Origin of the sequence: Pseudoalteromonas sp. SWYJZ98 (assembly GCF_015864495.1) — a bacterium.
GTDB lineage: Bacteria > Pseudomonadota > Gammaproteobacteria > Enterobacterales > Alteromonadaceae > Pseudoalteromonas > Pseudoalteromonas distincta.
The window spans coordinates 1-57671 of the sequence record NZ_JADYXA010000007.1; the positions used below are offsets into that span (position 1 = coordinate 1).

The following is a 57671-nucleotide window of genomic DNA, read 5'->3' on the forward strand; positions in this document are numbered from 1 at the left end:
CGATTTAGCCCTTGCCATTCGCTAGTAGTTATCGTTTAATAACAGTGTGTTATTTAAACGGTGATCTTCCTACAGAGGACTTTCACCTCATAAGTCAATGCCCATGTCGGGCGTACACAAGGCGCTGTTGGCGGACTGATTTTCCGCTTCGCTCCAAACCAGCCGCAAAGCACGGCGATATATTTTCTCCGAGGTTTTATGAATAAAATTGAAGATTTGTACGGAAACGATCTTGAAACGAAGTATTTTTATATTTTCCCCGTGGAGAGACTTGATTTAAAAAATGAAGAGTCATTTGGGAACATAAGAATCTTTCCAAAAGGCTGTATCGATATTGATGATATGTATAGTAGTACAATTATCATGTCTCAAGAAGATAAAGACAAATTTGATTCAAACATTGAGAAGCTTAAATCAAACCCTTTAATAGTAATTAATGATCAAACTTATGCTGATTACCCTGGGAGCATATCAAGTGATTTGCAAATTATTACTACTGCAATATCTAAAGCCTCTATAATTATCGATTATATTAAATTTGAGTTTTGCTCCTTAGTGGCTCCGAAAACCATGCCAGCAAGGTTAGGGCAAGTTGCATCAGGTGAGACGTTGCTGTTAATGTACAGTGGAAAAGGGAGTCCTTTTACTCGTATCATAGATACTACGATCTACAGTAATACCTTAACGGCGGGTGTAGGTTTAGATATTAACTCCGAAATTTTCACTAATTTTAACTTATTAAATGCTGATATTGGAGAGGTTGGAAACATAGCGAAACAAGCATTGAGAATGTTTTTAAATGCATTGGAAGAAAATGATAATACAGGGAAATTCATCGAAATAATGAGATTGTTTGAATTTATCGCCGATCCAAATAGTTTTACTAAGTTCCAGAAGGTTAGAACAAAAATTGCGGCTCATATAGCCGAAAACAGCTCGGACATTCATAGATTGCAGGAAGAATTTAAATACTATTCTAGCGGTGATAATGAAGATGGATTGCGTACTGAAATAATTCACAATGGTAAGAGTATAGAAATATTGATACCAGAACTTAGTAAACAAACAGACCTTTTCAATAAATTACAGTTATACATAACCAAATGCATTAGAGATCTAATTTGCTTTTACAATAAAAGTTGGGATGAACTCGAAGCTATCAGAGATACAAAATTAGAGGAAGCAAAAAAAAACAAAGTAAAAAATAAAACCGTAAATTACTCCAATACAGCCGTTTTAATTGATGTTAACTTCCTTGCTGAATCAATTGAAAAATTTTCGCCAATGTATAAAAAGCTGCATCCAAAAAGTGATTTTAGTAATTTAAAATTAGAAGAATTAGTTTATCAAGCTTTACGCAACTGTAGAGTGTTAGAGGAAAAGAAAACTTATAAAGTATTTGCCTTTTCTAATTCAATTGATGATATTCCCTTAGTTAAAATACCTGTTTCATCATTAGATGGCGCAAAACTTAAAGGTAATAACTGCCTGTTTGAGCTTGTTGCATTTGCTTTCGAGGAAAAAGAGAAAAAAGTAGAGTCTGTTTTCGAGATTACTCACGATATTTTTCAAGACAAATCTTCTTTTGAATCTTCAGACCTTACTTTTCGAAATGTTGTGTTTATTGGAGATGATCCTGCATATATTGATCTTCTGACAAGCGTAAATGCGAAAGATAACCGAAATTTAACTATTGTAAAATGTTCACATTATTCTCAAATGGAGCATCGAATTCCATTTTTTGATATTGGGCATTTAGTAGGAATGTCATTTGGTCTGTCAGCTAGTCAGCTATGACTATAAGTTAAGAAGTTAAGGGGTCAAATCTTGACTTCATATATCAAAACATAAATCGGTCAAAAGCTTTTGATATAAGCTATTTTTACCCTCTAAAAGCGCAGCGCCTCATATCCTCATTGTGAATTAGTTTTATAAAATAAGATGGCTGTCACTTTAAACGTAAAACATCGGCGAATTTGCACTCTAATACACGCCGATGTCTATAACTTATCTAAGTAAGAACCATACTTTGTAAGGCATTAAGCCTTAGTCTGCTTTACGGTAAAGGCTTATTAAACAGATTGCTAAAAGTAACGTTGCAATCATGCCTGATGCACCAGCAACAGCTGATGGTAGAAATCCATCACGACCAAAGGTAATTAAAATACCATTGGCAAGCACTGCAACACCGCCTGCTAGGGCTGTAAGGCCGCCGATTGCTTTGCCACCTTTAGCTAAGTAAGACAGGCCAAAAACAAGTGCTGCTAATCCCAATAATACTTTAGCTGCATAGTAAATCATGAATGACAAAGAAACCACGCCACCAATTAAAGGTTGTGCGCCTTCTACTGTGCCTGCAACTTTTCCAAATGTAGAAAACAAAGTAAGTCCAATGCTTACCTGCACTATGTTAAGTACTGCACTAAACGCGATAGCCGACCAGCCTAGCTGAGCATTTTTTGCTTGCACCATAGCTGTGCCTGCAAAAGCAACAAGTAAAGTAAATACCAGTGCTTCTAGCCCCCAAGCAACCTGCCTTGAAAAACTAATTTCAGCACTGTAAAGCGCTGAATAAATACCCTGTGATATCGCCAATACCAACAATAACGATGCTGTAATTAGGGTGGTGCGTTTAAGTGTAAATTCCATTATGGACCTCTTTTGATTTTATATTTGACGCTTTTAACAGGTGTTGCGGGTTTGAATGTAGCAAACTGCTTAGTATTTGTATTAAATAGCGTTTATCGTTGTAGGTATAAGACAGGTAAAGCGAGTAAATTATTTCACTTAAACCTATAAAAGTATTAATTAATAACAAACAGGCTCAGGCTATTGCTTTTAATTAAACCTAACTTTGCAAAGCCGCTTTGGTTTAGCCATGCATGTATCTAAAAGCGCAGTGCCTCATGCCCTCTTAGTAAATCAACATTTGATTACCAAGAGGGCACACATTTTGAGTATGTGGTTAAACGGCTTATTACTTATGGCGTTAAGATAAAAACGTAAAATGAGACCAGTCACTTAACGCTGTAATAGTTTGTTCTGTGGGAGGGGCAACATAAATTAAACCTGCAATGGCAATAATTGAAGCTAGCGTAATTAGTTTATTATCGAAGTCAGCTATTTTTAAAGCGGTGCCAAAAGAGCGCTTAATTGTGACATTACTTAAATCCACACTGTAAATTTCATCCAGTAATAAATGAATTAGTCCGCCGAGTAAAATAAACCCACCCGTTAACCAGGCAAAAACGGCTGCTTGTGTGGTTGATTGGTCATTTAGTTTCCATGTTACTTGAGTCGTTAATAGCGCGCATAACAGTATAAATAGTAAAGAGTGGCAACTACCTCTGTGTACTGTGATCCATTCAAAAATAGGTCTAATAATATATTTCATAAATCCGTAAACCAATAACGGCACTACGATTAACTCGATAAAGCTAATTTCAATAATGAGCTCGGTGGTTATGTAATGCAGCACTAGTAATACAGCGCTGAGTGCAAATAAGTTAAAAATAGTGTCGAGTGATGTGGAGTTATCTGAGTCTATGTCGGGTAATAAACCGCCAATAGAGCCTAAAAACCATAACCAAAGTGCGCCGTTTAAATCGATATGGCTTGCAGATAGTAAGGTGGCTGAGGCTAAGCCTGTGATGATTACGGCAGTATTAAGATGAGTATTGAAGTTTGCCATTGTATCTCTTTATGGGAAAAAGTAGGGCATTCTATCAATTGAAAAGTTTATTGTTCAATATTCTTTTTAATTAGATTTTTTATTACTTTGATTAATTGCTAATAGTACGATTTTTATTCTGTATTGTGGTTAGTGGTGCAATCATGTTGTAATTTTTTTGATAAAAATCAATAATACGGACAGTTTTTATTGTCTATTGGCCTTTTGTGTTTTTAATAAAAGCCTTGCTATCAACTTATATAAAACGGCTTAACTGGAATTCACATGAACCAAAATAGATATAAAGCATCGTTTCCTGCGCCTGACATTGGTAGTAACTATTTTGTCTCATCAACTTGGAGCAGTTATGGTTTCTGGGCTCTATTAGCACTGACTCCGCTTGCTCATTACATGATGTACTATACCGAAGATGGTTTAGCGCATGGGGAAGATTTAAACACTTTAGTGTATGTAATACTTGGGGCTATTTCCTTGTTTGTTTTAAATATTGCAGCCCAATCTATATGTTGGTTAGGCAGGCTTTTGGCAGTGGTTTGCTTTAGCATTAGTCTGTTTTTTATATTATTGCTTATTTACCTCAGTGTATATTCACACTTTCCAATTGCTTATTTAGGTGCTATTTCTTATTTTGGGTTAGCTCGTATTTTTATAATGTAGATAGTAAAAAGATAGCACAATTTATTAAATTACCAACTTAAGCATTACAGTGGCTTATCAATTGAATACAAAAACATAACATCCCCTTAAATTTTGTACTTTGTTAAGCGAAGTACTGGGACATAAGAAAAGCAAGACGGAAAATTTGTGTTATCTATTGTTATAAGTGGCGACAATATAGATTATGAATAGGGCGGTTTTTTGATATTACTAAACTTAAAACGTGTTGGTTACTGGATGAGCTTTATTTTTATAAGGCTGCTTAAATTTGGCAGCCTTTTATATTTAAAACGTTAAAAGCGCTTACTTAAAATGGTGCGTAGCCATCATTTGGTTTGTTAGGGTTAGTCCAGCGCTGTTTAGCATCAACAGGAATGCGTGGTGCACCTTGTGCTGGTAATCGACCGCGCTCCCCATACAGCCACAATACAAAGTTAGTTCGCTCGCCACTGGTAATAGGCTTGGCTGCGTGTGCAATATTGCCTCGATGTAACATGGCAGTACCAGGCTTAAAGGTAAGTGATTTAATGTCACCTGTGTACGGGTGATAAAAGTCCACTTGTGACCCTGTAAACTCTTCGCCTGGTAAATTTAGGTTAATGTTAAGCGTTACAGCTGATGCGTCGGTATGTGGGCGAATTGATGAATCTGTATTTGGCTCATAATAAATTGAAAAGCCAAATGTTTGTGTATCAAACCCCATAACTTCCGGGAACAGCATACGTGAAATAGGGCGCATATAAGTGTTTAGTATTTCGTTATAAAATGCTTGAAAGCTTGGCGCGGCTAAATAACCTTCTGATCGGCTATCAAGCATGGCACCACGGCGATTTAACACTATGCCGTATGGCGGGCGCATAGGAATTTGCGAATTCCATACTTGTTCTAAATATCCGCGTAATACAGCTAGGCGCTCAGGATCAAAAAATTGAAATTGAAACACATCAGGCGCTACTTCGTGTAATAACGCTTTTACGGCTAGCTCTTTTGATGGATCTTCCCATGCTTGCTTTACTGCTTCGCGTAGGTTTTTATCAAGTAGTGTGTCGTCAAGTGTAAACGTTGAGCTATCTATTGATGTTGCTTCCCATTCGCTCCACGCGTTTGTAATTAGGTCAGTGTTGTTTATCCAAAAGTTTTGTACTGCTGGTTCACGGTAAAGCATGGCTTGTCGTGTTGGTAACTCTAGAGCACGCGCTAGTTGTAATTGGTTGGCAAACATTTTGTGTAACTCCAGCTGTTAAATTTTGTTTATATCAATCTAGGAGTGCAATTTATTGTATTTGATTTAGTAGATAAACAGCCTGCTTTAGGAAACAGAATATACTATTTATTGATAATGAAGGTTCGTATACTTTTTGAAGCAGAGAAAGCTAGCTTTGTAGATAAGCAAAAGGCTGCACAATACGCAGCCTTTTGTTGGTGTAATTTAGTTGCTTAATAAATACTAGTGAGTTTCTCTTTCGCCCCAAATTTCTTCTAGGCGGCTGTCGCGACCACAACGCCAACGATAGGTGTTGTATCGGATTGGATTGTTTTTGTAATAATCTTGATGAAAGCTTTCCCTCCCTTTTATAGGGTAAAAGGTGCTTGCGTTTAGTATAGGTGTAACCACAGTTTGATTAGGGAACTCGGCAACTACTGCTGCTTTTGTTTTTTCGGCTAATTTACGTTGTTCGTCGTTTTGTACAAATATAGCGCTTAAGTAACTAGGGCCTTTATCACAAAATTGGCCTTTGGCATCAAAGGGATCGATATTTACCCAGTAATGATCAAGTATGCCCTGATAGCTTACTATGGCCGGATCGTATGTGATTTCAACGGCCTCGTAATGGCCTTTATGATTACCATTGTATGTCGGGTTTATAAGTTTACCGCCAGTAAAGCCCGATATTACATCGGTTACGCCTTCTAGCTTTTCAAAGTCACTTTCCATACACCAAAAACAACCTCCAGCTAGAACGGCTTTTTCGGTTTTAGCTGCATGGGAGAATGTACTAAACAAAATAACGGCAGATGTTAATGCAAGCGTAAGTGATTTTTTCATAAAATTATCCATCTGTACTGTGAGTTTATAAATACTTATAAAGTTAGACCCGCTAAGTGCTAATACAATTTCATTGTAGAGTGCTGACTAATTTATCTATGGTGAAAAATATTGTGCTTTGACGAGTTTTATAGGGATAAGGCTAGTAACAAGATCACTATTTAAGTTAGTAGCATGGTTTAATTGGATTAGCCAAGTATGCGTTATTTAATGGGGTGTTGAATTATGCTTACGTGTTCATTAAAGTGACAACATTCGTGATATAAATTAGCAGGTGATAAATGAACCAGTTAACAGAAACATCAATAAGCTGCCCTTATTGTGGAGAAAGTATAGAAGTATTACTTGATGCAGCAGATATTGATGAGCAATACATAGAAGACTGCCAAGTGTGCTGTAAGCCTATCTCGTTTGTGGTATTTGAAAATGATGACGAGCTAAACGTTAATGTTTACAGCGAAGACGATGCATTTTAATTCGTTGATTAGATAGTAGGCTGCAAAATTGCAGCCTTTTTACTGTGTATGTGTTTGGTTAGCTATTTTGCTCACGCGCTAATTGGTTAGGAAGAAGTTCTTCTACTATTTCGCGTGCTGGAAGCGTATAGCGTGTGCCGTCAAACATTACTGAGGTAAACTCGTTAATATTAGTAATGCCTGTTAAGGTCCAGCCTTCGCCGCGCTTTGGGCAATATACTGTGGTAGTGGGTTGTATTACTTTAAAATCGTCACTCATTACGTTATCCACTCTTTTTGCTTTAAAGATAATGCTTGTTAATAGGGTATGGTAAGTTAATAATGCGTGCCCATAAAGAGCTAATTTAAATAACCACTTAAATAAAATGTTTAACACCACAAAGCTTGAGCGCGTTACGCTGCGTTTAGTTACCCACAAACACGCAGCGTGTTTATTTAATATTTTAAATCACCCGCACGTGTCAGAATTTAACGACTACGAAACACCACTTAGCAAAACGCAAATCAAACAATTAATACAAGATGATATTAGTGCTTACTACGAAGGCGAAGTAATTCGAGTTGCAATTGAACATAATATATCTGGAAAGTTAATGGGTACTTGTGGGCTTTATAATTTAACCCGGTGTAAAAGTAGTGCGTTTATAGGATTTGAGCTGCATCCTGACTTTTGGGATAAGGGCGTAATGTTTGAAGTGGTGACCGGTTTTATTGAAACTCTAGTTAAGCAAATTCCGCTTAAACATTTGTCGGCCGAGGTGAGTGCACATAATGCACGTTCCCATAATTTACTTATGAAACTGGGCTTTAGTTTAAGAGAAAATTCTATTTGGCATAAATCACTTTAACTCAAGACGGCAATTATAAGTGCTTACCTTGTTTCAATCCTCAATCCTTAAAGCTCAGTAAATAAAATACAAAAAATAGCGGCTTTCTATTATAGTTAAGCGTAAGCAAATGAATTTGTTACCCGTGTTTTATTAAACATTTACGCTTAACAAGGATTTTATATGCTAGAAAAACTCTCTCAAGATGCGCTTGTAATTTGGGCGACCATTGACCCAACAGGCACTATGGCGCTGTTTGCTGCGCTTACTTCTCATTTAACTGATCAACAACGCCGTAAAACTGCATTTAAAACGGTACTTTATGCCGGGGGCGTATTATTGGGTTCTATTTTAATAGGGCAACTAATACTTAATACGATGGGAATTAGGTTGGTGTCGTTTCAGTTAGGGGGCGGAATTATATTGTTTTTGTTTGGCCTGCAAATGATTTTTGGAAACGATTCTAATAAAGCCAAACAAGACCCCGATCACGATATAGCCGTGTTTCCGCTTGCTATACCTGCAACGGCGACTCCTGGCGCTATTTTGGCGGTAATACTACTTACCGATAACCACATACACCCAATTACTACTCAAATAGGCACAGCGCTTGTTACACTTGGTGTGTTGGGTATTACCTTAATACTGTTGCTGCTTTCGGGTAAAATTATTAAGCTAATTGGTACTGGCGGCGCGTCTATTTTAACGCGAGTGATGGGCATGATTTTAGCCGCGTTTTCGGTTGAGCTTATTATGACCGCGCTGGAAATAAAACAATGGGTTAAGCTCGATTAAATAACTCCTAAACATTGAAAGGAATGCCGTATGGCAATAAAAATAACAAAACACTATATTATTAATTTAAGTTTAGCCGTAGTCATTTTTGCTATTGGTATTTTAGCTATACGCTATTACAACCATTATGTATCGGCCTATACAGATGTAACAATTAACTCAAGCGTGCTTAATGAGTCGCGCAAAGTGTTTATAAGATTGCCCGCTAATTACAATCCTAAAAAAGCGTATCCGTTAATTATTAAAACAGATGGTAACTTTAATTTAGATACATGGGATAAAGCACTTACAAAACAAGCTAAGAGCGAAAAAGGGGATAAGGCTATATTGGTGTCTATTCCTAATTTGTTTTTTACAGATACACGTAATCGCGATTTAGTGCCTCCTTATGCTCGCCAAGATGTAAACACACAAGCGCGCACAGAAAATGAAACACTTATTGAACCAAATGGTGAAGCCGACAAGTTTTTAGCGTTTATTGAAACTGAGTTACTCCCTTATCTATCAGCAAAATATAAGCTTAGTAATAACCGTGTTTTAAGTGGTTTTTCGGCAGGTGGTAGCTTTGTACTTTATACGCTGCATACAAAGCCTGAATTGTTTAATGGCTATTTTGCTTTTAGCCCTGCGGCTTGGTATGACGATATGACCGTAGTTAATAATGTAGAAGCGTTTTTAAGTGCCCAAGATAACAAAGTGAAGTCGTCTACATATTTATATCTTTCGGTGGGCGGGGCAGAGCATCCGCTAATGTTAAAAGCGTTTAGTAATTTAGAGGCCGCTTTATCAACCAATCCTAACAATAACCTTGTGTGGCAAAGTGATATAAACAAAGGTGCTGAGCATTCAGATAATCCATCAATTAGTGTGGCTAAGGCATTAGCTGGTTATAGTACGTTTATTAAAAAGTAAGATAGATTGGTTTAAGTGATAACTGTATATACATACAGTTATCGTTGTTTTATCTATTTATGATAACGAATCAACTTTATAACACTTTACTTAGTTCAATATTATTAACGACTTACAAAGAAAGGTAGGTTTAAATTATTTTTTCATAGCAATCACATGTACTGTTTTCATATACAGTACATGACTATTGAATTAGAATACCGTGAGTACCCATGAGCATATACCACACCTATATGTGACTGCTTTTAAGCAGCCTTAGGTATTTGTGATCAGTAAAAAGCAGTGTCAGTACTTTGCAATTTCAATATAGTTTCAGCATCTTTTTATACTCTTAATGCAGTTAATATAAATTGGCTGGTGGCTTTACAGTAAAAGAACACATCATACTAAGTGTTGCTATAACGTTAAAATTAGCAATAAAGTCAAATTATAAAAAGTAATCAAAGAGGTAGTCAAAATAATAAAGCCTGCGATAACTACATCCACTAAAAATATAAATGCCGAGTGTGGACTATGACTGATTAATTAAAGTTTTCCTCGCTCATTGTAATGAGCAGCAAAATGGTAAACGTAAAAAATAGGGGCATCGTGAATGGTGCTATTACAAATTGAAAAAGCAGATACCACTGCGGCTGTTAATGCCTTTTTTGAAATAGCCTTAAATGCAAAATTGAGTATTGAAAAAAGTATGGAAAAATAAAAAAAGCCCAGTTAAAAAAGTTAAAAGGGCTAAAATGGTTGTGCTTAGGGAAGTTGTAGTCGTTTTATAAACTTATATTTAAAACTTATATCTAAAACCAAATGCTATACCGTCATCTTCCGACTGCTCCATTTGTGCTTGTTGCTCTTTGTTATCGCTTTCAAAGTCGCTAAAGTCTTTACGCGCTTCTACGTAGGCAATAGTGTCTTCGTCAATTAAGTAGTGAAGGCCAATAACAGCAAACTGACGTTTAAATACATCGTCTGGGTCGGCGTTAAAGTTTGGCTGAATTACGTAATCATCACCAGCATCAAACACGTTGTAGGCAATAAAAGGGCGAAAATCGTTATCAAAGCGGTAAGATGCAAATGTTTCTACACCGATTGCGTCTTTAATTAAGCGACCAATGTTATCTGTGTCGTGGTTTTTGTTTTTATTTACGTTGGCTGCAACGTATAGGCCGGGCTCATCAATGTTGCCCCACATAATACCTGCACCATAAATTAAATCTTCAACATTGCGAGTAGAACCATCGGCAAACGTTAAATCAAACTCACCACTGTTAACACCTGCTGTAAGTGTTAGCATGTCAGTTGGGGTATAAGTTACAGACGCACCAAATGTGTAATTAAATTCAACTTCTTGGGCTGCACTATCGCCAGAGTTCCAAAGTGCTTCACATTCTTCTTCTGAAATGTCGGTTACGTCACAGGTATAAAATTCGCTGTTTTTAAGCTGCGCTTGTACTGCAAAACTAAAATCGTTATAGCTATTGCGGTACTGCACTAATTTATCTCCACGACCAGTGCCATTAACAGCGCCATCGTCTTTGTTATAGGTGTAAACACCAGCCGCATTACCATCCCATACAAAGCTATTATTTGTGCCGTAAACTACGTCGTACCATGCACCCCATTGTTTACCAATGGTAAGTTGGCCGTACTTTTCGTGTGAAAGGCCTGCGTAACCTAAACGGTTATATAAAAACTCATCCTGGATAGACTCAAAACGATTGTTATAAATAATATGGCTGCTGCCAACAGGGTTTACACCCCATTCTACGAGTGCGAGTGCAGTCCAGTCTTTCTTAAGCTTTCGGGTAAATCCAAAGTTAATGCGCGAAGTACCGTTAACAACTTCGGTTTCATTTTGTGTATTAATTACACGCACATCAAGATATCCACCAACTTCAACAGTATTTTTGTCATCTTTGTATAATTCTACTGCCGAAACAGCGGGTGCGAATACAATACTTGCGCTAATAAGCGTCGCTAATTTTTTGCTCATCTTGTGTGTTGCCCTGTGTAAATTGGTCAATTTTTTACGTAGGTAAAAATTCAGATTCGAAGACTAACAAAGCAATAAACGGCTCAAAAGTGAAAAATACTCAATAAAATTAATCGTTAAACTTAACGGATATTCACTAAAGGTTAATTTTGTTTTTCAGGTGTTGCAAAAGTTTGTGTTTTTAATGATTTGATAGGTAAATAGGATGAGGAGTTAGCGATGTGTAAAAATTGTAATTTGAATTAATTTCATCTTGGTTAAAAAGTAGTAACTAGTGTAAAAGCTCTAAAAGTACTTTATTATCATTAATATAACTTTTTATTATTATAGGGTGAACAAAAATGAGTTAAGTAGACACACAAACACGTTAAAAGTTTTTTTACTCTAATTTGTATCGTAATTTCTAATCTCTTATGCCTGTTTGTAAAACATACTTTATGGATTTTAATTAGAATAAGTTGAATAAAAATTAACGAAACCATTAAATCTAATCCGTTATTTTTACTACTAACTACATAGCCATAATAAATGGCTAAAACGCAGTGGTTTGCTTTTAAACTTTCATAGAAAAACAGGCCATTTTGGTTTAAACTGCGCGCAATTTAAATACATCATTACTCCTTTGGAGGGTAGCGCTATTATTAGTACAGCTAATGTCACCATGCAATTTGGTGCTAAACCATTATTTGAAAATATCTCAGCAAAATTTGGCGATGGTAACCGTTACGGTTTAATCGGTGCAAATGGTTGTGGTAAATCAACATTTATGAAAATTTTAAGTGGTGAGCTTGAAGCGTCTTCAGGTAATGTAAGTACTGATCCTAACGAACGCGTTGCTAAACTTAATCAAGATCAGTTTGCCTACGAAGAATACTCAGTAATCGATACCGTAATTATGGGCCACAAAGAGTTGTGGGAAATCAAACAAGAACGTGACCGTATTTACTCTTTACCTGAAATGAGCGAAGAAGACGGTATGAAAGTAGCCGATCTTGAAACTGAATTTGCTGAAATGGATGGTTACTCTGCTGAATCTAAAGCAGGTGAGCTTTTATTAGGTGTAGGTATTGGCACTGACCAACACTTTGGCCCAATGTCAGAAATTGCACCGGGTTTTAAGCTGCGCGTGCTACTTGCACAGGTATTGTTTTCAGACCCAGACATTATGCTACTTGATGAGCCTACTAATAACTTGGATATTTACACCATCAAGTGGTTAGAAGACGTGTTAAATCAGCGCGACTGTACCATGATAATCATCTCGCATGACCGTCACTTTTTAAACTCTGTGTGTACACACATGGCCGACATTGACTACGGCGAGCTTCGTATTTACCCAGGTAATTATGACGAATACATGTTTGCAGCAACGCAAGCACGTGAGCAATTACTTAACGAAAACGCGAAAAAGAAAAACCAAATTGCTGAACTTCAACAGTTTGTATCTCGTTTCTCTGCTAACGCATCTAAAGCTAAGCAAGCAACATCGCGTGCTAAACGTATCGACAAAATCCAATTAGACGAAGTTAAAGCATCTTCACGCCAAACGCCGTTTATTCGTTTTGATCAAGAAAAGCAGTTATTCAGAAACGCACTTGAAATGACAAACCTAACACAAGGTTTTGACGACAATACGTTGTTTTCTGGACTTGAAGGTTTAGTAGAAGTTGGCGAACGTATTGCTATTATTGGTGAAAATGGTGTTGGTAAAACAACATTACTTAATACATTAGCAGGGCGTTTAGCCCCTAAAGCTGGTGAGTTTAAGTTCTCGGAAAATGCTAATATTGGTTACTACGCGCAAGATCACGCTGATGAGTTTGCAACCGACATGAACTTGTTTCAGTGGATGGAGCAATGGCAACAAGAAGGCGACGACGAGCAAGTGGTTCGTAGCTTCTTAGGCCGTATGTTATTCTCTCAAAACGATATTAAAAAATCAGTTAAAGTAATTTCAGGTGGTGAGCAAGGCCGCATGTTGTTTGGTAAAATTATGATGCATAAGCCAAACATATTGTTAATGGATGAGCCAACTAACCACATGGATATGGAATCAATTGAAGCGCTTAACTTAGCCCTTGAAGCTTACGAAGGTACATTGATGTTTGTTTCCCACGACCGTCAGTTTGTATCGTCGGTTGCGACCCGTATTTGGGAAATTAAAGACGGTAAAGTTATCGACTTTAGAGGCAACTACGCAGAATACCTAGCGAGTAAAGAAGCTTAATTAGCTATTTACCCGTTAACTCTAAAAAGCCATGTTTAAACATGGCTTTTTTTGTTTTTGTGAGTCGCAATTAAACTTGGTTTGGGTATAATACCCGCCTAAAACCGGACATAAGTCCGCTATTTTTAAAATACATTACTGAGGAGTATTTATGACTGTTGGCATTATTATGGGTTCTAAATCAGATTGGCCAACCATGGAACATGCAGCACTTATGCTAGAGCATTTTGGCATTAAGTACGAAACCAAAGTCGTGTCTGCACACCGCACTCCTCAATTACTTGCTGATTACGCAAGTTCAGCCGCAGAACGTGGTATTAAAGTTATTATTGCTGGTGCTGGCGGCGCAGCGCATTTACCTGGTATGGCAGCTGCTTTTACGTCGCTTCCTGTACTTGGCGTACCTGTAAAATCAAAAGCATTAAATGGTGTTGATTCACTTTTATCTATTTGCCAAATGCCTAAAGGCGTTGCGGTAGGTACGCTTGCCATTGGTGAGCCGGGCGCAGCAAACGCGGGTTTATTAGCTGCACAAATTTTAGGGTGTCAAAATCCAGAAATTTTTGCAAAAATTGAAGCTTTTCGTAAAGCTCAAACCGACACTATATTAGCTAATCCAAACCCTGCAGAGTAATAATGAATATTTTAATATTAGGTGCAGGGCAACTTGCACGTATGATGAGCCTTGCAGGCGCGCCGCTTAATTTAAACGTTGTTGCATACGATGTAGGCAGTAAACAAATTATGCACCCGCTAACTGGTGACATTTATAACACGTCGCTTGAGCAAGCAATATCAAACGCTGATGCCATTACTGCCGAGTTTGAACACATTCCTGATGACGTACTAACCCTTTGCTGTAACAGTAATAAGTTTTACCCAGGAAAAGCCGCTATTAAAACCGGTGGCGATCGCTCGCTTGAAAAGGCATTGCTTGATAAAACAAACGTAACTTGTGCGCCGTACCAATTAATTACTGAAAAAGCGCATTTAGAACTTGCCGTTAAAACTCTAGGTAAACCTCTTGTAATTAAAACATGCCAAGCGGGTTACGACGGAAAAGGCCAATGGCGTTTAAAATCGGATGATCAAATAGACGAAATTTGGTCACAAATGGCTGATTTTATTGCATCAGGCACCGAGCTTGCGCCACATACGATTATTGCTGAAAAAATGATCCCGTTTGATCGTGAAGTATCTATCATTGGTGCGCGCGACAAACACGGTAATGTTGCTATATATCCGCTAACAGAAAACGAGCACACTAATGGTGTGTTAACGCTTTCTATTGCTGGTAAAAATAATCAAAGTGTTGAAGCGCAAGCAAACGATGCATTTACAAAAATAGCAAATGAGCTTAACTACGTTGGCGTGTTAGCTATTGAGTTTTTTGATGTACATGGCACGTTACTCGTTAACGAAATTGCACCGCGCGTACATAACTCAGGCCATTGGACGCAACAAGGTTGCCATTGCTCGCAGTTTGAAAACCACATGCGCGCTGTTGCAGGCTTACCGCTTGGTAATACAGAGCTTAAACACATTACCGCGATGGTCAATGTGCTAGGCCAACCAAGTATTCCAAGCGAAGTATTAAAGTTCGCTGATGTAACTAGCCATTGGTATGGTAAAACCGCAAAACCAGGTCGTAAAATGGGCCATATTAATGTATCGGCTATTAATATGAGTGAGCTTGCAGATAAATTAGGTGAACTTACAGAGTATCTACCAGAGCAAGATTATCCCGGTATTTTAAAAGCAGCTGCCAATTTAGTGCTCAGTGAATAGTTATTATAACTTTATATAAATACCGGCTTAAGCCGGTATTTTTTTGTCATAAAAATGGGCTTTGAATATGTAATACTGTTAAAGTCTAATTTTTAATTTGTGAAGTAGAACAATGAAACTAAAAACAATATCAGGCGTGCTAGCCATTACAGCATTATTTAGCTTAAATGCATTTGCATCGGAATCTCTTCGTGTTGCAACTTTTAATGTAAGTATGGATGCAACTAATCACACGCCCAAAGGTGAGCAAGTTAAAAGTGATGCTTTAGTTAATGCACTTAAAGCTAACCACCAGCAAATTAAGAACATAGCGGAAATTATTCAGCGTGTTCGCCCTGATATTATTTTACTTAACGAATTTGATTACATCCCAAAAGAGCAGGGTATTGAATACTTTAATCAGCATTATTTAAACGTAAGTCAGCAAAAACAAGCCGCTATTAACTACCCTTACTCTTATATTGCACCAGTAAATACAGGCCTAGCTACCGAGTTTGATTTAGATAACGATGGCAAAAAAAATGGCGTGATGGGCGATGCACAAGGCTTTGGCTTTTTTGAAGGGCATTATGGTATGGCTATTTTGTCAAAATACCCAATTAATTTTGATAAAGTAAGAACCCTTCAAACCTTTAAATATAAAGACATGCCAAATGCACAAATGCCTGTGATGCCTAAAACAGGTGAAAACTGGTATAACGCACAAGAATGGCAAGCACTTAGACTCAGTTCTAAATCGTTTTGGGATTTACCTATTAGCGTAAATGATAAAACAATTCATGTTATTGCATCTCACCCAACACCGCCTGTATTCGACGGTGAAGAGGATAGAAACGGCAAGCGTAACCACGATGAAGTAAGGTTAATTGCCGATTACGTTTCAAATGCTAAGTATATTTACGACGATAAAGGCGAAAAGGGCGGTTTAAAAACTCACTCTCGTTTTGTTATTTTAGGCGATTTAAATGCAGCCCCTGAGGGGGACAAAGCCCGTACAAATACCACCGAGCAATTACTTAAAAACCCACTTATCAACGCAAGCTTTGTTCCAAAAAGCGAAGGTGCTAAAGAGCAGTATGATGTGCCTTATGCACAAAATTACAGTGCTAATTGGCAAGCCCGTGTTGATTACGTTTTACCGTCAAACTATGGTTTAAAAATTAAGGGTGGTGGTGTGTTTTGGCCTACTAAAGCGAGTAGTGAATATCGTTTAATTAAAGATAGAAACGCATCGAGCGATCACCGACTGGTTTGGCTTGATTTGGTAATTGAATAACGCCTATTAACAAGAGAAGCGCTAGTAAACTGAGCTTTACCCTGTTTAATGGCTATTTATCTTAAAAAATTGCAATAACTTAAGTGCTTCTGCTTAAATACGGCTTAATTATAATAACCGTATAGAAGCACTATGATTTTTAATTTTTCTTCATCTAAAACGTTAGTGGCCTTAGCTGTTGCCTCAAGTGTTATGCTTGCAGGTTGTAGCGCTACCGCTAACACCTCTTCAACACAGCAAAGTGCTTTACCAGCAAGTAAGGTTGCTGCGGTTGTGAACACGCCAGCAGATATCGGCTCACAAAAAATAACGCTAGAACAAGCAATGGCCGATCCTGATTGGATGGGCAATCAGCCAGAGAACGCTTATTGGGCTAGCGATTCGGCTACTATTATTTATGCTCAAAAAGAGAAAGGTAATACACTACGCAATTTATTTAGCCAATCTGTTACTAGCCAAACAGCAGAGCAAGTAGCTCTTAATAAACTTCATACTGTGGGTTCTAATAAAGCCGTTTATTCTAAAAATAAAACAATGGCGGCTTACACATTTAAAGGCAATGTGTTTGTTAAAAACCTAAAAACAGGTGAACTTAAGCAAATTACAGCTACATCAGCAAACGAGTCTAAACCACAATTTTTAAATAATGGCGATTTAGTTTACCGCCAAGGCAATGTGTTTTTTAAAGTTGATTTAAAAACAGGCTTAACGAGCGAGCTTGCTAACTTAAAACTTACTGATGAGCCAAAAGGGATTGAAGAGCCAAGCACGTATATTGCTAAAGAGCAGCATAAATTGATTAAGTTTGTGGCGCTTCAACAAAAAAATAAAAAAGACAACCAAGCACGTAATGAGCAAATTAATGAACAAAACGATTCAATTGCTAATACGGCTTACTACTTAGGTGACGGTAATAAAGTTGCAGAGGCTCAGCTTTCGCCAAATGGTGATGCGTTATTAGTCGTTGTACAAAAGCAAACAGATTGGCGCGGTGATGACGATATTATGCCAAATTACATCACTAATGATGCAACCATTGAGCCTAAAAAAGCACGCCGCCGTGTTGCAGATGCTAAAGAAGAAACCTCAAAGCTTGTCTACATCAATTTAACTAACAAAGAGCAAACATCACTTAGCTTTAATACTTTACCGGGCTTTGACGAAGATGTTTTAGCCGCAGTTAAAAAAGAAAATTATGCACGTGATGGTAAAGCATATAAGTCTAAAAAGGCGCCTCGTGGCATTAACCTTATTATGGACTGGGGTTTTGAGCAAAGCCCAATAGTATGGAACGATGACGGCTCGCAAGTGGCTATCATGCTCGAAGCATGGGACAACAAAGACCGCTGGCTTGCTACTGTTGATTTTGAAAACAACAAACTTGTGTCGCAACATCGCCTGCATGACGACGCATGGATTGCTTATGCGTTTAACGACTTTGGGTGGTTACATAACTCGAACACGCTTTATTACCTATCGGAAGAGTCGGGTTACAGTCAGCTTTATAAAAAACCAGTTAATGGTAGTGCAACCGCGCTAACACAAGGCCAATTTGAGGTTTCTAACTTAACGCTTACCAGTGACAACAGCGCAATTTATTATAAAGCGAATGTTGAACACCCAGGTCTGTACGAAATTTACCGTGTTAACCCGCAAACTGGTAAGAGTGAGCAAGTTACTGACTTAAACGGCATGACCGATTACACGTTAAGCCCAGATGAAACCAAGTTACTCCTTAAGCACTCTACAATTACGATGCCTAATGAGCTTTATGTAGCTGACGCACAAGCCAATGCAAAAGCAACGCGCTTAACTCATACAGTGTCGGATGAGTTTTTAGCTAAAAAGCTAACTGCACCTAAAATTGTTGCTGTGCCATCGAGCCATACCGAACAACCAATATACGCAAAAGTGTACTACCCAGCTGACTACGTAGAAGGTGAAGTAGGTAAAAATCGCAAAGCAGTTATTTTTAACCACGGCGCGGGTTACTTACAAAACTCACATATGGGATTTTCGGTTTATTTTCGTGAATTTATGTTTCATTCATTGCTCGCTGATGAAGGTTACATAGTAATGGATATGGATTACCGCGCATCTAAAGGTTACGGCCGTGATTGGCGCACCGCGATTTATCGTCAAATGGGCACACCTGAAACACAAGATTTAGCCGATGGCGTTAAATGGATGGCGCAAAATGCCAACGTTGATACCAAAGCAGTCGGCACTTATGGCGGCTCATACGGCGGCTTTATGACCTTTATGGCATTGTTTACCGCGCCTGAGTTGTTTCAATCGGGTGCGGCACTACGACCTGTTACCGACTGGGCACATTACAACACGGGGTACACTGCTAATATATTAAACCATCCTGATGTTGACCCGATTGCATATGAGCGCAGCTCGCCAATTTATTACGCTGAGGGTTTAAACAAACGTTTATTAATTAACGCACCCATGGTTGACGATAACGTGTTTTTTCAAGACTCAGTGCGTTTAGTGCAGCGCTTAATAGAGCTTGAAAAACAAAACTTTGAAACAGCTATATTCCCTGTTGAACCGCATGGCTTTGTACAGCCTTCAAGCTGGTTAGACGAATACCGCCGTATTTATAAGTTATTTAAAGAAACGCTTTAATCTTTAATTATAAAAACAAAAACGCCGCATTGGTTTAGTTAACTAATGCGGCGTTTTTATTGGGTTGAACAAAATCTAACTTTATTTTTTCTTTCTAAAGAGCTCTATAACCAATGGTATGGCAAGCAGAGTCCCGCCAATTACACCAATTAAATGTGCATCAATAGCCACAGTGGAGTTAATAAGCTTTCCTATATCAGCATTAGGGCCGCTAAATTGCTCAAACGCTATTTTAATCCATACGCCTATAAATAATAAATAACCTGATTTAAGCCCTACGGTTATATCTTTAACTGCGCCCCAAATAATTACACCATGCAGTAGAGCACTTAATCCGGTGTAAATATGTATGTTTGGGCAAAACCAATAAACACCGAGTCCACACCACAGTGCTAGCGCACTTGTATTAAAAGCGTAGCGAGTAGGGGATGTGTATTCGCCATGTAGTAACCATATTAGTAAAACACCACTGGCATTTAATCCCAAATGAGCCCAATTAGCATGAACAAATTGGCTAGAAAAAATTCGCCACAGTTCGCCATCATCAATTAGGCTTCGGTTAAATTCAAGTAAACTATTTAAATCAAATGCAGCAAAAATGGTACTAAAAAGCAGCAAAATAATAGGCGGTAATATATAACGAGGTTGAATAGGTAAATTAAGCATTTTATTATATTTTTTTAGTCAAAATTTTTGCATATTGTGCCCGTTTAACTTTAAGATGCCAAATACAACTACGTAATTAAGTGTTTTTAGTATTTTTATGCATTTTAAACTTAACTCATTATTTGCCATTGGACTGTGCGCAGTATCACTGCCTTCATTTGCACAGCAAACAACTCAAATTGAAACTCGCGAACCTGAAGCTGCTACAGGATTAATCCATAAAAAAGTAGTGCAAGGTGATAAATACATGGTAGCTGCGGCAAATCCATATGCCTCAAAAGCCGGTCAACAAATTTTAGCCCAAGGCGGCAGTGCCGTAGATGCTGCGATTGCTACTCAACTAGTGCTTACTTTAGTTGAGCCGCAATCCTCAGGTATTGGCGGTGGTACATTTATGATGTATTACAACAAGGCTAACAATAAATTAACTAGTTTTGATGGCCGCGAAACCGCACCTGCAAATGCAGACGAAACGCTGTTTTTAGATAAACACGGTAAAGCCGTTAAATGGATTGAAGCCGTAGTAGGTGGACGCTCTGTTGGTGTACCCGGTATTTTACATGCCTTTGCAAGTGCACATAAACAATACGGTACATTACCGTGGGAAGCGCTTTTTAAACCTGCTATTGAACTTGCAGAGCAAGGCTTTGTAGTTTCGCCGCGTTTACACGGCTTATTAGCCCGACAGTTAAACCCAGGCGTATTGAGTATGCCGATTATTAACGAATACTTTTACCCAAATGGTAAATTAATTGAAGTGGGTAGTGTTAAAAAGAATCAACCACTTGCTGATTTGTACAAAGACATTGCAAAGCAGGGCATTGATGCATTTTACAAAGGCGAAAATGCAAAACAAATGGTTAATGCTGTAAAGCACTCTAAAATTGCCCCTGGTAAATTAAGTGTGCAAGATTTAGCAGATTACAAAAGCAAAGAACGCGATGCGGTATGTATACAATACCGTGCCTATAACGTGTGTTCTATGGCACCACCAAGTAGTGGCGGCGTAGCAGTACTGCAAATGCTAGGCTTGCTTGAGCATAAAGATATGAGCGCACTTAAGCCAAACGGCGAAAAGGCAATTCATTACTTTAGCCAAGCTTCGCGTATTGCATTTGCCGATCGCGATATGTACATGGGCGATCCCGATTTTACTCAAGTACCTACAAAAGAGCTCCTAAACAAAGATTATATTGCCTCACGCGCTAAATTAATTACCGAAACAGACCAAAAAGCGGTAGCAGGTAATCCTGTAGGGTACTTAAGTTATGCAATGGATGATTCATACGAGTTACCTTCTACCTCACATGTATCTATTGTAGATAGTAAAGGTAATGCCGTTTCGATGACCAGTTCAATTGAAATGGCGTTTGGCTCTACGGTTATGGTTAATGGCTTTATTTTAAATAACCAACTAACTGACTTTTCGTTATCGCCACGTAAAAACGGCAAGCTTGTAGCAAACCGTGTAGAGGCCGGAAAACGCCCGCGTAGCTCTATGTCACCGGTAATGGTATTTAATAAAGATGGTAGCTTACGCTTAATTGTAGGCTCACCTGGTGGTAGCCGTATCATTGATTACGTTGCACAAGTTGTTGTGGGTGTTATTGACTGGAATTTATCAGCGCAAGACGCTATTAACTTACCACGTACAACAAATCGTAACGATTACACCAGCCTTGAAAAAGGCACAACCATAGAAGCCATTGCGCCTGCACTTACCAAACGCGGCCACAATGTACGTATTATTGATTTAAACTCAGGCTTACACGCAGTTGAAGTTAAAAATAATACCTTATATGGTGGCGCTGATCCGCGCCGTGAAGGTGTTGCGTTATCTGATTTAACTGATAATAACGCCACTATCAAATTTTAAATTATGTATAATATGCATGCGGGCAGTGAAGTCCGCATGTATTTTCTCTCAATGGTCTGACTAGCTTAATTGTCGTTGCAATTAAACCTCTAACACTGATAATGACAGATCATAACTTAAGACTCCGTTAAAGCCTGGAAATATGACAACTAATACTGATCCTAACTACTTATATATTCATCATTCTGGCCCTGGCCTAATTGAAACACCGCTATTAAATAAAGGCAGCGCCTTTAGTAAAAAAGAACGCGAAAATTTCAATCTTGCTGGTTTACTTCCTCCTCGCTTTGAAACAATAGAAGAGCAAGTTGAGCGTTGTTATCAGCAGTATTCTAGCTTTACCGACAACCTTAATAAGCATATTTACTTACGTGCGATTCAAGATAACAACGAAACACTTTACTACCGTTTAGTGCGTGACCACCTTGAAGAAATGATGCCAATCATTTACACACCGACAGTGGGCGATGCTTGTGAAAAATTCTCAGACATTTATCGCAGCGCACGTGGCTTATTTATTTCGTATGAAGATCGCTACCAAATTGACGACATTTTACGCAACGCTACCAAAGGTAAAGTAAAAGTTATTGTTGTAACCGATGGCGAGCGTATTTTAGGCCTAGGCGATCAGGGTATTGGTGGCATGGGTATTCCAATTGGTAAATTGTCACTTTACACAGCGTGTGGTGGTATAAGCCCAGCATACACATTGCCTGTAATGCTTGATGTGGGTACTAATAACGAAAAGCTTTTAAACGATCCTATGTACATGGGTGCACGCCATAAGCGTATTGCTCAAGACGAATACGATGAGTTTTTAGATTTATTCATTAAAGCGGTTAAACGTCGCTGGCCAAATGTATTACTTCAGTTTGAAGATTTTGCACAGCCAAATGCAATGCCATTACTTAAGCGCTACCGCAATGAAATTTGTAGCTTTAACGATGACATTCAAGGTACTGCGGCTGTAACGGTCGGTTCTTTACTTGCTGCGTGTCGTGTTAAAAATTCAACCCTAAGCCAGCAAAAAGTAGTTTTTGTGGGTGCAGGCTCTGCTGGTTGTGGTATTGCTGAGCAAATTATTAGCCAAATGGTTTTTGAAGGTATTTCAGAAGCTCAAGCGCGTAGCCAAGTATTTATGGTTGACCGTTTTGGTTTGCTTAGTGAGGGTATGGAAGGCTTACGCGATTTCCAACAAGCACTTGCACAACCTAAAGGCTCTTTAAGTGATTGGACTTACAGCGGCGAATACGCATCACTTCTTGATGTTATGCACTGTGCTGAACCTGATATTCTAATTGGTGTTTCTGGTCAACCTGGCTTATTTACAGAACAAGTAATACGCGCTATGCATGCCGGTTGTGAACAGCCAATTATTTTCCCATTAAGTAATCCATCTAAGCAAGTAGAAGCGCATCCTGCTGATGTGATTAAGTGGACTGACGGTAAAGCACTTGTTGCCACAGGTAGCCCATTTGATCCTGTTGAGTACAATGGCGAGACGTTCCCAATCCCACAATGTAACAACAGTTATATTTTCCCGGGTATTGGTTTAGGTGTTATTGCCGCTAAAGCGACACGCATTACTGATGCTATGTTAAGTGTGTCTAGCGAAATGCTTGCAGAGTCGTCGCCGCGTGCAAACACAGGTAAAGGTAGTTTATTACCAGCCTTGACTGAAATTGAAACGCTAAGTAAACGTATTGCATTTGCCATCGCTAAAAAAGCAATCGAAGAGGGCGTTGCTCTTGAGATTACTGATGATGCATTATGGGCAGCAATCGACAAAAATTACTGGTTACCAAAATACCGTAACTATAAACGCAGTAGTATTTAGTAACGTTTATACGTAATTTTAAGTAAATGGTGTAATAGCATTAGTTACAACGCTTAACAAAAAACAGGCAATTGCCTGTTTTTTTGTGCTTGTTCATATTTAATTAACCACGTACGGTGTTTACTTGCTTTTACATAATTAAAGGATCGACTTAATGAAAACACTGACTTTTGTTTTAGGTAGTGCACTGGCTTTAAACGTACTTAGCTTTGATGCACTTGCGGCAGCGACTCCCGATGCTCCTCATATTTATGTTAAGGGCGAAGCGACTCTTACTACAATGCCAGATTACGTACAGCTAAGTGTAGGTATTACCGAAGTTGATAAAGACTTAATTGCTGCTAAAAATAAAACCGACTTAACTATCGCCAAGGCAATTAAGCTCGTAAAAGAGATTGGTGTTAAAGAGGGAGATATAAACGCAGGGCAAATTTCAATAAACCGTGATAGCCAATACAACCGCACTACCGGTAATCAAGAATTTAAAGGCTTTAAGGTTTCTCGTACGTTAACAGTAAAACTCAGCGATATAAATAAATACCCAGAGTTACTACAAAGCTTAGTTAACAACGGTATTAACGAAATTAATCAAACTCAATTTTTAGCAAGCAACTATAACGAGCTGCATAAAAAAGCACAAAAGTTAGCAATTAAAGACGCACGTGACGCAGCAAAAGAGTTTAGTGAAGATTATGACGTTGATTTAAAAGGATTGTACAGCGCATCACTGAGTCCACTCAATGTGCAGTCGCAGCCTTATATGCGCGCAGAAAAAGTAATGATGGCTGATAGCGCACCAAGTAACTATGTACCTGATGCCTACCATGCTGGAGAGATTAAAGTAACAGCGTCAAGCTACGCTGTTTACTACATAGATTAAACTTTAATTTTGGTGGTGCTCAAAACGTGCCACCAACTTCTCACCTTGCTCTTGGCTGATACGCGCTATAGAGTTGAGCATATTAGTCACTTCGCGTCTGTCGTATTCATTAGTTACATGCTCGTTTATGTCATCAACAATTGCATTTAAATAATTAAATAAACTGTTTCGTGCATCGGTATCTTTATGGGCAACAAACAAAATATTTTTAAATGCCTCAAGCACGTTTGTCATTACGTATGCATCGCCTTTGGCGTAATTACGCAGCGGTGTAAAGTTGTCGTGTAATAACTCATCAAAGCTTGTTTCATGAAGGTATAACAATGGGGCATTATCACTGTGCTTAAACGAGTAGTTAATATCGTTAATTGAAAGTCGTTGAATAAGTAAAATACTCAGCATATCAATTGATTTAACCGCAGTACCGGGATCGTTTATGCCTGGACTCATTGCCTTAACCGCAATTTCTGATATTTGCGTTAATCCATAACGGTAATGATCGCTAATGTACTCTTCTATATAAAAAATAAAGCAGTCGAGAATTTTATTAATCAGCTCTTCATCGTTTGCTATATCTTTATTGCATTTTAAAAACGGGTAACCTTTAACTGTAAAATAGCCTTGGTTTACAGATATATACACCTTTATATCTTGCTCAGCCAAAATAGCACACAGCTTATCGGTATGTACGCCTTTATAATATCCTTCTGTTTTACTGCTAACCGAATGCCATTTGCTAAAGTCCGGAAAGTCTTCAACTGGGTTCTCTTGTTGTCTTTGTATTATTGTTTTAATTTCGTTTTTAGTTTGGCTAAACAAGCCATTTAACACGTTATCAACTTGAATAGCACGTGAAATTGAATGTATAAAAAATACAAACAAACCTAATGAAATCAATCCAAAAACAAGTGCAAACAACACACCTATTGAAGGAATTGCCGTACTGCCACCATCAAGCTTATTAATATTTATAAGCATAATAATAGAGTAAATTATGCTGCCTAAATAAAACCCCAAAACCATTTGGTGTGATTTGCGCGTAATAAGCCCTGGCACTACGCGGGGCGATAAACTCGCACTGGCCGAATTTAAAACCACCATTACCATCGAAAAACTGAACACGGTAAGCGAAATAATACTCCCCGCTAAAGTGCTTAAAATAGTCCGCGCGTTTTCGGCGCTATCTACAAGTACAACCGATATAAACGATTTTAGCTGCTCAACAGGGGCTAAATATTCAACCGACATTATAATAATGGCAAATACCAAAAAGCCCACTGAAAGCATCGAAGGGTAAAAGCCAATACTGTTAATCATTTCACGGTAACTGTCGGCTACTTTGCGAGGTACAAACATAAAATCCTTATGTATTTTCTACTAACTTAATACCTCTAGCTTAGCATAGGCAATTATTAAACTTCTGATAATGCTGCTCAAATTTATGTGTTATTATCACGCCCACAATAATAGAGCGCATATTTATGCGATAAAATAACAGGAAAACACCGTGATCATTTCAACTTATGCTGCATTACTCGCATTCTTTTACATTTATTTAAGCTTTAACGTAATAAAAGTGCGCCGTGCGGAGCAAATATCACTTGGTGATAACGGTAATGCAACGCTACAACGTGCTGTGCGTGCCCACGCAAATTTTATGGAATACGTGCCATTTGCTTTAATTTTGCTTTTTTTAGCAGAGTACCAAGGGCTTGCTAGCCATTACAGCCATATATTAGGTGGTGCGTTATTAGTAGGGCGTGTGTTTCAAAACTTAGGCATAGTAGAAAAAAGCCTTAAATATCGCCAAATTGGTACTATTACTACATTTTTAGTCATGATTATCAGCGCCTTTGTATTACTAGTAACACGTGGCTAATTAAAGAAAAGTTAATGAGCAAAATATTTATAATAGGTTTACCACGTACCGGCACAACCAGTGTGTGCCATGCATTTTTAGAGCTTGGCATTACAACAGCGCATACCGCGTATACTAATGCCTGTTTTGAAAATGCCAGCGCAATTGCCGACACTCCCATATTTAACGATTTTAAAGCGCTTGATATTCATTATCCACACTCTAAGTTTATTTATTTAGAGCGCGAACTTGGTGCATGGCTTGTATCAATAAAACAGCTTTTAACGCGTATGCACACTAATTTAACCCGTGCAGACGGGGGCTTTAATATTCATATAAAGCGCTGTTATTTAAATACGTTTAGTGAGCTTTCGCTTAATAATATTAGCGACGATAGTTACTTAGCTCACTGCTATAAAACACATTTTAACGATGCTCACACGTACTTTAAGAATCGTGACAACGATTTTTTATCCATTGATATAGCAAAGCCTGATAGCTACAAAAAACTATGCGATTTTTTAGCATTAAAAAGTGACAAAGCTGATTTTGAAAAAATGAATATGGGCGGTAAAGTCACCGCATGGAACGATATTAAACACCCGCTAAAAGTTGAATCCACCGCTAAAGGGCGCATAGATAAATTGCTGCCTTACAAGATTTTTTAAAACAAATACGTTAAAATCCCCGCATTATTATTTAAGTTGTACAGAACATGTTTGAATTAAAATACCACACTCCATTTGAATGGACCGAAGTTGTCCTTGCTGACTTTAATACTTTTTTACAAGATCATGCCGCTGCAGAAAAAAAAGCATCGGGTATGGCTATGTCTATGCTTTCGCATTACCCAGACAAACGTAAATTAGTAAAAGCCATGACCGACTTAGCATTAGAAGAATTAATACACTTTAAACAAGTGCTTAAGTTACTTTTAGAGCGCGATGTAAACTTAGGTGACGACAAAAAAGACCCGTACATAAAACAAATACGTGCACTGTTTAGACATGGTCGTGATGGTTTTTTAATGGACCGATTACTGGTTGGCGGTGTAATTGAGGCACGCGGTCACGAGCGTTTTTCTTTAGTTGCACAAGCACTTCCTGAGGGTAAAGAAAAAGACTTTTATGTTGCGATTGCCAAGTCAGAAGAAAAACATAAAAACCTTTTTGTAGAGCTTGCTTACGAATACTTTGATAAAGAAGAAGTTGATACTCGCCTAGAAGAGTTACTTACAGCAGAAGCTAAAATCTGTGAAAGCATCCCATTTACAGCTGCTTTGCATTAACTAAAATTAGCGCAGAGCCTATTTTATTCGCTTTGCGCCACCTACCTCTACTCTCATTTCTTGGTTAAACCCTTCATGAATTATTGATTTGCAATTTGCGAATCAAAATAATAAAACACACTTTCACACATCTTAATGCATTGATAATAAAGATAAAAGCGTTTGGTCTCATACTTGCTACCTATACATTAAGCAAATTGATGGAAAGGCTTATGTTAAAATTTACTTTTATACTATTACTAATATCTTTTAGCGCCGTAGGCAGTGAAAGTCATTTAGATTATATAGAAAAGGCAAATGGTGAGCGGGTACAAAAAGTATCACACTTAGTTAAATGGACACATACTCGCTTTGTGAATAGTTTTGAAAAATAATATTACATCAGAGTTAACGATAGCAAGCGATGAAAAGTTAATTTCTCAACTGGTTATTCAGTTAGTGACTGAGGTTTTGGATTCGTCAAACAATACTACGCTTTCAATTAACGCCGAGATTAAAAAAGAAAGTACTCGTAATTACCTACATCTCGATTTTTCATTAAGTAATTTGATTAATACGAGCCATTTTATAACTGAGCTTAAAAGCATTTCGGGTGATGATATAACACGCTTTATAGATGATAAAGATATGTCATTAGAGTTAAAATTTTTTATATCAATATTTAAAATGCTTGGTGGGAAAGCGTTAATTATTAGCAGTAGTGCAAATAAAACGACGATATCACTTTCTATATTGGTAAACCTGGGAAGCAGATGATGAAAAAGAAGTATTAAATAGTCGATTAACAACTACCGATTTAGTAAATACTAATCTATTAACTAATAAAGAACAAAACACGCTATTACTAGTTGATGACGATCCACTTGTTGAGATTGTTATTAGAGCAATGCTAAAAAATGAAAACATAAAAATAGATTACGCGTGCAGCGCAATTGAAGCAATGCTGATGGTATCTCAAAATAGTTACGACATTATTTTAATGGATATAGTAATGCCGCAATTTACAGGCACCGACGCAATGCTAAAAATAAGAAAGCATGCTGACGCATCAGCAACAAAAATTATCGCTCATACATTTAGTGAAAACGAAAATAGTGATAACAAGTATGTGAAGCTTGGGTTTAACGGCCTGTTATTGAAGCCAGTTAAGCAAAGTGTATTAATAGAAAATATTAGATATTTTTTGGAATGAAAATTTAAACAGTAGGGCGGTTAACTATTTTTTATTTATAGCTTACTAAAAAATTAAATTATAATTTTTGAAAGCACTAATGTTTATTAGTGCTTTTGTGTATATGAACCTTTAATTTATTTAAATTTGTAAAAGTCCTTTAATAAGAATAATTACTTCAAATTATTTCTTCAAAGTATTACAAACTACGCTTTTGTAATTGTTGCATGTATACGAGTCATCGTTTCACACTTCTTAAAGCGGTTTGATAATCACAATTATTAAACACTGCAATATTATAAAGTCAGTAAATTTATTTAGCCTAGAGCCCACGTATCACAGGGGTTTAACTTTTAAAACATTAAGATTTTTTAATAACTAATAAATACTCATCTTGGGATGGAATTTGCTTTATAAGGTTATATTCCAATTTTATAGTTCACGAAATATTATAATTTTTAAAGTTAACGAGGCACAAGCATGAGCAAAACACAGTACGTTACAGTAGAAGGTCATCAAATTGCTTATCAAGAAATGGGACAAGGAACACCTTTATTATTGATACACGGTATTCCGACTAATAAATTTTTATGGCGAAATGTGATGCCAAACTTGCATCAAAATATCGGGTAATAGCACCAGATTTACTTAACTTTGGTGAATCAGATATGCCAAGTAACACTGATGTATCTATAAATGCGCAATGTAGAATAATGTGTAAGTTTATAGAAGAGCTCGGTATTTCTAAAGTTAATATTGCTACACATGATATTGGTGGTGGTGTTGCTCAATTAATGGCTGTAAATCATCCGGATAAAGTAAACGGGTTGGTTTTACTTGATAGTGTATGTTTTGATTCTTGGCCAATACCAGAATTTGAACCTTTACTAGAACCAGGCGTAGAAGAAAAAACATCTGTAGATGAATTTGTTGATACATTAAGAGATTTCATTCCCAAAGGTGTTTACGACTCGAACGTAATGACTGAAGAGTTGATGAAAATATACTTAACACCATGGAGTAATGAAAAAGGAAAAGCCGCTTTATTTAGTAACATGCGCAGACTCAATAAAGAATATACCGAAGCTATTACAGGCGATCTTAAAAGCTTACCTCATGAAACACTCATAATATGGGGTAAAGAAGACAAATTTCAAAAGCCAAAGTATGCACCAATGTTAGAAGAAGCAATTCCAAATTCGTCATTGGTTTGGATAGATAAAGCCGCACATTGGGTTATTGATGAACATCCAGATAAAGTGTCTGAGCTTATTAATGAATTTATGAATGATAAAACATTCTAGTGAATTACTAGGCTTATTAAAAATCTATTTATTTCAATATGTTAAGTTTTATTGCATAAAGTAGCGAATAGGCAATCAGTGTAATACCGCTTGATTATATTAATAACCAAGCGGTATTTTTATATGTTTAAGTAACAAATAGCGTAATGAGACAAAACATTAATTTTTAAAAAAGTAGGTTAATGCCTATTAAATATTCAAAATATCGCGTTTATACGTTAATTAATGAAGGTGAGTAACTTAGTTATGTATTTATTTATTCTATTTAACATAATATAAATTATAGGTAGTTAATGTATATATAGAAAGAGCGCTTAAATGCGCCCTTGCTATGTCCAATACTAGACGGTATCGGACATTAAGTGTTTTTATTACAATAACTAGTATTACTAATACAGATACTTTATTTATCAATTTCTTTAATCAATACTAAGTAAACGCTCAGCTGTATATTCGTTAGTAATTAATCCACTGATCATGTTTGACCTTACTGCGCCCAAAATGGCTAACACTTTTTCTTCACCAGCAGCTATCGCATAAATCTGTTTGTTAGCATTTGTTTTTAATGGCGTACTTGCTACACGCTGATTAACTGTGCAATCTAAAAGCTTACCGTTTTTATCAAACACCCAACTAATCATTTCACCAACAGCACCAAGATCTTGTAGCTCTTTAAGTTCTTGCGCATCAATAAAACCATCTATATGTAATGGCGACTTTTCACCTAAGCTACCAATACCCACAAATGTTACATCGGCATCTTTAGCGAGTTTTAAATTGCCGGTAATATTTTGTTGTGCGTGTAACTGTTCTTTTTCTTCAATGCTTCTTGGTAAAACTGGCAATGGCATTGGATAATGTTTTGCATTAGTGTGTTCGGCCATTCTTACTACAACATCATAAGGTGAAGCCGATCCATCCAAAGCCATATTACCTAGCATGGCTACAATTTTATGTTGCGGACAATCAACAGTTCTTAGCTCATCCACACATGAACGTAAAACTCGACCGGTTCCCATAGCAAGTACTTTGGGTTGTTCTGATTTTAGATGACGTTCTATTTCTGCCGCGCCAGCTTGAGCCAAACCTAATGTAGATGAAGGTTCAGATGGATCGCTCGGTACAACTTCACACGAATCTAACCCAAAACGGCTTTTTAATTTTTCGGCCAAATCCATACATTTGGCAATCGGGTGGTCAAGTCTAACTTTAATTAATCCTTGGCTCACAGATAATGCGACCATTCTTTGTGCAGATTGACGAGATATATTTAGTTTTTTAGCAATTTCATCTTGTGTGTTACCGCCAACATAATATAACCACCCTGCTCTGGCTGCATCATCTAGCTTTCTAATTTCTGTATTTGATAGCTTTACCACGTAAACCTCTTAAAATAGAAGGAAAACTAAGTCCTTATTTTTATTACATAATTTTAATTATATGTGCTGCTATATAAATTATTTTATTAATTTTGGAGTATCTATTTATCAATAACGTTTTTGTTATTTATAGTTGTAAATATACCATTCCTTAATAAAAAATACCTAGGTTTCATAGGATTATGTAATTAGAATTTAGTTAATAGCACCTTTATAAAGGTGCTATTTAAGGTAATTAAAGATTGGCTCTAGCGAATTGTTAAACCGTTATTATCAAACTTTAATACTTTATCAGCCGGTGCGCTTAGGTAAATACTATCGCCATATTTTAACGGACAATCACCATCTGCTTTTACTGTTACGGTCCCTTTGCCTTCAATATTTATATGTAAAAAGCTCTCCGATCCTACATGTTCAATTACACCTACAGTACCAGCCCACGTTCCTTGCTCAGTAGAGAGTGTTATATGCTCTGGTCGTATACCAATACAACTAACATTCGCATCTTCATTTTGTGGAGCATCTATAAAATTCATTTTTGGAGAGCCAATAAAACCAGCTACAAATTTGTTTACTGGGTTTTTATAAAGCTCTAAAGGTGTGCCTACCTGTTCAATAATACCGGCATTAAATACCGCGATTCTATCTGCCATTGTCATAGCTTCAACCTGATCGTGCGTAACATAAATTATTGTTTTAGCTTAACTTTTATGTAATTCAGATGTTTCTAAACGCATATTTACACGTAGTGACGCATCAAGATTTGAAAGCGGTTCATCAAATAAAAATGCCGAGGGCTGACGTACAATTGCGCGCCCTATCGCTACACGCTGGCGCTGACCGCCCGATAATTGCCCAGGCTTTCGGTCTAAATAATCGGTCAAATTAAGAATTTTAGCGGCGTTAGCAATTTTACTTTCGATTTCTGTAGGGCTAACTTTGGCTCTTTTTAAAGGAAAAGCAATATTATTACGCACTGTCATATGCGGATACAACGCGTAGGATTGAAACACCATTGCTAAGCCTCTTTTTGCAGGCGGTGTTTTTGTAGCGTCAATGCCGTCAATTTCTATATTACCACTGGTGGTATCTTCAAGCCCTGCGATCATACGAAGTAATGTAGATTTACCACAGCCTGATGGCCCAACAAATACGATAAACTCACCGTCTTTAATTTCTAAGTCGAGTGGTTTAATTACGTTAACTTCATCAAAGTTTTTAGTGACTTGTTTTAGTGTGATGCTGCCCATGTGTATTCTCCTATTTTACTGCGCCGAAACTTAATCCACGCACTAATTGTTTTTGACTAAACCAACCAAGTATTAAAATTGGCACAATGGCCATGGCAGATGCTGCCGATAACTTAGCGTAAAATAACCCCTCAGGGCTTGAGTAACTGGCAATAAATGCCGTTAAAGGTACAGCATTTGCAGCGGTTAAAATAAGTGTCCAAAAAGCTTCGTTCCATGACAAAATTACATTTAACAATAGCGTTGAGGCTATACCCGGTAAGGCTATTGGTAATAAAACATGAAATATTTCTTCTCCAATTGTTGCGCCATCCATACGTGAAGCTTCAAGTATTTCGCTTGGTATTTCTCTAAAGTAGGTGTACAACATCCATACCATTATTGGTAAGTTAATGAGTGTCATTACAATTACTAAACCTAATTTTGTATCGAGTAATGCGAAGTCTCGAAACAATAAATAAATCGGAATAAGTACCCCTACTGGCGGTAACATTTTGGTAGAAAGCATCCACATTAATAAATGCTTTGTTTTTTTAGTTTGTACAAAAGCCATAGACCAAGCAGCAGGCACAGCAATTAATAAACCCAGCAAACTTCAACCTAGCGATATAACTACAGAGTTCCAAAAATGGTTAAAGTATGGCGAACGTGACAGTACATCGCGGTAGTTTTCGAGTGTCCAATCGAATGCATATAAGCTTGGACTTGCTGAAATTGCTTCAGCTTCCGTTTTAAAGCTGGTAATTAACGTCCATAAAATTGGAAAGAAAATCATGCCGCTTATTGTCCATGCAGCTATGGTATAAATTAGTTTGGAACGACGGCTATCTTTTATAGTCATAATTAACCCTCCAAGTTGTTGCCAATTAAGCGCATTAAAAATATAGCGACAATATTTGCAATTATTACTGCAACTATGCCCCCTGCCGAACCGCCACCTACATCAAATTGAAGTAGTGATTGCGTGTAAATTAAGTACGTTATATTGGTCGACGAATAACCAGGACCACCGCTGGTTGTAACTAATATTTCGGCAAAGATTGACAATAAAAATATAGTTTCGATTAAAATAACAGCGGTTACAGCGCGCGATAAGTGCGGCAAAACGATGTAAAAAAACTTACTATGTGGCCCAGCTCCGTCTAAATCAGCCGCTTCTAATTGTTCACGGTCTAATGACTTTATTGCTGTTAGCAGTATTAATGCTGCAAATGGTAACCACTGCCAAGACACAATTATGATGATTGAAAATAACGGCATTTGAACAAAAAAGTCGATAGGTTCAAAGCCAAGTCAAATCGCGAAATGTGCAAATAAGCCATTAACTGGGTTCATTAGCATATTTTTCCATACCAATGCCGACACAGTTGGCATTACAAAAAATGGGGCTAGTACCATAATGCGAACGTAATTTCGTCCCCATATTGCTTGGTCTAGTAAAATAGCTAAGCCAATACCACCACAAATAGTGATAAGTAAAACCCCAGTTACTAGGTAAAGCGTGTTAAAAAATGATTCAAAAAAGCCGGATCAGTTAGAAAAAACTCATAGTTTAAAAAGCCTACAAACTCTTTATCCCCTGGAACGAGTAAGTTGTAATCAATAAATGAAAAATACAGTGTCATACACAGCGGAACTATCATCCAAGCAAGTAATAAAATTACACTAGGAAGAAGCATAAACCAAGCAAACGTGCGCGAGTTAGTTGTTGCCATAAAGGTGACCTTAAAAAAGCCAATTCTATTTACTTGTTAACTATCAAGTGAAAATCAGAAACCCTTGATAGCGTTTATAACTAACAAGTAAATAGAATTGACATAAAATATTGGGTAAGCTTGAGTACTTACCCGCCCATTACATGCTATTTAAGATAGCGAGCTTTACGCATTGTTCGCTCAACGAGGTGCTGAGACGTACTAAGCGCTTGCTTAACGGTCATTTGGCCAGTTAATGCTGCTGAAAATTGTTGCCCAACAGCTGTACCAATTCCTTGAAACTCAGGAATAGCAACAAACTGAATACCTACATAAGGCACTGGTTTAACGGTCGGATTTTTAGGATCTGCAGATTGAATAGAATCTAAGGTAATTTGCGCAAACGGTGCTGCGTCCATGTACTTTTGATTACTGTAAAGTGATTTACGTGTATCTGGCGGTACTTTTGCCCAACCTTTTTTGTCGGCTACAAGTTGAGTGTATTCTTTAGATGTTGCCCAGCTAATAAATTTCATTGCGGCATCTGGTTTTTTGCTGCTTGCCGGTACGGCTAAAGTCCAAGACCATAACCAGTTACCGCGTTTACCTAGACCGTTATCTGGCGCAAGTGCAAACCCTGCTTTATCGGCAACTTCTGAATCTTTTTTGTTAGTAACAAATGCGCCTGCAACGGTTGCATCAATCCAAATACCATATTTTCCGGTTTGAAATAGTGCAAGGTTTTCATTAAAGCCGTTTGCAGATGAACCCGCAGGACCAGATTCTTTCATCACGTCGACATAATACTGAAGGGTATTTTCCCACTCTGGGGTATTAAACTGAGGTTTCCAATTTTCATCAAACCAACGCGCACCAAACGAATTTGCCATGGATGTAATAAGCGCAACGTTTTCGCCCCAACCTGCTTTACCACGTAGACAAAGGCCATAAACACCTTCTTTTTTATCTGTCATCGCTTTAGCAGCTTTGCGTATAAAGTCCCATGTTGGGGCTTTAGGCATTGTCAGCCCTGCTTTTTCCATTAAGTCTGTGCGGTACATAACCATTGAGCTTTCGCCATAAAATGGCGCAGCATAAAGTTTGTCATTAATCGTTAAACCACTTCGAATTGCCGGAATTAAATCGTCTAAATCGTATTTTTCACCTAAATTATCCAGCTCTTTTAGCCAGTTTTGCTTGCCTCAAATTGGTACTTCATAAGTACCTATGGTCATAACATCGTATTGGCCGCCCTTTGTTGCAACATCGGTAGTGACACGTTGGCGAAGAATGTTTTCCTCTAGAGTGACCCATTTTAGATCTATATCAGGGTTTTGGCTGGTAAAGTTACTACTTAATTCTTTCATGGTGATCATGTCACCATTGTTAACAGTCGCTATTGTAATTGTTTCTTTTGCCGCAGCGCCCATGCTTATAAAGCCACACGCGAGCATAATTAATTTATTTTTCATCGGGTATTCCCCATACACGTTATGCTTTAACAAGTACTATTAAATTTCAATCTAATGCCAATTCTATTTATGGCAGTTTTAACGCATAAAACTGCCCGCAAAGTGCCTTTTTAGGTCCTTTGTTTAAATAGTTAGACTAGTTGGATAATGATTTAAAATTTAACAGATATTTCAGAAGTGAAGCCGTCAAATCCTTTACCGATTTGGCCGCCCGAATTAACACCTTCTTCTTGGTTAACATACTCAACTTTTAAAAGCGTTTTATCGTTAAACCAGTAACCTGCGGCTACTTGAATACGCTCTACTGTGTTGTCTGTTTGTTCAATTAAGTCAGAAGTGTTTTCGGCTTCTGCATAACGAGCCGCTACATATAGCTTTTTAGGAATAATATATTGTTGTGCTTCAAAAACGAAGTACTCAACCGATGAGTCGCCTTCTATTACACTGTTTGAATCAAAAGTAGTACCATTTTCATCTGCTATACCGTTTGTACCAAAGTAGGTAATACCGGCAACTGCATTACCAGCGGCATCTGCAAATGTGTAATCATCAGATGATTTACCAACCATAAAGATTAAGCTAGTTTCGTCAGATGGTTGATAAGCTAAATTAAGCTGGATGATTGATTGCTCAAGCCCTGGCATTGCGCCAACGTGAGTGTCACGCTCGTTCGAAGGTGACGCTGAGAAATTATAGTTTTCACCATCGCCAAAGCGATAGTTTGTTGTGGTTACACCATCAAGACTTGCTACGCCATTTTCAAAACGTAACTGGTCGCCTTGATTGGCTTTTAATAAGTTTAAACCTGCTTTAAAGCCACCTTCAAATTCTAAAGTACCTTGAAGACGGTAGTTATAACCTCTGTCTTCTTGAAATGCTTCACCGAAACTTGAAGTCGTAATGTGACCTGTAACATTATAAGCACGAACTACACCACTATCGAAAGTTTCGCTGTAACTTAGCTGTGCACCGTTTTCTGCGGTTGCGTAATCGGTAATACCATTACCAATAAGTGCATTACTTTGGTTATCTGCGCCGTCTTGAAAACCTTTAAATTGAAAAGGCGACCCACCAATGTTACCTAAACGCAGTGTTAAATTTGCGTTTACTTTTGGTGTGCCATATAGACCTAGTAAGTCAAATTCAACACCTGCAAAATCGTTGTGAAATGAAAAGTCACGATCTTCGCCACCAAAGTCATTAGGCTCTTCTGCAATATCTATATCGGCAGTAATGAATTCGTTAATATGAAATTTAAGTATTAGATTTGCTCTAATACGGCCAAATCCTGATTCTTGTTCTTCATCTTCTGGACGAAATGCACCGTCTTTAGCCTGAATTGACTGAAAGTTTTGCATTAGTAAAAAGTCTACGTCAACGCGATCTAAATATTCAGAAATATCAGCCTGTGCTGGAGCCGATGTAGCCATAGCTGCCGCTATGAGTGAAATTGCAAATTTAGTCTTTTTATTATTCAACATAATAAGCTCTTTATTTAGTGTGGTGTGTAATGCCAACTTTATTAAATTGCATTTTCATTTAATGAAATTGGTATTAATTCAGTGTGTATAGATGAGGCTCGCTGAGCAAAACATTAAATAGTTAATGAAATTGCATTTATGAGCATAAGCTCACCTGTTGAGCATAATCACAGAATGGATTTGGAAGGTCAACGATTTTTTATTACAAAACGTTTACAAAAAATCGAATTTATATGTAAATATTTTTGAATCAATAAGTTAAGTAGCAAATTTGTTACATCAAATTTTGATGGAATGATGTATTGGATTAAGGAATTTCTTATGAATACGCCATTATTGTTCAATACTATTAATAAAAATATAAGTTAGTAGAAGACATAAAAGCAGGTAATCCTTTAAAAATAGGCTGTTGGGCAACCTATAAACAGTTTATTTATTGGTGTTTTTTAAGTAACGTTCTTGAGCTTATGATGGGGTTAGCTTAGTATTAAAGCACTTAGATGTATTCAAAATAGAAGTAACCTACATATGGAATTTGTTCGCCCGCTAGAGCCCATCCTCATTATTGATGACGTTAAGGAAATTCGTGATTATCTAAACCAAATTTTAACTGACTTAGGGTTTGAAGATATATTAGAAAGTGCTGATTTTAGCTCTGCCAAACCTATTATGGACAATAAACCGCCAGGCGTTATATTTGTAGATGTAGATTTACCTGACTCTAACGGTGCAGAGATATTGGAATACATTAATAGTGCTTACCCGCACACTCATGTTGTTATGTGTTCGGGCCACAATAGTCTCGAAAACGTACAAAACACGTGGGAAATGGGCGCTAAAGGTTTTATTGCAAAACCTTTCAATACAAAAAAAGTAGACACTGTAATGAAGCGTCTTGAAATAATAGAATAATAGAAAGGTTAGCATGCATAGTACTGTTACTGCGATTATAGAAGATCTTTCGAGTGTTATATTTGGTAAACAACAACAAATAAAACAGGCACTTACATGCTTATTTAGCGAAGGGCATTTACTCATTGAAGATTTGCCTGGCATGGGAAAAACCACTCTTTCTCATGCATTGTCAGCTGTGTTAGGTTTATCGTATCAGCGTATACAATTTACCAGTGATCTTCTCCCTGCTGATATTCTGGGTACTAATATATTTAACTCTACCGAGCACAGTTTTACGTTTCATAAAGGCCCTATTTTTAGCCAAGTTGTTTTAGCTGATGAAATAAACCGCGCAGGGCCCAAAACACAAAGTGCGTTGCTTGAAGCAATGGAAGAGCAACAAGTAACAGTCGATGGAAAAAAATATACGCTGCCAAATCCATTTTTTGTGATAGCAACACAAAACCCGCTTTATCAATCAGGTACCTACCCGTTACCTGAGTCGCAATTAGACCGATTTTTAATGCGCATTAGCTTAGGTTTTCCACCTAAAGAAGCCGAAAAACGCTTAATTTTGAATATGCAAAAACGAGATTACAGCCAATTACCTAAGCGTATTAACCAACAAGAGTTAGCGGCAATTCAAACTCAGATAAGCCAAATTACTTTAAGTAGCCCGGTTATTGACTACATTATAGAGCTTGTTAATTACACACGCACAAGCAACGCTTTTGCATCATCGTTATCACCTCGTGCTAGTATGGCTCTGGCTAAAGCGGCTAGGTCGTGGGCCTTTATTGATGGTCGTGATTTTGTAATGCCAGAAGATGTTCAAGCCGTATTTGCAAGTGTGTGTCAGCATCGATTAGGTTTGCATAATGAGTCAGGTGAAGCACAAGTAAACGATATTTTAAAAAACGTATTAGTTCCGGTATAAACTTTTATGCCAAAAAAAACAGCTAAGCGCTCTTCTTTATTTAAGTCATTTAAGCAAAGTGTATTTAATAAGTTATTAAAAAATAAACATTTAAAAAACTCAATTACACTTGAACACAGAACAATTTATGTATTGCCATCATCCCTTGGTTGGTACTTTATAGTTGTAGCTATTTTAAACTTTGTGATGGGCATTAATTATCAAAATAATTTAATTTTAATAATGTCTTATCTTATGTTTGTGGTAATGATTATTACTATATTAATGGGCTACAGTAACGCTAAAGGCTTAACAGTTAAATTTAAAGATGCATTTAACAGCTACGCTCCTCAAAAACCGAGTATTATATTTGAATTACAAAGCCCTTCTGTTACCCAATCTATTAATTTAACATATCAAGGTAGTGAGCAAACTTACAAACATACCGGCCAAGTTGATAGTAAACCTCAGTTGCTTACACTCCACTTACCCTATAGCTCACGCGGTAAGTACTCAGTGCAACGTATTAAAATAGCGAGTAACTACCCCTTTGGTTTGATAACTGTTTGGAGCTACATTCAATTACAAGAAGAAGTATTTGTATATCCGTCGCTTGAACAGGTTCACTGTGATGCGCATGTTTCTATGCTTGATGAGCAAGCCGATAAAGGTATTTCTACACAATCTGGTAGCGAAGAGTTTGAGTCTCTTATCCCACACTTACCTGAGATGGGCTTGCAAAGAGTGTCGTGGAAGCATTACGCAAAAACACAGCAGTTGTTAGTTAAAGAGTTTGTAGACTTTAAAACAGCAAATGCGCTCTTCGATTTTACGTTAATGAATGGAGATACAGAACAACGTTTAAGCCAGTTATGCTTTTTAGTGTGTGAAGCAACCGAGAAAAACACCCCTTTTATGTTAAAGCTACCGAATAAAACAATAAATACAAATACCGGACAGCAACATAAGCAGCAATGCTTAGAATTATTATGCTCATTTAATGGTGATGTGTAATGGACATACTTAAAAATGAAAAAGTAATAAATTATTCGCTGTCTTTTATATATGCATGTTTGATTGTATTTTTTGTATCACATTTACCGCTTGTTTTTGTTGGTGTACTTACACTTATTTGTGCATGGAACTTTTACATAACGCTGAGTAATAAACCCAAGCCAAATGCTTGGCTGGCAAATATACTCGCAGGTGTGTCATTAGGTTTAATGCTCTACACAGTAGGCATGTCGGATACGGTTATTTTATTTGTGGCTATGCTGCTACTTGCTAGTTTATTTAAGCTGCTGCAGGCTAAAACCAAAAAACACTATCATGTAATTACAACGCTTACGTTTTTTTCACTCTCATCGGTGTATTTATTTAACCAAAGCATTTTAACGACTTTAACTGTAAGTTGTTTATACATATTAAACTTTGCAGTACTTGGCCTACTCGAGTCCAAACATAATTTAAAAATCGCCTCTAAGCAAAGTGGTAAATTGCTACTTTTAGCGCTTCCTTTAGCTATATTTTTACTGCTTTTTTTACCAAAAATGCCTGCCTTTTGGCAGCTTCCTGGGCCTAAGCTTGCTAAAACAGGGCTTTCTGAACAAGTCGATCCATTCGATATTGCAAAGCTTTCAAACTCAGATGAACTTGTGTTTAGAGCTAAATTTAACGAAGAAAAACCTGTAGCGCCTTATTATTGGCGAGTAATAGTCCATGATGAGTTTAATGGTAATGCGTGGCTTACGTCTGACTTTTTAAAATATAATAATGTAAAAACAAATACGCAGAGCGAAAATGATGAGCAACTTATTGCAAGCTACTCAGTTATTGCAGAGCCTGCTACACAAAAATGGCTCTATGGTTTAGCGTATTCCAGTAGTAACTCACCAAATGTTGAGGGTAATTCGCTAGGTTTATTGCGTAAAAAAAGTCGCCAAGCTAAAAACTTACAATACGATGTAAATAGCTTTAACTTCACAGCTTTACCGCTTGGCGAATTTGAAGAAAAACGCTACAAATACCTCTCCAATAAAAAGAATGTAAAAACATCATCACTTGCTAAAAACTTAAAGCAAAATACACACTCTGACCGCGATTTTTACAATAGCTTATTACAGTACTTTGCAGGTACGGGATTTACTTACACATTAACACCCACTCCTATGAGCGGCGATAACACCATAGATCAATTTTTATTTGATAATCAACGTGGCTTTTGTGGCCACTATGCCAGTGCCGCTGCGTACATTTTTAGAACCGCAGGTATACCCGCTCGACTAGTAAGTGGCTATTTAGGTGGTGAATTAAATCAAGATAATAATACGCTAACAGTTCGACAATACGACGCACATGCATGGGTAGAAGTATATTTACAAAACGAAGGTTGGGTTATTTTTGATGCAACCGCCGTTGTTGCACCAGAGCGTTTAAATGGCTCACTTTCGCAAAACGAAGAGCTGAATGACGAATTTAAAAGTAACCTTGATTTTGGTTTAGTGAGTTTAAGTAATTTCCCCGCTATTAATTGGTTAAGGTTGGAACTTGAAAACCTCGATTATCAATGGTCTAGCTGGGTACTTGGTTTTGACGAAGAAAAACAAAATGATTTTCTAAAATCAATTTTTGGTAGTAAAAACATTTGGCTTGTACCATTAATGGTTTTACTACCAGCTGGTTTTTGTTTTATATGTTATTTTGTTTATTTAAACTTGCCAAAACGCCCGGCTAAATTAGCGCCTATGGTTAAAGAATTTTATGAAGTAAAAGCATGGGCTAAAAAACAAAAAATAAATACACCCGATAATTTAACACCGAATCAGCAGTTACATTTTTTTGCTGACAAACTCCCTCGTTCTGCACAATCTATAAACACTTTTAGTCAGTTATTTAACCAAGTACGCTATGGTAAAAAACCTTTTACGAAAGAGCGTAAAACTCAGGCTAAAGATCTGATAAAATTAATTAAAATTTCCAAATAGAGAATACTATGAATGCTGTTGTTATAGGCGTTATTTTAATGCTCGGGCTATCTCTGGCTCGCGTTAACGTCATTGTTGCCATGATCATAAGTGCGTTAGTTGCAGGTCTTACTGCAGGCTTGGGCATAAAAGAAAGTGTTGATGCGTTTAATTCTGGCCTTTCAGCTGGAGCTGAAATTGCACTAAGTTATGCTATGCTCGGCGCGTTTGCCGTTGCTATTTCTAAGTCGGGTTTAACACGCATTCTCGCTGATAAGCTACTTGCTAAAGTAAATGCAAAAGGCAGCGGTAATGAAACATTTTTAAGTTACTTCATTTTATTAATTATTTTAGGTTGTGCAATTTCTTCGCAAAACTTAGTCCCTGTACACATAGCGTTTATTCCTATTTTGATCCCGCCGTTACTCGTTGTTTTTAATCAGTTAAGATTAGACAGGCGTGCTATAGCGTGTATTTTAACATTTGGATTAGCAACGTCTTACATGGTGCTGCCTTATGGTTTTGGGGGTATTTACTTATATTCTATTTTGCACAAAAACCTAGTTGATAACGGCCTAGACATTGTAAATACACAAGTCCCTATGGCGATGATCATTCCTGCATTAGGTATGTTTATTGGATTGCTTATTGCGGTATTTATTACCTACAAAAAACGCCGCGAATACACCGAGCTCCCATTAACAACTGTTAGTAAATCGGCTGAAGTCGAAAACCCTAAAAAAGTAATGACTGTAGGACTTTTTGCAGTACTTGCCTCACTTGTCGCACAAAATCTAAGTGGCTCAATGATTTTAGGTGGCTTAGTAGGTGTAATGATATTTAGTGTTTTTGGTATAGTTAAGTGGGAAGAAAACGGCGACGTATTTAGTAAAGGCGTTGCGATGATGGCCATGATTGGCTTTATTATGATATCGGCACAAGGTTTTGCATCGGTTATGCAAGCCACTGGCGATGTAGCAAGCTTAGTACACAGCGCAGCCGCCCTTTTTGATGGTAATAAACCTTTGGCCGCCGGTGTTATTTTGTTAGTCGGGTTATTAATTACAATGGGAATTGGCAGTTCGTTTTCAACAGTGCCTATTATTGCAACTTTATTTGTTCCTTTATGTTTAGACCTTGGGTTTTCTGTTATGGCTACCGCTGCGCTTGTTGGTACTGCGGGCGCTCTAGGTGATGCAGGCTCTCCTGCTTCAGATTCAACGCTTGGCCCAACATCGGGTTTAAATGCCGACGGCCAGCACGACCACATTAGAGACTCTGTTATTCCAACGTTTATTCACTTTAACATTCCACTGCTTATATTTGGCTGGATTGCAGCAATGGTACTTTAAAAAGTATTTATGTAAGTTTAATAAATGTAATTAAAAGCTAAATATAACCAAAAAGGTATGTTAAAAGCATACCTTTTTAGTATCCAAATCCAACAACTCTCACCCCTATCAATCTCCCAAGTTTGATTATTTTTTAGTTAATATCAGCTCTGTTGTTGAGATTATATTTAATAAATTTTTAGTATGATGTGTTCTTTAAGGGGTTTTATATAAGCACCAATTAAGGTGGTTATATAATTTTACTTTAGCGCGTATTCAAAGCTTTAAGTTAATCAAAACCATAAATCATTTTGTCGCATACTACCGGAGTCGGTCTGTGGTTATCATCAACTGCTACAAACGTAAAGCTGCCACTAATGGCTGAATGTTTATCGTCTTTGTGCATCGTTTCTAATAATATATCTACGTCAACTTTTAAGCTGGTGTTGCCTACATGCACTACTTTAGCTATTAACTCTGCAAAAGTACCTGCTGGTATGGCTTCTTTAAAGTCGACTCTATCTGAAGATATAGTTACCAAAGGCTTACGGCAAAAACGAGTCGCTGCTATAAATGCCACTTCATCCATCCACGCCAGTGCATCACCACCAAATAAAGTATTGTGATGATTAGTACGCCCTGGAAACACGGTTTTAGTTACCGATGTGGTTGAGTCTTCAATACGCTGAGCAATTATTGCATCGCGATTTACGTCAGTCATAATCTCTACTTTTTGTTTGCTAATGTATCTTGCATTAGTAATGCAGGATCAAGGCGTTCGCCTTTCCAGTTAAAACGCCAATCTAGGTGAGGACCCGTTACACGCCCTGTTGCACCAATTTCAGCTACTTTGTTACCTTGCTCAATTTTATCACCTACTTTTACATCAAGCTTACTTAAGTGAATGTAAGTTGAGGTAATACCATGGCCATGATCAATAATTAATGTACCGCCAGAGTAATATAAATCAGGTTCAGCAAATACCACGGTACCACTAATAGGCGCGTAAACAGGAGAGCCCGTTTTATTGGCAATGTCTAAGCCAAAGTGCGGACGACGAGGCTCGCCATTAAAATAACGCTGGCTACCATAAACACCCGATATGCGCCCTTCTGCAGGCTTTAACACAGGGTCTAAAAAGTACAATAAATCAGAGTCTACTTCTCTGGCTTTTCGTACCGCAATGGCTTCGCGGCTTATACGCGCACTAACTTCTTTTGCCGGAGATACATATTTTTTAGCTACGCCGGTAATTTTATCAATTTTATATTCGCGCTTAGTGATAGCTATTGATTGTGAATGCGATTCACCATTGTTATCTACCCATTTTAAAGTATGAGTAGTATCAGCGTCACGACCAAAACCAAACACAAAATCACCCTTTGGTGAAAGTTTTAAGCTTTTGCTATCTAAACTTACTGATTTAGCGTTTTCTAGCTTTCCAGTAACTAAACCGCCTTGTGTTAAATGCCCTTTTAACTCAAGCGCCATAGCACTAAAGCTAGCAGATGCAACAAGCGCTGTTGCTAAAAGTGTTTTAAACATAACTAATCGATCCTTTTCCAACACCTTCATAAGCGGTTACTTTCACTGCTTTTTCTGGGTATTGAGCTTTAATTTGGCCTGCTACATGTTCAGCAATACATTCTACAGTGGTATCTACTGGCAAAATGTCGCAACGAGACTCGCTAATAGCCATTTCAAAATAGCCTTGTGCCGATGTATAAGCAAAACATACGTCACCCGCTTTGGCTGGTATGTGTTTTAAATCAGCTGCATTAATTTGATCTTCACTGGTGGCTAAGTAAATATCTTCCCACTTTTGAGACCATTCTTTTTGCAAGCGCGGCATAGAGATACCATCTAGGCTAATACCAATTTGAGAACGATGCCCATGAATAATACGCTGGCAATTACCGTCATGTTTTTTAAGGCCATGGCTATAATGATAATAAAAACTTTGGCTGTGTTCAGGCTTAAGAGACAGCTCTATTTTTTCAATGTTATCTGGTAGCTTCGGTAAAATAGTCGCAATTAAAAATTCGGTAACCGATTCAACCGTTACTTCGTCTGCGTTAATCATGCAATAAGCTTGATGAGGGGCACTCATAGCTAAGTGGTTGTTTTCACCAAATGTACAGTCGAGTGTTTTATGCTCGTCAAATTCAGATACAGTGCCATTAAGCCCTGTAGGAATTGCTAAACGGTGATCAATGCACTCATCTATAATGCCTTTAATTTGCTTTTTAACTAAACCAAAATCTAAAACCATAGACTCTTCGTTAAGTTTACCGTGCAAAGTTAAATCAACAATCCAGCTCTCGCCAACGGCGCCGCGTTTGTTACATAAGTAAGAAAAATCAATCACAGTTAGTGAGTTAACAAAAAGGATCATAAACTTCCTTTAGACTGGTTATAAGACAGCGTTAATTATAATGATTTCTGATTGTAATTGCGCGGTTTTATAGTGCAAAAACCAATCGCGTTGATTGATTGATGATTTAATATGCAATATTTTGATTTTTTAACTGCTCCGAGTTGTTTAGCGTACAAGTGTACGCTAAAGTACTTGGCAATTTCTAAGCGAAGATAAGTGTTATGGAACCTAAAAATAGCTATACAAAAGAAGAGTTGATCCTGTGTGGTCAAGGTGAAATGTTTGGTGAAGGCAACTGCCGCTTACCAAGTGACAACATGTTAATGATGGACCGCATTACCTCTATTACTGCTGATGGCGGAATTCATGGTAAAGGCGAAATTGTTGCTGAGCTTGATATTGACCCTAGCCTGTGGTTTTTCGATTGTCATTTTAAAGGCGACCCAGTAATGCCAGGTTGTTTAGGCTTAGATGCTATGTGGCAACTAGTTGGTTTTTACTTAGGTTGGTCTGGTGGCCCAGGTCTTGGCCGTGCGCTAGGTGTGGGTGAAGTTAAATTTACTGGCCAAATTTTACCAACTAATAAAAAAGTAACTTACCGCCTTGTAATGAAACGCGTAATTAAACGTAAATTGTTCATGGGCGTTGCAGATGGCACTGTAGAAGTAGATGGCCGAGTAATTTACGAAGCAAAAGATTTAAAAGTGGGCTTGTTCCAAGACACTAGCGCGTTTTAATTTTTAAATGCGTACAAAAAGGCCTCCAACGTGGAGGCCTTTTTGCTTAAATTCGATTATTGATTTTAGGTTTTGTACATGTTGCGGTTTTCAATCGCTTCACGCCAACCTCCTAACCACTCTGATTTGGGATCTACTTGTTGATAAGGGCATAGCTCTTTTGAGCGACCTGCTAAACCTGCTTTAAAACCTTGAGAATGAGCTCTTTCTAAACGATCTCTTTTCTGTCTCTTCATCGGTAATACCCTCACCTTTTTATTTATATATTGTGTAGCATTAGTGAAATCTACATTTAATGAATAGTTAATAAAAATGTAAAATTCAAATCATAAAAGCAATTAAATTGTTTGACTTTAACTAAGCTGCTGATGCAAAAATGAATTAACATTTAAAAAAGTAAGTGGTCATACAACATTCAATTTGACCGGTTTTATGCTGAATAAAATGCGACTCAATAATCGCTAAAAAGCACTTATGTGCTTTAATTGTGACCGACTAATATAGACTAAGTTCCAAACAAAAATGTAATCGTGACACTTTTATTTCATTAATCTTAAATTAGTAGCCCGCCCCTAACTTGAAGTATTTTTAAACAATTTTAATTTATGCTTGATTATTTAAAGTCGATCGGTCTAATATACGTACATGAACAAAAATACATCAACACCAATACGCCGTGGTCGCCCACCTAAAATAGCCAGAGAGAACGCCGATACCAAAGCGTTACTTATTCGCACGGGCCTAGAAACATTAACAGAGTTTGGTTTTAGCGCCACGGGGCTCGATACTATTTTAAAAAAAGCGGCTGTGCCTAAAGGCTCTTTTTATCATTACTTTAAAAGTAAAGAAGCCTACGGCATTGCTCTAGTTGATGCATACGACAGTTATTTTATTGCCAAGCTTACCCATTACCTGCAACAAGAAGATGTTCCCCCACTTGAGCGAATCGTTAATTTTACCCAAAGCGCAATTAAAGGAATGAAAAAATACGATTACAAACGTGGGTGTTTAGTCGGTAACTTAAATCAAGAGCTTAACCATTTAAGTGATGAGTTTAAAACCAGGTTAATGCAAAGCTATACCGCTTGGCAAAACCATGTAGAAGTTTGCTTAAACCAAGCTAAGCAACAAGGCACAATTGCAAGCCATGTAAATACAAAATTGATGAGTGAGTACTTTTGGATTGGGTGGGAAGGTGCGGTTATGCGCGCCAAGCTCACAAAATCAAATACCCCACTTACTTTATATACAGAAATGTTTTTACGCGCATTACTAACCTAATGCGTTTTTATTTACCAATTAAAAGACGATCGGTCTAAAAGGATATCCTATGAATAACCCAATTAAAGCCATTGTTATTAATAAAGAAGATAATAACTACAGCGCCTCATTATCGACTATCGAAAGCAGTGATTTACCAAACGAAAACGTTTCTATCGACGTGCTATACAGCACACTTAACTATAAAGATGGTTTAGCAATTACGGGTAAAGGCCCTGTTGTACGCATTTTTCCTATGGTGCCAGGTATCGATTTAGTGGGTACGGTTACAAATTCCACCAGCGATGAATTTAAAAATGGCGATACCGTAATATTAAATGGCTTTGGTGTAGGCGAAAAACATTGGGGCGGGCTTGCTCAAAAAGCGGCACTTAATAGCGATTGGCTAATCCCCTTGCCTGCAGGTATTTCTCCAAAACAAGCGATGCAAATAGGTACAGCCGGTTATACCGCTATGCTAAGTGTTATAGCTCTTGAAAAACAAGGAATAAACCCTGAATCTGGCGAAATACTTGTAACAGGTGCCAATGGTGGCGTAGGCAGCTTTGCTATTTATTTATTAAACCAGCTTGGCTACAACGTAACAGCAGCTACGGGTCGATTAGATCAAAGTGAATATTTAAAAGAGTTAGGTGCTAAACAGGTAATTGACAGAAACGAGCTTTCAAATCCTGGTAAGCCTTTGCAAAAAGAGCGCTTTGCAGCGGCAATAGATTCAGTAGGTAGCCATACACTTGCTAATATTTGTGCATCATTAAAGTATGGGGGTGTAGTAACCGCCTGCGGACTTGCCCAAGGCATGGATTTACCTGCCTCAGTTGCCCCATTTATATTACGTGGTGTGTCACTAATAGGCATTGATAGCGTAATGCGCCCTAAAGCCGACAGAATTGAAGCGTGGGATCGTTTAGCAAAATTAGTAAACGCTGATTACTTAGATAAAATTTCGACAGAAATATCACTAGAACACGTAATTGATAACGCAGAGCTACTTATGCAAGGAAAAATTCGCGGTCGTGTTGTAGTTAATTGTCAAAGTTAAGCTATTTACTCTGTTAAAGCCTCGTTATTAAATTTATAATGCAATTTGTATTTTAATAACGAGGCAACACCTATGAGCAACCAAGAACTTTTCAGTAATAATCCACTGCAAGGCGTTAAATTAGAACAAGTGGTTGAAGAGCTGGTTGAACAATACGGGTGGGAGCTCCTACACGCTTATTTACAACTTAACTGCTTTAAAAACAATCCTGATATAAAGTCAGCGGTTAAATTTTTACGTAAAACACAATGGGCACAAGAAAAAGTTGATAACTTTTACCTTTATCGCCTAAAAAACTTACCTAGACCTGATGATGTGCAATACGAATTACCGCCACGTGATCGCGTGATCCCAGCTGATCATAAACCTGGTGAGCCATGTGAGTTAAGTTTTAGTGATGCAAAACGTATTATGGAAAAAAAAGCATCAAAGCAACGTGCTCGTGATCGCAAACAACGCTCTAATTCTAGTAACCCTTGGGGTAACTAAACACGCTAATTTAATTTTGTAGAGCTATTTTAAATGGCTCTACAAGTCTCTTTTATTAATTTTTATTACATCCACGCCGTATAGCTAACAAATAGAAATCAATACCCTCTGTTTTTCCAAAAATCTGTTTCAGTACGCTCTACCTCTAATGCCACCTTAAAAGTTTTATCAGCAATAATTTTCCCATTTAGCTCAATCGTCATACGCCAATCACCCAATTTATTCTCTATTGGCAACCAAAGCGTGTCGCCTAAATAAAAGTTCCAATCACTGTTTTTAACGTATACATCGCCTTCAAAGGGGTCCATTACATCACCGTCACTGTCTGGAATATCTGGATGGTATATACAATAGTGAAGCTTTTCGCCTTTACCCTTTTTAATATTTACGATTAAGCCAAACTCAACATCTACCTCAGCTATTACATTTGTTGTAAATTGCTCTATTTGTGGCAATGCTTTACTTTCGCTGTCCCACTTAGAGTAAATACCGTGACTTTGTAACGTCACTACAGGTTTTGTTTTAGCCATTAAGGTAACCTTTTATATTAGCTATTTTTGCATTAGTTTAACTTTTTGAAATTTTAAAATAAAACACAATCCAATAAAGTTAAATCTCAACTTAGCTTTAATACTTCGCCTATTTACATCATTGCTAATTTGTCATCATTGTTTACACACTATTTGCAAAATTGCTGATTATTGTTTGAGTAACTTAATTGATCAGGTATGCAGCAATGAAACTACACGCAGTTAATATTAAAAACTCAAATCGGGTAAATGCTATAAAGCTAAGCACCTTGGCTCTAGTTGTTTCATCGTTAGTTGCTTGTGGAGGTGGAGAAGGCATAGTTGATACCTCAACAACTACAGATTCATCACCAACCACCTCAGATAACGGTACAGGTACGAGTAGCTCAACCCAAGGCGTGCTTTGTGAATATAGCTACAGTGAATATAACGAGTCAGAATCAGTACAAGCCACCAGCGCTGCAGATTGGTCATGCACAGGAACTACACGCGACTTAGTCGCTAATGGCATACCTGATCACGAAGTAGGTACATTCCCTAGTGCCGATAACCCAAATACTATTTCTGAACAATCAGTAAATGAAAGCTACACACTTGAGCCTGTAGAAACAACACAAGCAACCATGCTTGGTGCCCCTCGTGGAATGATAGGCGTTGTACTTAACGGCATTAAAATAGACGCAGGCACAGGCGGAAGTTGCGATGATTCAGGCACCGATTGCGATTTAGGCGACAACAGTGGTAATTGGAACATAGAAGCCTTAAGCCAAGACACGTTTAGTTTTGGAACAGACGACAACAATGCACACGTTCAACCCGATGGCACATATCATTATCATGGTATGCCTGAAGGCTTTGTAACACTGCGAGGTGGCAATAGCTCCACTATGACTCTAATAGGCTGGGCAGCAGACGGCTTTCCCATTTATGCACGTTACGGCTATTTAGACTCAAATGATGCAACTTCAGCGCTAACCTTAATGACCGGTAGCTACCAACACATAACATCTGTAAGCGCAAACCGCCCTTCTACCGATATATACCCATTAGGTACATTTGCACAAGATTGGGAGTACGTAGCAGGCTCTGGTGATTTAGATGAATGTAATGGCCGCGTTGGCGTAACACCTGAGTTTCTTGATGGGATATACCACTACTACGCAACAGACACTTACCCGTTTTTTCAACGCTGCGTTAAAGGCGAAGTTTAATTAGGAGTAAGTTATGCCTTATATGAAAAATTATCTGTTAAGTGTGACCACATTGGGCTTATTGAGTACATCAACATTAGCAAACGCGCATTTAATGGTTGCAGAGCACGGTACGCTGAATTTTGTTGATAATAACGTGTTTATTGTGCTTTCAATCCCTATTTCGGCTTTTAAAGGGGTTGATGAAAACAAGGATGGCAAAGTGTCAATAATTGAGTTTAACGCTCATAAAAAACTAATAACTAAGCGAGTTAAAAAGAACGTTTATTTAGCGGATCATCAGTATAAATTTACTATTGATGGACTTTTACTAAACCCAGAAGCGTCGCATAAACATAAAAGCGACAATATAGACCAAGTAACCATTACTGGGCGCTACTCTTTGCCAAGTAAACTAACCAAAGTTAACTTTAACGTTAAGCTATTTAGTAACAATGAGCACAAGCAGCATTATCAAATTACAGCGACTAATAAAACGCAAAAGCTAACTCATCAATTTGAGCTATCACCAACGTCGCCCTTTAGTAAGGTGTTTAATAATTAGTAATACTTACCTAAATAATTAAGTAGTAAAGAGTACAAGTTAAACCAATTTGTGCTCTTTTTTATCTTTGTCTTGTTATTTAACACTCTTTAGTGAAGGGTTCTTTCTATAAAGATACAAGCTTGGGATTTTTAGGAAAATAATGCTCTTGTTGCTGCTCACATAAACTAAACTCACGGGTGTTTTTATATGGTAACTTCATAAAGCCCGCAACACCCACGTCCGTAATATTTACTGCGTATTGCATAAGCTTATTTAGCAAACGTTTAAACTCAACCTCTTTGCTCGAATCGAGTAAGCGGTAGTAATGGTGAATCTTCATTCTGTCAGGCAGTGCTTCAAAAATAATACACCCCGTATGATGAATTTGGTTAAGCTCAAATACGCACTTAATAACTTTTTTTGGTAGCTGTAGTTGCTCATCAGGGTCTTTACCGTCTTCAAAGTATGAATGCGGGCGGGTTATGTCGTTTGCTTTCATGCTTACAACTTCGTATTCAAGCTCTGGTAGGCTATCAAACTTAAATGCACCGGTGCCATCTCGCTCTAGTTGAATGGTTTTACGGGCGTCAAACAAACAACACTTAAATAACCCTTTTTGATTAATCGCTTGCGCAAGCATCACTGTGTTATTAATCGCATCACTAAACGCATCACCCAATGATTCGTCATGCATTATTAAAGATGATTCAACAAACATTGACTCATCCTTCCAATGAAAACTAAGCCCACCTACTACAGGGTACTTAGCTAATCGGCTTATTGATGCTAAAAATGCTTTTTCGGTATCGCCTGTATCAAACAAAAACTCTTTATAATAACGGTCAAGTTGCGCGTCGTTTATATCTAGTAATTGCTGGTTATGATCGGCTTGGCGTAAAAACTGTTTTCGTGAACTATATACCACCGTGTCGGGCTGCTCGTCGTTACCATACCAAAAAGGGATATCTGCTTTTCTTTGTTTTTTATCAAGCTCAGGTAAATACATTTTGGCCATAGTTGTAATGTTACGCATAAAGTAATCACCAGCACCATCACGTATGGCCTTACTTTTTGACAGCATGCCATCAATCACCTTAGCCAGCTCTTTTGGGAGCCCTAAGCTGCTTGCAGGGATGGCTTGCGCACCAAAGCGGCACGACTGCGCCGACGCTAACGCATATAACGTAGCGGCTACACCTTGTTCGTCAAATCGTGGGGATGATTGCTCTCCCGACATTTGCGCTTCACCAATAAAGTACACATCGCCCATACGAGCATTCGTTGTGCTTAAATCGCCCGACATTAAATCCATAAAGTTACTCGCAACAGGATTCCCATCACTATCGAGCTGTGCATACACAGAGCTGCCCCAATCCACTAACGAAAGCGCATCAGTGTTTGCATCCCAAACAAGGTTTGAAGGTTTTATATCGCCATGCACTATAGGTTGTGGGCTAACGCCATTTTTGTGGCTACGTAAATCAATTAATACATTACGTAACCTAACAGCTAGCGCCATTATTTGCGCGGCACTAAAGCGCCCTGTTTTAAGCGATACTTTTTCAAGGTCCTCTCCAATGGCGCGAGCCATCATTAAAATGCCTTGTTTTTTAATTCGCTCAAATGCATAAAAAGTAGGCACTAAGGGGTTATTAATTTGCGAAAGCATATACGCTTCGTCTTCTAGGCGGTCACGTACACTTTGGGCAAGTGTAATACGCGAAAACTTAAATACCCAAGGTAAGCCGTTATCGTCATCACCTGCAAACACAAAACCAAAAGCACCCGAGCCAATCATTTCAACGTTTTTGTAGCCCAGCAGTGTTAGCTGCTTAATACAAATATTAAGCCACTGGCGGTGTTTTTTAGCATCGCGGTGCGAAAGCAAATAAACAGATTGCTCTTCGTTGATATAAAAGTTGCGGATTTCTTTGGCTTTCAATACAGGTACTCAAATTTATAAAACTAACCAATTATTAGTTTTATGTAATGAGATTACAATAGGTTAAATAAGAGTTTTGAAATCGTGGTATAAAACAGCGCTAAAGTAGCGCCATAGCAGTAAATTTAAGTGTAAACGTTAAAGCTCAAATTAAGCTTTTACAATGCACTGTATATAAATACAGTGCATTGCTCTTTGCTAACTTTCAATAAAACGAAGCTGCTTAATTGATGACACAGCTATGTGCGTTTGATAATAATATTTATTAGTGGCTCTACCACGGCTCATAAAATCGATAGTTACTCGTTTAGCTTCGCCTGTTACTTCTATTGTTTTATAAATAAAAAAGGTGTCTGCTGGTTGTCCGTATTTACTTTGAAGCTCTGCTACCACATTGGGCTGTATTGATACCGTAATAGAACGCCTGTCACGATAATCAGTTTCGGTATTTAAATACAACCAACTACCCTGAGCTCCCGCCGCTTTAATTTGAAACTGGTAAGTGCCAGCAACACCCTTAGGTGCACTTTGCTCAGTTAAAGCGATAAGGTTCATATTTGCTGCCGTACTTTGGCTCATTTCAATTTTATGGGGAACAGAACTACATGCACTAAGCGTTAGCACACTCAGTAAGGCTAGATATTTCAAGACACAATTTCCTTGTTTCTTACACCAATTCGCATAATTCAGTGATCTATTTTGAGACAAGAAAATCGTGTGGAAAACACAGCAAAAATTTCGTTATTGAGTTGTTCTATATCAGAAACTTTTAATGCAGTTAGCGATTTAATCCCTTAAATTGATTAACTATTATTGCGAATTGGTATTATGCATTATTAAAAATATGTAGCGTTAATGATACCACTATATGCAGCTGTGTTTCTATAATCAATCCAAGCAATTAGTTAGCGGATATTAAGGCGCATTGCGCTGAGAGGGATCTGTTTTAAAGCTTTTTAGCAAACTTTGTGGGTCAACCACCTCGGTATGCTCTTTAGCAGCCTGCGCCCACCATACTAGTTGGCCAAACGTGCGTGAGAAATAATTAAACCACGATGATTGACTCTCTCCTGCAACAAGTTTGCCATCCTCACTAAACACATCTTGCGCTTTTGGCACGTGGATCATAGCCGATACCGGCAAACAGCCAAGTTCAGATAAAAACGTGCGCATACTAATGGCCGCTCTTACACCACCCCACTGTCCTGCTGAGTAAGTAACTATTGCACTTGGTTTATACGAAAATAGTGAGCTACCAAAATGATTAAGTAAGTCAGCGAGAGCTGGACTCATGCTGTGATTGTACTCAGGGCTAATCATTATATATCCATCTGCGGCTTTAATTTTATCAGCTAATAGAGTGAGCTCTGTAGGTGCATTACTTTTAGCGTATGCAAAGTGTGGTTTAAATACGTTTTCGCTAGGAAAATCCAACGCATCAATTAGCTCAAACTCATGATCGCCAAAATGCTCTGTTAAGCATTCTATACAAGCCCTAGAAACCCTTAAGCCTAAGCGAGCTGGTTTTGGTGGAGTGCTATCGCGTACTGTGCCTAAAAATACTAAAAACTTCATATGTAATTCTCAACTTTTTTAAACGATAGCTAAACACTAACATTTTTTAGTTATTGTGTATTACACATACGCATTGTTTATTGATTCAAAGCACAATAATAATTAAATTTAAAACTGAAATTTAGCAACAACCGCGCCGTTAAACATATTTTATCGTGTATTACTATTTGACCCTAAGATCGATTTAATCATGCAGCAAGAGTTTTACCCAGTAGGCTCTGAACTGCCTAAAGTAAAACGCACTGCTACAAACACAATATCGAAAAAGCGCGCCCTAGTATTGATAACTTAGCCCTACACCACCCCAAAATATATTTCGAAGTGCCTCGTCACCTGCAAAGCGTTTTTCATCTTTATTAACTGCAATGCTATAGCTTGTATATGTGTATAGGGCTAACTGATTAAAAAGCTGATACGACAAGTTTGCAGTAAACTTAACGTTGTTTACTCCGTTGTGCCCATCACTAACATACCCCGCATTAACCCCCACGCCTGATTGAATATCTACTGATAGTAAATCGTTAATATAAAAACCTTTTTTTACTGCCATCTCCAAAAATGTACCGCTGGCATCAAATGAATAATAAACACTACTTAATAACTGAATACCGTCCGCAAAAAAATACGCAACGTCGAGGCTTAGCTCATTATCGTGAGCATCAATGCCTTCTTCGCGAGCTTTAATATAGTTATAGCCTACATACATCTCTATCCGCTCAGATAAGTGAGCGGTATAAATAGCATTTAAATTAAGCTCTGAATAATCACTACTAATACCTTTTGCCGCCCAAGGGATCACCGCAAAGTTTTTATAGTTAACCTCAGTAGCAATTGATGCAATACCATTACCGGCAAGGTTATCTCGACCTTCGGTAACATATCGGCTCTCCCATAATGGATGAATATGTAAATCAAACTCTTTATTTTTATAATTTACGTCAGTATGGGTATGCTTAATATTTCCGCCTACGCCCACTTCAAGCTCTTGGTAGTGCTCTTGTGTTTTTGCTTGTGCGTAAGCTGTATTTGCTACCGCTAGAGTCGTAATAACAAATACATATTTTCAATAGTGAGTCATTTATTAAGTCCAAAACCATCATAAATGGTAAAAAGTGGCGCATAGTATTGTTATAAAACGTGTTAGCGAAATAAATAGATGCATATATATTGTTTTATTTATTAGATTTGAAGTATTTACTAAGTATTACCCATAAACTACAAGTTGCAATTAGCTCGGGTTTTAACCAGCAAACCAAAGCTATATACGCACCGAGCAATGCTCTAGCAGGTACTTAATTTAATAGTAAAATGATAGTTATAGTACTCACGGTGAGGCGCTCCCTATTGCAAAAACAGGAAAAGTATAAGTAGGAAGTGTAAAAAGTGCGGTAACGGGACAAACATAAGCAGCAACAACTCAATAGGCTGATTATTCTTAACCTAATTTATTAGCAAATTTAATGACTTAAATAAGCCATAACGGCAATGAGTGCAACATAAAAACCAAAACCTAGTAAGAAGGTAAAGTCGACTCTTCTAGCTTTACTCGCTTTATAAGATGCAAAGTCTTTAAACTCGCTTTTATACAGCCCAAACGTAACCACTTTTAATAGTAGCCAACCGGTCGAGTAAAATAAAAAGCTCAAGCCAGTATCAACTATTAGCCAAATAAAAATCTCAAATGCAATACTCATTAACTATGTCCATTAGTTTGGAATACAAAAACTATATCAGCTATGTGTTTAAAATACAGCCGGCTTAGTTAATTAAGGTGTAACAGTAAATTTCGTTAAACCTATTAACTGACCTGATTCGGTGACTACTTTTACCTGCCACTTACCAACAGAGTCGCTAGGAAAATTTACCTTGTGGGTCCATGCTCTGTAACCTAGCTCTCTCCCGCCGTTTATATTTAACGTGATCCGATCAACTTCCTTTTTATTATGAAGCCACACATGAAATATTTTTTCATTTAAGCCTCTTGGTGCTTTAACAGCGGTCCAACTATATAAACCTTGATGATGCAGTGTATAAGAGTCTAACTGTTTAATACTCCCTACTGGCTTTTTATGCTGTAAATCAACTTCATGAGCTAGCGTAATATCGGTTAATCGCAGCGCAGCAGGAGGCACATAGCTTCTTAACTGCCACACAGCAGTGCTCAAAGCACATAAAATCAATACAAGAATAGGAAAGCGCCACCAGCGTGCATTAGGCATTAAATTGTTTAAACTCGGAAGAGTAACCACTACAGCCGTTACAAGGGCTGCAGCTAAACTTTGGCTCGTGGTAAGGTTTAACAAAATAGGTAAGGTAACAAGTAAAACAACGAATAAAGCAAAGTTATGAAACACACTAAATAACGTACGGTTTTTAGCAAG

Annotated in this window: 51 protein-coding genes and 5 pseudogenes (1 of these 56 running past the window's edge); 31 read left to right on the forward strand and 25 right to left on the reverse strand. The window is 37.7% G+C overall.

Annotation, left to right across the window (positions count from 1 at the left end; all coding sequences use genetic code 11):
* Positions 1-198: 198 nt before the first annotated feature.
* Entirely contained in the window at positions 199-1797 is a 1599-nt protein-coding gene (locus tag I6F10_RS07015) for a hypothetical protein (RefSeq protein WP_197098667.1), read from the forward strand.
* A gap of 249 nt (positions 1798-2046) precedes the next feature.
* On the opposite strand, the gene I6F10_RS07020 is transcribed toward I6F10_RS07015, so the two are convergent.
* Positions 2047-2649, reverse strand: coding sequence for a thiamine biosynthesis protein ThiC (locus I6F10_RS07020; protein ID WP_165743857.1), 603 nt, complete (start codon positions 2647-2649; stop codon positions 2047-2049).
* 340 nt (positions 2650-2989) lie between these two features.
* The gene (locus tag I6F10_RS07025) at positions 2990-3691 is read right to left on the reverse strand and encodes a metal-dependent hydrolase (protein WP_165743856.1); all 702 of its coding nucleotides are present in this window, start codon (positions 3689-3691) and stop codon (positions 2990-2992) included.
* A 264-nt stretch (positions 3692-3955) separates the two neighbouring features.
* Between I6F10_RS07025 and I6F10_RS07030 the strand changes: the two genes are divergently transcribed.
* On the forward strand, positions 3956-4348 hold the full coding sequence (locus tag I6F10_RS07030; RefSeq protein WP_231619903.1) for a hypothetical protein: 393 nt from the start codon (positions 3956-3958) through the stop codon (positions 4346-4348).
* Between the two features lie 307 nt (positions 4349-4655).
* Here the strand turns inward: I6F10_RS07030 and I6F10_RS07035 are convergent, their stop codons facing one another.
* Positions 4656-5570, reverse strand: coding sequence for a 2OG-Fe(II) oxygenase family protein (locus tag I6F10_RS07035; RefSeq protein WP_165743855.1), 915 nt, complete (start codon positions 5568-5570; stop codon positions 4656-4658).
* A gap of 225 nt (positions 5571-5795) precedes the next feature.
* Positions 5796-6395 (reverse strand): peptide-methionine (S)-S-oxide reductase MsrA, encoded by a 600-nt coding sequence (gene msrA, locus I6F10_RS07040; RefSeq protein ID WP_165743854.1) that lies wholly within the window; start codon positions 6393-6395, stop codon positions 5796-5798.
* Between the two features lie 281 nt (positions 6396-6676).
* Between msrA and I6F10_RS07045 the strand changes: the two genes are divergently transcribed.
* Complete coding sequence (locus I6F10_RS07045; protein WP_002962627.1) at positions 6677-6871, forward strand: CPXCG motif-containing cysteine-rich protein; 195 nt, start codon at positions 6677-6679, stop codon at positions 6869-6871.
* Between the two features lie 58 nt (positions 6872-6929).
* Here the strand turns inward: I6F10_RS07045 and I6F10_RS07050 are convergent, their stop codons facing one another.
* The gene (locus I6F10_RS07050; protein WP_002962626.1) at positions 6930-7130 is read right to left on the reverse strand and encodes a hypothetical protein; all 201 of its coding nucleotides are present in this window, start codon (positions 7128-7130) and stop codon (positions 6930-6932) included.
* A 106-nt stretch (positions 7131-7236) separates the two neighbouring features.
* On the opposite strand from I6F10_RS07050, the gene I6F10_RS07055 reads away from it, so the two are divergent.
* The 3 genes from I6F10_RS07055 (at position 7237) to I6F10_RS07065 (ending at position 9405) form a co-directional block, all read left to right on the forward strand.
* Complete coding sequence (locus tag I6F10_RS07055; protein WP_165743853.1) at positions 7237-7719, forward strand: GNAT family N-acetyltransferase; 483 nt, start codon at positions 7237-7239, stop codon at positions 7717-7719.
* 162 nt (positions 7720-7881) lie between these two features.
* The gene (locus I6F10_RS07060; RefSeq protein ID WP_165743852.1) at positions 7882-8493 is read left to right on the forward strand and encodes a MarC family protein; all 612 of its coding nucleotides are present in this window, start codon (positions 7882-7884) and stop codon (positions 8491-8493) included.
* Between the two features lie 30 nt (positions 8494-8523).
* Positions 8524-9405 (forward strand): alpha/beta hydrolase, encoded by an 882-nt coding sequence (locus I6F10_RS07065; RefSeq protein ID WP_165743851.1) that lies wholly within the window; start codon positions 8524-8526, stop codon positions 9403-9405.
* Between the two features lie 778 nt (positions 9406-10183).
* On the opposite strand, the gene I6F10_RS07075 is transcribed toward I6F10_RS07065, so the two are convergent.
* Positions 10184-11392 carry a porin gene (locus tag I6F10_RS07075; protein WP_165743850.1) on the reverse strand — a complete coding sequence of 403 codons (1209 nt, stop codon included), beginning with the start codon at positions 11390-11392 and terminating at the stop codon, positions 10184-10186.
* Between the two features lie 637 nt (positions 11393-12029).
* On the opposite strand from I6F10_RS07075, the gene I6F10_RS07080 reads away from it, so the two are divergent.
* From I6F10_RS07080 to I6F10_RS07100, 5 genes are all read left to right on the forward strand, one after another.
* Positions 12030-13619, forward strand: a complete 1590-nt coding sequence (locus I6F10_RS07080) for an ABC-F family ATPase (RefSeq protein ID WP_076914937.1) — start codon at positions 12030-12032, stop codon at positions 13617-13619.
* A 151-nt stretch (positions 13620-13770) separates the two neighbouring features.
* A complete protein-coding gene (gene purE, locus I6F10_RS07085) occupies positions 13771-14253 on the forward strand; it encodes a 5-(carboxyamino)imidazole ribonucleotide mutase (protein WP_002962540.1) in 483 nt (160 codons plus the stop codon).
* A gap of 2 nt (positions 14254-14255) precedes the next feature.
* Entirely contained in the window at positions 14256-15407 is a 1152-nt protein-coding gene (locus I6F10_RS07090) for a 5-(carboxyamino)imidazole ribonucleotide synthase (RefSeq protein ID WP_165743849.1), read from the forward strand.
* Positions 15408-15519: 112 nt separating this feature from the next.
* Positions 15520-16683 (forward strand): endonuclease/exonuclease/phosphatase family protein, encoded by a 1164-nt coding sequence (locus I6F10_RS07095; RefSeq protein WP_165743848.1) that lies wholly within the window; start codon positions 15520-15522, stop codon positions 16681-16683.
* A gap of 132 nt (positions 16684-16815) precedes the next feature.
* Positions 16816-19320 (forward strand): S9 family peptidase, encoded by a 2505-nt coding sequence (locus I6F10_RS07100; RefSeq protein WP_165743847.1) that lies wholly within the window; start codon positions 16816-16818, stop codon positions 19318-19320.
* Between the two features lie 81 nt (positions 19321-19401).
* Here I6F10_RS07100 and rrtA read toward each other — a convergent pair whose 3' ends face one another.
* Positions 19402-19986: a rhombosortase gene (rrtA, locus tag I6F10_RS07105; RefSeq protein ID WP_165743846.1), complete on the reverse strand. Its 585-nt coding sequence runs from the start codon at positions 19984-19986 to the stop codon at positions 19402-19404.
* 97 nt (positions 19987-20083) lie between these two features.
* Between rrtA and ggt the strand changes: the two genes are divergently transcribed.
* The 3 genes from ggt (at position 20084) to I6F10_RS07120 (ending at position 24579) form a co-directional block, all read left to right on the forward strand.
* Entirely contained in the window at positions 20084-21862 is a 1779-nt protein-coding gene (gene ggt, locus I6F10_RS07110; RefSeq protein ID WP_165743845.1) for a gamma-glutamyltransferase, read from the forward strand.
* A 142-nt stretch (positions 21863-22004) separates the two neighbouring features.
* A complete protein-coding gene (locus I6F10_RS07115; RefSeq protein ID WP_165743844.1) occupies positions 22005-23699 on the forward strand; it encodes an NAD-dependent malic enzyme in 1695 nt (564 codons plus the stop codon).
* 154 nt (positions 23700-23853) lie between these two features.
* Positions 23854-24579 (forward strand): SIMPL domain-containing protein, encoded by a 726-nt coding sequence (locus I6F10_RS07120; protein ID WP_165743843.1) that lies wholly within the window; start codon positions 23854-23856, stop codon positions 24577-24579.
* Positions 24580-24582: 3 nt separating this feature from the next.
* On the opposite strand, the gene I6F10_RS07125 is transcribed toward I6F10_RS07120, so the two are convergent.
* Entirely contained in the window at positions 24583-25935 is a 1353-nt protein-coding gene (locus tag I6F10_RS07125; RefSeq protein ID WP_165743842.1) for a DUF2254 domain-containing protein, read from the reverse strand.
* Between the two features lie 151 nt (positions 25936-26086).
* Between I6F10_RS07125 and I6F10_RS07130 the strand changes: the two genes are divergently transcribed.
* The 6 genes and pseudogenes from I6F10_RS07130 (at position 26087) to I6F10_RS07155 (ending at position 30200) form a co-directional block, all read left to right on the forward strand.
* Positions 26087-26458: an MAPEG family protein gene (locus I6F10_RS07130; RefSeq protein ID WP_165743841.1), complete on the forward strand. Its 372-nt coding sequence runs from the start codon at positions 26087-26089 to the stop codon at positions 26456-26458.
* A 14-nt stretch (positions 26459-26472) separates the two neighbouring features.
* Complete coding sequence (locus tag I6F10_RS07135) at positions 26473-27105, forward strand: sulfotransferase (protein WP_165743840.1); 633 nt, start codon at positions 26473-26475, stop codon at positions 27103-27105.
* 47 nt (positions 27106-27152) lie between these two features.
* The gene (locus I6F10_RS07140; protein ID WP_165743839.1) at positions 27153-27725 is read left to right on the forward strand and encodes a tRNA-(ms[2]io[6]A)-hydroxylase; all 573 of its coding nucleotides are present in this window, start codon (positions 27153-27155) and stop codon (positions 27723-27725) included.
* Positions 27726-28088: 363 nt separating this feature from the next.
* A complete protein-coding gene (locus tag I6F10_RS07145; protein ID WP_165743838.1) occupies positions 28089-28481 on the forward strand; it encodes a hypothetical protein in 393 nt (130 codons plus the stop codon).
* Between the two features lie 130 nt (positions 28482-28611).
* Positions 28612-28917 (forward strand): response regulator, encoded by a 306-nt coding sequence (locus I6F10_RS07150; RefSeq protein WP_165743837.1) that lies wholly within the window; start codon positions 28612-28614, stop codon positions 28915-28917.
* A gap of 459 nt (positions 28918-29376) precedes the next feature.
* Positions 29377-30200: pseudogene (locus I6F10_RS07155) on the forward strand (alpha/beta fold hydrolase).
* A 419-nt stretch (positions 30201-30619) separates the two neighbouring features.
* Here I6F10_RS07155 and I6F10_RS07160 read toward each other — a convergent pair.
* The 6 genes and pseudogenes from I6F10_RS07160 to I6F10_RS07185 form a co-directional block, all read right to left on the reverse strand.
* A complete protein-coding gene (locus I6F10_RS07160) occupies positions 30620-31579 on the reverse strand; it encodes a sugar-binding transcriptional regulator (protein ID WP_002960874.1) in 960 nt (319 codons plus the stop codon).
* A 248-nt stretch (positions 31580-31827) separates the two neighbouring features.
* Positions 31828-32829: pseudogene (locus I6F10_RS07165) on the reverse strand (ABC transporter ATP-binding protein).
* A gap of 10 nt (positions 32830-32839) precedes the next feature.
* Positions 32840-33670, reverse strand: a pseudogene (locus I6F10_RS07170) (carbohydrate ABC transporter permease).
* Between the two features lie 2 nt (positions 33671-33672).
* Positions 33673-34544: pseudogene (locus I6F10_RS07175) on the reverse strand (carbohydrate ABC transporter permease).
* Between the two features lie 146 nt (positions 34545-34690).
* A pseudogene (locus tag I6F10_RS07180) lies at positions 34691-35995 on the reverse strand (ABC transporter substrate-binding protein).
* A 152-nt stretch (positions 35996-36147) separates the two neighbouring features.
* The gene (locus tag I6F10_RS07185) at positions 36148-37476 is read right to left on the reverse strand and encodes a hypothetical protein (protein ID WP_165743836.1); all 1329 of its coding nucleotides are present in this window, start codon (positions 37474-37476) and stop codon (positions 36148-36150) included.
* 528 nt (positions 37477-38004) lie between these two features.
* Between I6F10_RS07185 and I6F10_RS07190 the strand changes: the two genes are divergently transcribed.
* Genes I6F10_RS07190 through I6F10_RS07210 form a run of 5 tightly spaced genes read left to right on the forward strand, consistent with a single transcriptional unit; the run spans position 38005 to position 43601 of the window.
* Entirely contained in the window at positions 38005-38388 is a 384-nt protein-coding gene (locus I6F10_RS07190; protein ID WP_002960883.1) for a response regulator, read from the forward strand.
* 13 nt (positions 38389-38401) lie between these two features.
* Positions 38402-39307, forward strand: a complete 906-nt coding sequence (locus I6F10_RS07195; protein WP_165743835.1) for an AAA family ATPase — start codon at positions 38402-38404, stop codon at positions 39305-39307.
* Positions 39308-39313: 6 nt separating this feature from the next.
* Positions 39314-40300: a DUF58 domain-containing protein gene (locus tag I6F10_RS07200; protein WP_165743834.1), complete on the forward strand. Its 987-nt coding sequence runs from the start codon at positions 39314-39316 to the stop codon at positions 40298-40300.
* Entirely contained in the window at positions 40300-42270 is a 1971-nt protein-coding gene (locus I6F10_RS07205; protein ID WP_165743833.1) for a transglutaminase family protein, read from the forward strand. The genes I6F10_RS07200 and I6F10_RS07205 overlap by 1 nt, the downstream gene beginning before the upstream one ends.
* Before the next feature lie 8 nt (positions 42271-42278).
* The gene (locus I6F10_RS07210) at positions 42279-43601 is read left to right on the forward strand and encodes a Na+/H+ antiporter family protein (RefSeq protein WP_165743832.1); all 1323 of its coding nucleotides are present in this window, start codon (positions 42279-42281) and stop codon (positions 43599-43601) included.
* A gap of 268 nt (positions 43602-43869) precedes the next feature.
* On the opposite strand, the gene I6F10_RS07215 is transcribed toward I6F10_RS07210, so the two are convergent.
* The 3 genes from I6F10_RS07215 to I6F10_RS07225 are packed head-to-tail and all read right to left on the reverse strand — an operon-like array spanning position 43870 to position 45975.
* A complete protein-coding gene (locus I6F10_RS07215) occupies positions 43870-44301 on the reverse strand; it encodes an acyl-CoA thioesterase (protein WP_002960891.1) in 432 nt (143 codons plus the stop codon).
* Positions 44302-44306: 5 nt separating this feature from the next.
* A complete protein-coding gene (locus tag I6F10_RS07220) occupies positions 44307-45125 on the reverse strand; it encodes a M23 family metallopeptidase (protein WP_165743831.1) in 819 nt (272 codons plus the stop codon).
* Entirely contained in the window at positions 45118-45975 is an 858-nt protein-coding gene (locus I6F10_RS07225; protein ID WP_002960893.1) for a 6-carboxytetrahydropterin synthase, read from the reverse strand. The genes I6F10_RS07220 and I6F10_RS07225 overlap by 8 nt, the downstream gene beginning before the upstream one ends.
* A gap of 203 nt (positions 45976-46178) precedes the next feature.
* On the opposite strand from I6F10_RS07225, the gene fabA reads away from it, so the two are divergent.
* A complete protein-coding gene (gene fabA / locus I6F10_RS07230) occupies positions 46179-46694 on the forward strand; it encodes a bifunctional 3-hydroxydecanoyl-ACP dehydratase/trans-2-decenoyl-ACP isomerase (protein ID WP_002960896.1) in 516 nt (171 codons plus the stop codon).
* A 65-nt stretch (positions 46695-46759) separates the two neighbouring features.
* Here the strand turns inward: fabA and rmf are convergent, their stop codons facing one another.
* Positions 46760-46930 carry a ribosome modulation factor gene (gene rmf / locus I6F10_RS07235; RefSeq protein ID WP_002960897.1) on the reverse strand — a complete coding sequence of 57 codons (171 nt, stop codon included), beginning with the start codon at positions 46928-46930 and terminating at the stop codon, positions 46760-46762.
* A 409-nt stretch (positions 46931-47339) separates the two neighbouring features.
* Here rmf and acuR point away from each other — a divergent pair, with 409 nt between their 5' ends.
* The 3 genes from acuR to I6F10_RS07250 all read left to right on the forward strand — a co-directional run bounded on the left by acuR (position 47340) and on the right by I6F10_RS07250 (position 49506).
* A complete protein-coding gene (gene acuR, locus I6F10_RS07240; RefSeq protein ID WP_007582758.1) occupies positions 47340-47975 on the forward strand; it encodes an acrylate utilization transcriptional regulator AcuR in 636 nt (211 codons plus the stop codon).
* A 49-nt stretch (positions 47976-48024) separates the two neighbouring features.
* Positions 48025-49017, forward strand: a complete 993-nt coding sequence (gene acuI, locus I6F10_RS07245; RefSeq protein ID WP_197098668.1) for an acrylyl-CoA reductase (NADPH) — start codon at positions 48025-48027, stop codon at positions 49015-49017.
* A 72-nt stretch (positions 49018-49089) separates the two neighbouring features.
* The gene (locus tag I6F10_RS07250) at positions 49090-49506 is read left to right on the forward strand and encodes a VF530 family DNA-binding protein (RefSeq protein WP_002960902.1); all 417 of its coding nucleotides are present in this window, start codon (positions 49090-49092) and stop codon (positions 49504-49506) included.
* Positions 49507-49604: 98 nt separating this feature from the next.
* On the opposite strand, the gene I6F10_RS07255 is transcribed toward I6F10_RS07250, so the two are convergent.
* On the reverse strand, positions 49605-50036 hold the full coding sequence (locus tag I6F10_RS07255; RefSeq protein ID WP_138489047.1) for a DUF3859 domain-containing protein: 432 nt from the start codon (positions 50034-50036) through the stop codon (positions 49605-49607).
* Positions 50037-50242: 206 nt separating this feature from the next.
* Here I6F10_RS07255 and I6F10_RS07260 point away from each other — a divergent pair, with 206 nt between their 5' ends.
* Both I6F10_RS07260 and I6F10_RS07265 read left to right on the forward strand, forming a co-directional pair.
* A complete protein-coding gene (locus I6F10_RS07260; RefSeq protein ID WP_197098669.1) occupies positions 50243-51247 on the forward strand; it encodes a YHYH protein in 1005 nt (334 codons plus the stop codon).
* Between the two features lie 13 nt (positions 51248-51260).
* Positions 51261-51791 carry a hypothetical protein gene (locus I6F10_RS07265; RefSeq protein WP_165743827.1) on the forward strand — a complete coding sequence of 177 codons (531 nt, stop codon included), beginning with the start codon at positions 51261-51263 and terminating at the stop codon, positions 51789-51791.
* A 106-nt stretch (positions 51792-51897) separates the two neighbouring features.
* Here the strand turns inward: I6F10_RS07265 and I6F10_RS07270 are convergent, their stop codons facing one another.
* The 6 genes from I6F10_RS07270 to I6F10_RS07295 form a co-directional block, all read right to left on the reverse strand.
* A complete protein-coding gene (locus tag I6F10_RS07270; RefSeq protein ID WP_154903144.1) occupies positions 51898-53715 on the reverse strand; it encodes a protein kinase domain-containing protein in 1818 nt (605 codons plus the stop codon).
* A 198-nt stretch (positions 53716-53913) separates the two neighbouring features.
* Positions 53914-54363: a hypothetical protein gene (locus tag I6F10_RS07275; protein WP_165743826.1), complete on the reverse strand. Its 450-nt coding sequence runs from the start codon at positions 54361-54363 to the stop codon at positions 53914-53916.
* A 267-nt stretch (positions 54364-54630) separates the two neighbouring features.
* Positions 54631-55290, reverse strand: coding sequence for an NADPH-dependent FMN reductase (locus I6F10_RS07280; protein ID WP_165743825.1), 660 nt, complete (start codon positions 55288-55290; stop codon positions 54631-54633).
* Between the two features lie 274 nt (positions 55291-55564).
* Complete coding sequence (locus I6F10_RS07285; RefSeq protein ID WP_231619904.1) at positions 55565-56266, reverse strand: hypothetical protein; 702 nt, start codon at positions 56264-56266, stop codon at positions 55565-55567.
* A 481-nt stretch (positions 56267-56747) separates the two neighbouring features.
* Entirely contained in the window at positions 56748-56984 is a 237-nt protein-coding gene (locus I6F10_RS07290) for a hypothetical protein (RefSeq protein ID WP_165743824.1), read from the reverse strand.
* A gap of 72 nt (positions 56985-57056) precedes the next feature.
* Positions 57057-57671, reverse strand: the 3' portion of a protein-coding gene (locus I6F10_RS07295) for a DUF5924 family protein (protein ID WP_138489039.1). Its footprint extends 399 nt past the window's final position; only the last 615 of its 1014 coding nucleotides appear in the window; the start codon falls outside the window, past its right edge — the gene reads right to left on this strand; the stop codon is at positions 57057-57059.

Coding starts and splice junctions, on each gene's coding strand:
- rmf (WP_002960897.1), bottom strand. CDS start 46,930: ATGAAGAGACAGAAAAGAGATCGTTTAGAAAGAGCTCATTCTCAAGGT.
- purE (WP_002962540.1), top strand. CDS start 13,771: ATGACTGTTGGCATTATTATGGGTTCTAAATCAGATTGGCCAACCATG.
- I6F10_RS07150 (WP_165743837.1), top strand. CDS start 28,612: ATGCTAAAAAATGAAAACATAAAAATAGATTACGCGTGCAGCGCAATT.
- I6F10_RS07015 (WP_197098667.1), top strand. CDS start 199: ATGAATAAAATTGAAGATTTGTACGGAAACGATCTTGAAACGAAGTAT.
- I6F10_RS07250 (WP_002960902.1), top strand. CDS start 49,090: ATGAGCAACCAAGAACTTTTCAGTAATAATCCACTGCAAGGCGTTAAA.
- msrA (WP_165743854.1), bottom strand. CDS start 6,395: ATGAAAAAATCACTTACGCTTGCATTAACATCTGCCGTTATTTTGTTT.
- I6F10_RS07265 (WP_165743827.1), top strand. CDS start 51,261: ATGCCTTATATGAAAAATTATCTGTTAAGTGTGACCACATTGGGCTTA.
- I6F10_RS07025 (WP_165743856.1), bottom strand. CDS start 3,691: ATGGCAAACTTCAATACTCATCTTAATACTGCCGTAATCATCACAGGC.
- I6F10_RS07100 (WP_165743847.1), top strand. CDS start 16,816: ATGATTTTTAATTTTTCTTCATCTAAAACGTTAGTGGCCTTAGCTGTT.
- I6F10_RS07095 (WP_165743848.1), top strand. CDS start 15,520: ATGAAACTAAAAACAATATCAGGCGTGCTAGCCATTACAGCATTATTT.
- rrtA (WP_165743846.1), bottom strand. CDS start 19,986: ATGCTTAATTTACCTATTCAACCTCGTTATATATTACCGCCTATTATT.
- I6F10_RS07140 (WP_165743839.1), top strand. CDS start 27,153: ATGTTTGAATTAAAATACCACACTCCATTTGAATGGACCGAAGTTGTC.
- I6F10_RS07205 (WP_165743833.1), top strand. CDS start 40,300: ATGGACATACTTAAAAATGAAAAAGTAATAAATTATTCGCTGTCTTTT.
- I6F10_RS07225 (WP_002960893.1), bottom strand. CDS start 45,975: ATGATCCTTTTTGTTAACTCACTAACTGTGATTGATTTTTCTTACTTA.
- I6F10_RS07055 (WP_165743853.1), top strand. CDS start 7,237: ATGTTTAACACCACAAAGCTTGAGCGCGTTACGCTGCGTTTAGTTACC.
- ggt (WP_165743845.1), top strand. CDS start 20,084: ATGCATTTTAAACTTAACTCATTATTTGCCATTGGACTGTGCGCAGTA.
- I6F10_RS07060 (WP_165743852.1), top strand. CDS start 7,882: ATGCTAGAAAAACTCTCTCAAGATGCGCTTGTAATTTGGGCGACCATT.
- I6F10_RS07280 (WP_165743825.1), bottom strand. CDS start 55,290: ATGAAGTTTTTAGTATTTTTAGGCACAGTACGCGATAGCACTCCACCA.
- I6F10_RS07260 (WP_197098669.1), top strand. CDS start 50,243: ATGAAACTACACGCAGTTAATATTAAAAACTCAAATCGGGTAAATGCT.
- I6F10_RS07220 (WP_165743831.1), bottom strand. CDS start 45,125: ATGTTTAAAACACTTTTAGCAACAGCGCTTGTTGCATCTGCTAGCTTT.
- I6F10_RS07185 (WP_165743836.1), bottom strand. CDS start 37,476: ATGTTGAATAATAAAAAGACTAAATTTGCAATTTCACTCATAGCGGCA.
- I6F10_RS07200 (WP_165743834.1), top strand. CDS start 39,314: ATGCCAAAAAAAACAGCTAAGCGCTCTTCTTTATTTAAGTCATTTAAG.
- I6F10_RS07035 (WP_165743855.1), bottom strand. CDS start 5,570: ATGTTTGCCAACCAATTACAACTAGCGCGTGCTCTAGAGTTACCAACA.
- acuI (WP_197098668.1), top strand. CDS start 48,025: ATGAATAACCCAATTAAAGCCATTGTTATTAATAAAGAAGATAATAAC.
- I6F10_RS07125 (WP_165743842.1), bottom strand. CDS start 25,935: ATGTTTGTACCTCGCAAAGTAGCCGACAGTTACCGTGAAATGATTAAC.
- I6F10_RS07215 (WP_002960891.1), bottom strand. CDS start 44,301: ATGACTGACGTAAATCGCGATGCAATAATTGCTCAGCGTATTGAAGAC.
- I6F10_RS07020 (WP_165743857.1), bottom strand. CDS start 2,649: ATGGAATTTACACTTAAACGCACCACCCTAATTACAGCATCGTTATTG.
- I6F10_RS07075 (WP_165743850.1), bottom strand. CDS start 11,392: ATGAGCAAAAAATTAGCGACGCTTATTAGCGCAAGTATTGTATTCGCA.
- fabA (WP_002960896.1), top strand. CDS start 46,179: ATGGAACCTAAAAATAGCTATACAAAAGAAGAGTTGATCCTGTGTGGT.
- I6F10_RS07115 (WP_165743844.1), top strand. CDS start 22,005: ATGACAACTAATACTGATCCTAACTACTTATATATTCATCATTCTGGC.
- I6F10_RS07050 (WP_002962626.1), bottom strand. CDS start 7,130: ATGAGTGACGATTTTAAAGTAATACAACCCACTACCACAGTATATTGC.
- I6F10_RS07210 (WP_165743832.1), top strand. CDS start 42,279: ATGAATGCTGTTGTTATAGGCGTTATTTTAATGCTCGGGCTATCTCTG.
- I6F10_RS07120 (WP_165743843.1), top strand. CDS start 23,854: ATGAAAACACTGACTTTTGTTTTAGGTAGTGCACTGGCTTTAAACGTA.
- I6F10_RS07135 (WP_165743840.1), top strand. CDS start 26,473: ATGAGCAAAATATTTATAATAGGTTTACCACGTACCGGCACAACCAGT.
- I6F10_RS07190 (WP_002960883.1), top strand. CDS start 38,005: ATGGAATTTGTTCGCCCGCTAGAGCCCATCCTCATTATTGATGACGTT.
- I6F10_RS07030 (WP_231619903.1), top strand. CDS start 3,956: ATGAACCAAAATAGATATAAAGCATCGTTTCCTGCGCCTGACATTGGT.
- acuR (WP_007582758.1), top strand. CDS start 47,340: ATGAACAAAAATACATCAACACCAATACGCCGTGGTCGCCCACCTAAA.
- I6F10_RS07090 (WP_165743849.1), top strand. CDS start 14,256: ATGAATATTTTAATATTAGGTGCAGGGCAACTTGCACGTATGATGAGC.
- I6F10_RS07195 (WP_165743835.1), top strand. CDS start 38,402: ATGCATAGTACTGTTACTGCGATTATAGAAGATCTTTCGAGTGTTATA.
- I6F10_RS07065 (WP_165743851.1), top strand. CDS start 8,524: ATGGCAATAAAAATAACAAAACACTATATTATTAATTTAAGTTTAGCC.
- I6F10_RS07290 (WP_165743824.1), bottom strand. CDS start 56,984: ATGAGTATTGCATTTGAGATTTTTATTTGGCTAATAGTTGATACTGGC.
- I6F10_RS07255 (WP_138489047.1), bottom strand. CDS start 50,036: ATGGCTAAAACAAAACCTGTAGTGACGTTACAAAGTCACGGTATTTAC.
- I6F10_RS07045 (WP_002962627.1), top strand. CDS start 6,677: ATGAACCAGTTAACAGAAACATCAATAAGCTGCCCTTATTGTGGAGAA.